Origin of the sequence: Microbispora corallina (assembly GCF_016863035.1) — a bacterium.
GTDB classification, from domain to species: Bacteria; Actinomycetota; Actinomycetes; order Streptosporangiales; family Streptosporangiaceae; genus Microbispora; species Microbispora corallina.
Map to the genome: position 1 here is coordinate 57,106 of NZ_BOOC01000006.1, position 56,218 is coordinate 113,323.

At 73.1% G+C, this 56,218-nt stretch carries 52 protein-coding genes, 1 tRNA gene and 1 pseudogene (2 of these 54 running past the window's edge); 21 read left to right on the plus strand and 33 right to left on the minus strand.

Annotation, left to right across the window (positions count from 1 at the left end; genetic code table 11):
• On the plus strand, positions 1-79 hold the 3' end of the coding sequence (locus Mco01_RS10355; RefSeq protein WP_239103490.1) for a DUF885 domain-containing protein. 1,496 nt of this gene lie to the left of the window's left edge; the window shows 79 of its 1,575 coding nt (coding positions 1,497-1,575); its start codon lies off the left edge, out of view; it ends in the stop codon at positions 77-79.
• Here the strand turns inward: Mco01_RS10355 and Mco01_RS10360 are convergent.
• Positions 69-686 (minus strand): class II aldolase/adducin family protein, encoded by a 618-nt coding sequence (locus tag Mco01_RS10360; RefSeq protein WP_204056670.1) that lies wholly within the window; start codon positions 684-686, stop codon positions 69-71. The genes Mco01_RS10355 and Mco01_RS10360 overlap by 11 nt on opposite strands.
• A 63-nt stretch (positions 687-749) precedes the next feature.
• Between Mco01_RS10360 and Mco01_RS10365 the strand changes: the two genes are divergently transcribed.
• Positions 750-1,010: a 4a-hydroxytetrahydrobiopterin dehydratase gene (locus Mco01_RS10365; RefSeq protein ID WP_036332104.1), complete on the plus strand. Its 261-nt coding sequence runs from the start codon at positions 750-752 to the stop codon at positions 1,008-1,010.
• Between the two features lie 4 nt (positions 1,011-1,014).
• Here Mco01_RS10365 and Mco01_RS10370 read toward each other — a convergent pair whose 3' ends face one another.
• Entirely contained in the window at positions 1,015-1,701 is a 687-nt protein-coding gene (locus Mco01_RS10370) for a class I SAM-dependent methyltransferase (protein ID WP_204056671.1), read from the minus strand.
• A gap of 85 nt (positions 1,702-1,786) precedes the next feature.
• Between Mco01_RS10370 and Mco01_RS10375 the strand changes: the two genes are divergently transcribed.
• Positions 1,787-2,413 carry a TetR/AcrR family transcriptional regulator gene (locus Mco01_RS10375; protein ID WP_204056672.1) on the plus strand — a complete coding sequence of 209 codons (627 nt, stop codon included), beginning with the start codon at positions 1,787-1,789 and terminating at the stop codon, positions 2,411-2,413.
• Here the strand turns inward: Mco01_RS10375 and Mco01_RS10380 are convergent.
• On the minus strand, positions 2,410-3,198 hold the full coding sequence (locus tag Mco01_RS10380; protein WP_239103491.1) for a spermidine synthase: 789 nt from the start codon (positions 3,196-3,198) through the stop codon (positions 2,410-2,412). The genes Mco01_RS10375 and Mco01_RS10380 overlap by 4 nt on opposite strands.
• Before the next feature lie 86 nt (positions 3,199-3,284).
• Here Mco01_RS10380 and Mco01_RS10385 point away from each other — a divergent pair, with 86 nt between their 5' ends.
• Positions 3,285-4,901 (plus strand): penicillin-binding transpeptidase domain-containing protein, encoded by a 1,617-nt coding sequence (locus tag Mco01_RS10385; RefSeq protein ID WP_204056673.1) that lies wholly within the window; start codon positions 3,285-3,287, stop codon positions 4,899-4,901.
• Between the two features lie 4 nt (positions 4,902-4,905).
• On the opposite strand, the gene Mco01_RS10390 is transcribed toward Mco01_RS10385, so the two are convergent.
• Both Mco01_RS10390 and Mco01_RS10395 read right to left on the minus strand, forming a co-directional pair.
• Entirely contained in the window at positions 4,906-5,406 is a 501-nt protein-coding gene (locus tag Mco01_RS10390; RefSeq protein WP_204056674.1) for an Lrp/AsnC family transcriptional regulator, read from the minus strand.
• Entirely contained in the window at positions 5,403-6,761 is a 1,359-nt protein-coding gene (locus Mco01_RS10395; RefSeq protein ID WP_204056675.1) for a transaminase, read from the minus strand. The genes Mco01_RS10390 and Mco01_RS10395 overlap by 4 nt, the downstream gene beginning before the upstream one ends.
• A 193-nt stretch (positions 6,762-6,954) precedes the next feature.
• Here Mco01_RS10395 and Mco01_RS10400 point away from each other — a divergent pair, with 193 nt between their 5' ends.
• Together Mco01_RS10400 and lat are read left to right on the plus strand one after the other, a co-directional pair.
• Complete coding sequence (locus Mco01_RS10400) at positions 6,955-7,533, plus strand: HdeD family acid-resistance protein (RefSeq protein WP_239103492.1); 579 nt, start codon at positions 6,955-6,957, stop codon at positions 7,531-7,533.
• Positions 7,534-7,631: 98 nt separating this feature from the next.
• Positions 7,632-8,906: an L-lysine 6-transaminase gene (gene lat / locus Mco01_RS10405; protein WP_204056676.1), complete on the plus strand. Its 1,275-nt coding sequence runs from the start codon at positions 7,632-7,634 to the stop codon at positions 8,904-8,906.
• On the opposite strand, the gene Mco01_RS39025 is transcribed toward lat, so the two are convergent.
• From Mco01_RS39025 to Mco01_RS10450, 9 genes are all read right to left on the minus strand, one after another.
• Positions 8,826-9,134 carry a helix-turn-helix domain-containing protein gene (locus tag Mco01_RS39025; RefSeq protein ID WP_239103493.1) on the minus strand — a complete coding sequence of 103 codons (309 nt, stop codon included), beginning with the start codon at positions 9,132-9,134 and terminating at the stop codon, positions 8,826-8,828. The two genes, lat and Mco01_RS39025, sit on opposite strands and share 81 nt — an antisense overlap.
• Before the next feature lie 183 nt (positions 9,135-9,317).
• Positions 9,318-9,393 (minus strand) — tRNA-His (locus tag Mco01_RS10415).
• A 78-nt stretch (positions 9,394-9,471) separates the two neighbouring features.
• Complete coding sequence (gene orn / locus Mco01_RS10420; protein WP_036331617.1) at positions 9,472-10,068, minus strand: oligoribonuclease; 597 nt, start codon at positions 10,066-10,068, stop codon at positions 9,472-9,474.
• 21 nt (positions 10,069-10,089) lie between these two features.
• The gene (locus Mco01_RS10425) at positions 10,090-11,256 is read right to left on the minus strand and encodes a DUF2510 domain-containing protein (RefSeq protein WP_204056677.1); all 1,167 of its coding nucleotides are present in this window, start codon (positions 11,254-11,256) and stop codon (positions 10,090-10,092) included.
• Positions 11,257-11,275: 19 nt separating this feature from the next.
• Positions 11,276-12,703 (minus strand): protein kinase family protein, encoded by a 1,428-nt coding sequence (locus Mco01_RS10430; protein ID WP_204056678.1) that lies wholly within the window; start codon positions 12,701-12,703, stop codon positions 11,276-11,278.
• A complete protein-coding gene (locus Mco01_RS39760; RefSeq protein ID WP_204056679.1) occupies positions 12,704-14,314 on the minus strand; it encodes a serine/threonine-protein kinase in 1,611 nt (536 codons plus the stop codon).
• A 102-nt stretch (positions 14,315-14,416) separates the two neighbouring features.
• On the minus strand, positions 14,417-15,277 hold the full coding sequence (locus Mco01_RS10440; protein ID WP_204056680.1) for a hypothetical protein: 861 nt from the start codon (positions 15,275-15,277) through the stop codon (positions 14,417-14,419).
• On the minus strand, positions 15,223-16,605 hold the full coding sequence (locus Mco01_RS10445; RefSeq protein WP_204056681.1) for a serine/threonine-protein kinase: 1,383 nt from the start codon (positions 16,603-16,605) through the stop codon (positions 15,223-15,225). Before Mco01_RS10445 ends, Mco01_RS10440 begins: the two co-directional genes overlap by 55 nt.
• A gap of 58 nt (positions 16,606-16,663) precedes the next feature.
• Positions 16,664-17,302 carry a pyridoxamine 5'-phosphate oxidase family protein gene (locus Mco01_RS10450; protein WP_204056682.1) on the minus strand — a complete coding sequence of 213 codons (639 nt, stop codon included), beginning with the start codon at positions 17,300-17,302 and terminating at the stop codon, positions 16,664-16,666.
• Between the two features lie 68 nt (positions 17,303-17,370).
• Here Mco01_RS10450 and pdxR point away from each other — a divergent pair, with 68 nt between their 5' ends.
• Entirely contained in the window at positions 17,371-18,765 is a 1,395-nt protein-coding gene (pdxR, locus tag Mco01_RS10455) for a MocR-like pyridoxine biosynthesis transcription factor PdxR (RefSeq protein ID WP_204056683.1), read from the plus strand.
• On the opposite strand, the gene Mco01_RS10460 is transcribed toward pdxR, so the two are convergent.
• From Mco01_RS10460 to Mco01_RS10490, 7 genes are all read right to left on the minus strand, one after another.
• Positions 18,740-19,342, minus strand: a complete 603-nt coding sequence (locus Mco01_RS10460) for a hypothetical protein (protein ID WP_204056684.1) — start codon at positions 19,340-19,342, stop codon at positions 18,740-18,742. The two genes, pdxR and Mco01_RS10460, sit on opposite strands and share 26 nt — an antisense overlap.
• Positions 19,343-19,417: 75 nt before the next feature.
• Complete coding sequence (locus Mco01_RS10465; protein WP_204056685.1) at positions 19,418-20,212, minus strand: polysaccharide deacetylase family protein; 795 nt, start codon at positions 20,210-20,212, stop codon at positions 19,418-19,420.
• On the minus strand, positions 20,209-21,156 hold the full coding sequence (locus tag Mco01_RS10470; RefSeq protein ID WP_036332116.1) for a glycosyltransferase family 2 protein: 948 nt from the start codon (positions 21,154-21,156) through the stop codon (positions 20,209-20,211). The genes Mco01_RS10465 and Mco01_RS10470 overlap by 4 nt, the downstream gene beginning before the upstream one ends.
• Positions 21,153-21,983, minus strand: a complete 831-nt coding sequence (locus Mco01_RS10475) for a glycosyltransferase family 2 protein (RefSeq protein WP_204056686.1) — start codon at positions 21,981-21,983, stop codon at positions 21,153-21,155. The genes Mco01_RS10470 and Mco01_RS10475 overlap by 4 nt, the downstream gene beginning before the upstream one ends.
• A 200-nt stretch (positions 21,984-22,183) precedes the next feature.
• Complete coding sequence (locus Mco01_RS10480) at positions 22,184-22,549, minus strand: hypothetical protein (RefSeq protein ID WP_204056687.1); 366 nt, start codon at positions 22,547-22,549, stop codon at positions 22,184-22,186.
• Positions 22,550-22,689: 140 nt separating this feature from the next.
• Positions 22,690-24,297, minus strand: coding sequence for a sigma-70 family RNA polymerase sigma factor (locus tag Mco01_RS10485; protein ID WP_204056688.1), 1,608 nt, complete (start codon positions 24,295-24,297; stop codon positions 22,690-22,692).
• A 178-nt stretch (positions 24,298-24,475) separates the two neighbouring features.
• Complete coding sequence (locus Mco01_RS10490; protein WP_239103494.1) at positions 24,476-26,329, minus strand: substrate-binding and VWA domain-containing protein; 1,854 nt, start codon at positions 26,327-26,329, stop codon at positions 24,476-24,478.
• Between the two features lie 318 nt (positions 26,330-26,647).
• On the opposite strand from Mco01_RS10490, the gene Mco01_RS10495 reads away from it, so the two are divergent.
• Complete coding sequence (locus Mco01_RS10495; RefSeq protein WP_239103495.1) at positions 26,648-27,475, plus strand: TrmH family RNA methyltransferase; 828 nt, start codon at positions 26,648-26,650, stop codon at positions 27,473-27,475.
• 54 nt (positions 27,476-27,529) lie between these two features.
• Here Mco01_RS10495 and Mco01_RS10500 read toward each other — a convergent pair whose 3' ends face one another.
• Complete coding sequence (locus Mco01_RS10500; RefSeq protein ID WP_204056689.1) at positions 27,530-28,438, minus strand: D-alanyl-D-alanine carboxypeptidase family protein; 909 nt, start codon at positions 28,436-28,438, stop codon at positions 27,530-27,532.
• Positions 28,439-28,458: 20 nt separating this feature from the next.
• Entirely contained in the window at positions 28,459-28,956 is a 498-nt protein-coding gene (locus tag Mco01_RS10505) for a DedA family protein (RefSeq protein WP_204056690.1), read from the minus strand.
• A 156-nt stretch (positions 28,957-29,112) separates the two neighbouring features.
• On the opposite strand from Mco01_RS10505, the gene Mco01_RS10510 reads away from it, so the two are divergent.
• Positions 29,113-29,664 (plus strand): hypothetical protein, encoded by a 552-nt coding sequence (locus tag Mco01_RS10510; RefSeq protein ID WP_204056691.1) that lies wholly within the window; start codon positions 29,113-29,115, stop codon positions 29,662-29,664.
• A 30-nt stretch (positions 29,665-29,694) separates the two neighbouring features.
• Here the strand turns inward: Mco01_RS10510 and Mco01_RS10515 are convergent, their stop codons facing one another.
• The 3 genes from Mco01_RS10515 to Mco01_RS10525 all read right to left on the minus strand — a co-directional run bounded on the left by Mco01_RS10515 (position 29,695) and on the right by Mco01_RS10525 (position 35,242).
• A complete protein-coding gene (locus tag Mco01_RS10515; RefSeq protein WP_204056692.1) occupies positions 29,695-33,027 on the minus strand; it encodes an ATP-binding protein in 3,333 nt (1,110 codons plus the stop codon).
• A 175-nt stretch (positions 33,028-33,202) separates the two neighbouring features.
• Positions 33,203-34,321, minus strand: a complete 1,119-nt coding sequence (locus tag Mco01_RS10520) for a lysylphosphatidylglycerol synthase transmembrane domain-containing protein (protein ID WP_204056693.1) — start codon at positions 34,319-34,321, stop codon at positions 33,203-33,205.
• A gap of 87 nt (positions 34,322-34,408) precedes the next feature.
• Positions 34,409-35,242 carry a PIG-L deacetylase family protein gene (locus tag Mco01_RS10525; RefSeq protein ID WP_239103496.1) on the minus strand — a complete coding sequence of 278 codons (834 nt, stop codon included), beginning with the start codon at positions 35,240-35,242 and terminating at the stop codon, positions 34,409-34,411.
• A 107-nt stretch (positions 35,243-35,349) separates the two neighbouring features.
• Here Mco01_RS10525 and Mco01_RS10530 point away from each other — a divergent pair, with 107 nt between their 5' ends.
• The 4 genes from Mco01_RS10530 (at position 35,350) to Mco01_RS10545 (ending at position 39,580) form a co-directional block, all read left to right on the plus strand.
• Positions 35,350-36,450: a glycosyltransferase family 4 protein gene (locus Mco01_RS10530; RefSeq protein WP_204056694.1), complete on the plus strand. Its 1,101-nt coding sequence runs from the start codon at positions 35,350-35,352 to the stop codon at positions 36,448-36,450.
• Positions 36,451-36,525: 75 nt separating this feature from the next.
• On the plus strand, positions 36,526-37,116 hold the full coding sequence (locus Mco01_RS10535; RefSeq protein WP_204056695.1) for a TetR/AcrR family transcriptional regulator: 591 nt from the start codon (positions 36,526-36,528) through the stop codon (positions 37,114-37,116).
• Positions 37,113-37,868: an ABC transporter ATP-binding protein gene (locus Mco01_RS10540; RefSeq protein ID WP_204056696.1), complete on the plus strand. Its 756-nt coding sequence runs from the start codon at positions 37,113-37,115 to the stop codon at positions 37,866-37,868. The genes Mco01_RS10535 and Mco01_RS10540 overlap by 4 nt, the downstream gene beginning before the upstream one ends.
• The gene (locus Mco01_RS10545) at positions 37,853-39,580 is read left to right on the plus strand and encodes a hypothetical protein (protein ID WP_204056697.1); all 1,728 of its coding nucleotides are present in this window, start codon (positions 37,853-37,855) and stop codon (positions 39,578-39,580) included. The genes Mco01_RS10540 and Mco01_RS10545 overlap by 16 nt, the downstream gene beginning before the upstream one ends.
• 405 nt (positions 39,581-39,985) lie before the next feature.
• On the opposite strand, the gene Mco01_RS10550 is transcribed toward Mco01_RS10545, so the two are convergent.
• A complete protein-coding gene (locus Mco01_RS10550; protein ID WP_204056698.1) occupies positions 39,986-40,927 on the minus strand; it encodes a nucleoside hydrolase in 942 nt (313 codons plus the stop codon).
• A 60-nt stretch (positions 40,928-40,987) separates the two neighbouring features.
• On the minus strand, positions 40,988-42,343 hold the full coding sequence (gene cysS, locus Mco01_RS10555) for a cysteine--tRNA ligase (RefSeq protein ID WP_204056699.1): 1,356 nt from the start codon (positions 42,341-42,343) through the stop codon (positions 40,988-40,990).
• A gap of 126 nt (positions 42,344-42,469) precedes the next feature.
• On the opposite strand from cysS, the gene Mco01_RS10560 reads away from it, so the two are divergent.
• A complete protein-coding gene (locus tag Mco01_RS10560) occupies positions 42,470-43,195 on the plus strand; it encodes a DUF427 domain-containing protein (protein WP_204056700.1) in 726 nt (241 codons plus the stop codon).
• A 112-nt stretch (positions 43,196-43,307) separates the two neighbouring features.
• Here Mco01_RS10560 and Mco01_RS10565 read toward each other — a convergent pair whose 3' ends face one another.
• Positions 43,308-43,592, minus strand: a complete 285-nt coding sequence (locus tag Mco01_RS10565) for a hypothetical protein (protein ID WP_036331652.1) — start codon at positions 43,590-43,592, stop codon at positions 43,308-43,310.
• Positions 43,593-43,814: 222 nt separating this feature from the next.
• Between Mco01_RS10565 and Mco01_RS10570 the strand changes: the two genes are divergently transcribed.
• The 5 genes and pseudogenes from Mco01_RS10570 to Mco01_RS40170 all read left to right on the plus strand — a co-directional run.
• Positions 43,815-45,293 (plus strand): NsdA family TPR-like regulatory protein, encoded by a 1,479-nt coding sequence (locus tag Mco01_RS10570; protein ID WP_239103497.1) that lies wholly within the window; start codon positions 43,815-43,817, stop codon positions 45,291-45,293.
• Positions 45,294-45,312: 19 nt separating this feature from the next.
• Complete coding sequence (locus Mco01_RS10575; protein ID WP_204056782.1) at positions 45,313-46,206, plus strand: phosphotransferase enzyme family protein; 894 nt, start codon at positions 45,313-45,315, stop codon at positions 46,204-46,206.
• Between the two features lie 324 nt (positions 46,207-46,530).
• Positions 46,531-46,734, plus strand: a complete 204-nt coding sequence (locus Mco01_RS10580; RefSeq protein ID WP_036332125.1) for a cold-shock protein — start codon at positions 46,531-46,533, stop codon at positions 46,732-46,734.
• 140 nt (positions 46,735-46,874) lie between these two features.
• Complete coding sequence (locus Mco01_RS10585) at positions 46,875-48,551, plus strand: alpha-amylase family protein (protein ID WP_239103498.1); 1,677 nt, start codon at positions 46,875-46,877, stop codon at positions 48,549-48,551.
• Positions 48,552-48,716: 165 nt separating this feature from the next.
• Positions 48,717-49,106 (plus strand): annotated as a pseudogene (locus tag Mco01_RS40170) (DUF998 domain-containing protein); the annotation flags it as partial.
• A 63-nt stretch (positions 49,107-49,169) separates the two neighbouring features.
• Here Mco01_RS40170 and Mco01_RS39040 read toward each other — a convergent pair.
• Together Mco01_RS39040 and Mco01_RS10600 are read right to left on the minus strand one after the other, a co-directional pair.
• The gene (locus tag Mco01_RS39040; protein ID WP_239103500.1) at positions 49,170-50,228 is read right to left on the minus strand and encodes a TolB family protein; all 1,059 of its coding nucleotides are present in this window, start codon (positions 50,226-50,228) and stop codon (positions 49,170-49,172) included.
• A gap of 204 nt (positions 50,229-50,432) precedes the next feature.
• Complete coding sequence (locus Mco01_RS10600; protein ID WP_036332126.1) at positions 50,433-51,410, minus strand: malate dehydrogenase; 978 nt, start codon at positions 51,408-51,410, stop codon at positions 50,433-50,435.
• A gap of 429 nt (positions 51,411-51,839) precedes the next feature.
• Here Mco01_RS10600 and Mco01_RS10605 point away from each other — a divergent pair, with 429 nt between their 5' ends.
• Positions 51,840-53,687, plus strand: coding sequence for a glycoside hydrolase family 6 protein (locus tag Mco01_RS10605; protein WP_204056704.1), 1,848 nt, complete (start codon positions 51,840-51,842; stop codon positions 53,685-53,687).
• 169 nt (positions 53,688-53,856) lie between these two features.
• On the opposite strand, the gene Mco01_RS10610 is transcribed toward Mco01_RS10605, so the two are convergent.
• Entirely contained in the window at positions 53,857-54,036 is a 180-nt protein-coding gene (locus tag Mco01_RS10610) for a hypothetical protein (protein WP_036331658.1), read from the minus strand.
• A 104-nt stretch (positions 54,037-54,140) separates the two neighbouring features.
• Positions 54,141-55,109: a 2,3,4,5-tetrahydropyridine-2,6-dicarboxylate N-succinyltransferase gene (gene dapD / locus Mco01_RS10615; protein ID WP_204056705.1), complete on the minus strand. Its 969-nt coding sequence runs from the start codon at positions 55,107-55,109 to the stop codon at positions 54,141-54,143.
• Between the two features lie 354 nt (positions 55,110-55,463).
• Between dapD and Mco01_RS10620 the strand changes: the two genes are divergently transcribed.
• Positions 55,464-56,218, plus strand: the 5' portion of a protein-coding gene (locus Mco01_RS10620; RefSeq protein ID WP_204056706.1) for a glutamate-cysteine ligase family protein. Its footprint extends 370 nt past the window's final position; 755 of the gene's 1,125 nt are visible here — the first part of the coding sequence; it begins with the start codon at positions 55,464-55,466; its stop codon lies off the right edge, out of view.

Here is a 56,218-nt window from a genome sequence, read left to right on the forward strand (position 1 = left end):
CCTGCGGACCTTCCACGACACGATCGCCGGGTCGGGCGGCCTCCCGCTGGGCCTGGCCCGCAAGGCCGTCATCCAGTGAAGGCGCGCTCGATGACCGCGACGAGCTGCTCCTCCGTCAGGACGGCCGGGGCGCCCACGCCGAGGGCCCGGACGTAGACCTCGCAGAGCCATTCGAGCAGCCGGGCCGCCTCGAACGCCTGCTCCAGGGTCGCCCCGATGGTCACCCCGCCGTGGGAGGCCATCAGGGCGGCCTGCCGGCCCTCCAGCGCCCGCCGCACGTTCTCGGCCAGCTCCGGCGTGCCGTACGTGGCGTAGGGGGCGACCCGGACGGCGCCGCCGAGCAGCAGCGCGTTGTAGTGGATCGGCGGCAGCTCGGTCATGGTGGAGGCGACCACGGTGGCGAACACCGAGTGCGTGTGCACGACGGCCCCGGCGCCGGTCGACGCGTACAGGGCCAGGTGCATCGCGGTCTCCGACGACGGCTTGCGGTCGCCCTCCACCACCCGGCCGTCGAGGTCCACGATCGGGCACTCCTCCGGCCGCAGCCGGTCCAGGGCCACCCCGGACGGCGTGACCGCCACCAGGTCGCCGTCACGGGCGCTCAGGTTCCCGGACGTCCCGATGACCAGGCCCAGGGCCGCCGCCCGCCTGCCGTGCTCGCACAGCTCCCGCCGCAGCTCATCCACGCGGGCGAATCTACACAATCCAGCCAAGTAGCCGCCTGGTGTGATTCGTGATGTCCTGGTGGCATGTACGAGGCTCCAGACTGGCGCCGTGACGGCGACACCATCCGCAGGACCGTGGTCGCCACCGACTTCCGCACGGCCATCGCGATCGTGAACGAGATCGCCGAGCAGGCGGAGGCGCTGAACCACCACCCGGACATCGACATCCGCTGGCGGACCCTGCACCTCGCGCTCACCACCCACGACGCGGGCGGCCTCACCGAGCTGGACTACAAGCTGGCCGCCCGCATCGACGCGATCGTGGCCGACCACCAGGCCGGGTAGCGGCTCAGGGCCGGACGGCCCGTATGTAGCGGGTCACCGGCCGCAGGCGGCCCTCCGCCTCGATCGTGAACCCGGCACCGGCGACCATGCCGGCCAGCGCGTCGATGTCGGTTCCCGGCGTGCCGTCCCCGGCGATGGCCGGGCCGGCCAGCGCGTCGGCCAGCCGCCGCCCGAGACCGCCCCTCGGCGGCCGGAAATCGGCGACCATCAGCCGTCCGCCCGGCCGTAGCACGCGGCGCATCTGCGCGAACGCCGCCCGACGGGCCTCGGCCGGGACGTGATGGACGGCGTAGCTGGAGACCACCACGTCGAACGACCCGTCGTCGAACGCGAGGTCCTGCGCCGCCCCCAGGACGTATGAGCAGGAGGCGGGGCCCCGGGCCCCGGCGTACGCGATCATCGCGGGTGAGAGGTCCAGGCCGGTCACCCGGCCGTCGGGGGCGATCCGCGCGGCCATCGCCCGTGTGAGGCAGCCGGTGCCGCAGCCGACATCGAGCACCCGATCGCCTGGCCGGGCGCCGGAGAGGGCCGCCAGGCGGGCGAAGGAACCGCCGCGCTTCCCCGCGAAGGCGAGCGTCGAGATCACTTCATACGTGCGGGGATGGTCGATGGTGCCGCCGCGGAAGAGCCCGTGCCGGTGTCCGCCGCCTCCGGCCCCGCGCGCTGTCAGGAGAAACCGTCCGAGACCCATGATGCCTCCCTACTTAGTCACGGCTAAGTTATCTGCTAACTTAGCCGTGACTAAGCAGAAGTGCAAGGGGCGTAGGATGCCGGACGTGACGGATGCCCCGGCCGCGCGGCGGCGTACCCGGATGCGGCCCGAGGAGCGGCGGGAGTCGATCCTGGCCGCCGCCACCGAGGTCTTCGCGGAGACGGGCTACCGGGCCGGGAAGGTGTCCGCCGTGGCCGCCAGGCTGGGTGTCAGCGAGCCGGTCGTCTTCCAGAACTTCGGCTCGAAGGCCGCGCTGTTCGCGGCCGTCCTCGACCGGGCCACGGCGCTCGCCCGCGAGGCGCTCGGCGAGATGTCCCGACAGGCCGGGCCGGTGTCCGCCCTCCTGGCCGCCCTGCTGTCCTCCGACCACGTCGAGGACCTGCACGCCCCGGGGTCACTGGGGATGCTCTTCGCCGACGCGGCCGTGCTCACCGACGAGCCCGGCGTCGCGGACGCGGCCGGGCGGGCCGTGCGGACGGTGGCGGGTCTGCTCGCCGAGGTGCTCCGGCGCGGGCAGGCGGAGGGGAGCGTCCGCGCCGACCTCGACCCGGACGCCGGAGCGTGGTGGCTGCTCTCGCTGATGGCGGCCCGGCCGTTCCGCGCCGCCGTCGCCGAGGACCCCCGGGCCCTGGAGGAGGACCTGGCCGCCCTCACCCTGCGGGCCCTGACCGCCTCCGGGGAGACCCCCTAGCCGAACAGGTCCGGAGGGGGGACCGGGGTGAGCACGGCGTCGCCGTCCCGGATCGGCCGCGCGCCCGCCACCAGCTTCGTGAGGTCGTCGCCGGCGACGCAGCGGGCCTGGGTGAGGCCGCCCGCCGCCCGGCGGGTGAGCGGGCCCACGGGCAGCTCGGCCGGCGACGCGGTGAGGACGACGTTGCCGAACCGGCGGCCCCGCAGGATCCCGGGCTCGGCCAGCAGCGCCGCGTGCGCGAACGTCTCCTCGACCGTCGCGGCCACCCGCTTGGCGAACGGCAGGCCCTTGCCGTCGGCCACGTTGATCAGCAGGGTGCCACCGGGCCGCAGGACCCGGGAGATCTCCGCCATGTACTGGGCGGTGGCGAGCTCCACCGGCATCGTGGCGCCCGAGAACGCGTCCAGCACGAACAGGTCGGCCGACGCGTCCGCGAGCGCGGCGGCGCCGGCCCGCCCGTCGGTCACCCGCACCTTGAGCCGGGGCACCGACTTCAGGTCGAGCTGGTCGCGGACGAGCTGCACGAGGCCCGCGTCCGGCTCGATCACGATGTGCCGGGAGCCGGGCCGGGTGGCGGAGACGTACCTGGGGATGGTGCAGGCGCCCCCGCCCACGTGCACCGCGTCCAGCGGGCCCTCCGGCAGGCAGTCGATCACCTCCGCCATCAGCCGCACGTACGAGAAGTCGAGGTACGTGGGATCGTCCAGGTCGACGTACGACTGGGGGACGCCGCCCATGCTCAGCATCCACCCGTCCGCCCGGTCGAGGTCGTGCAGAAGCTCCACCTCACCGAAGGTCACGGGATATCGGCCTGGAAGCGGTTCCTTCTTCCTTGCCACCCTTGTCTCCCTTCGCGTGATATGAGAACCGTATGCGGAACAGGGCCCTGCTCGCCCTCTTCACGGTCGCCGCGACCATCTTCGTCTCCGGCGTGGTCGGCCTCATCGTGTCGGGCAGACAGGAGCCGGTGGTCTTCGCGTCCCCGGAGCCGTCCGTTACCCCCTCCCCGGCGCGCACCCTGCAGCTCGGCGCCGAGGGGTCGCCCGAGCAGACGGCCGCCGACTATCTCAAGGCGTGGTCGTCGGGCGACTTCGAGGCGATGCGCGAGATGGTGGACGAGCCGCCCTCCGACTTCGTCGACCGGCACCGCGACTTCGAGGACGTGGCGCTGTCCCACTCGGTGACGTTCACCCCCGGCGAGGTCGCCAGGACCGGGGACGAAACGGCCGACGTGCCGTTCACGGAGTCGCGGGACGAACCGGGCGCCGGCGCCTGGTCGTTCGACTCGGTGCTCCACCTGGCCGTGCGGGACCTCACGTGGAAGGTCCTGTGGACGCCGGACGTCCTGTACCCCGGCCTCGCCGAGGACGGCGACATCGTCCGGACGACCGAGGCGCCCGGTTCGGCCTCCGCGCTCCTCACGAAGGAGGGGCGGGACTTCCCCCAGGACAGCGACGCCGGGCCGTACCTGTCGGCCCTGGCGCCGAAGGTCCCTGCGCCGACCGGGGGCGTGGCGGCCGGGTGGACGATCGAGCTCAGGAACCCCGGCCGGCCGGCCGTGCGGCTCATCGGCTTCCACCCGGAGCAGACCCCGCAGGGGACCAGAACCACGATCGAGTGGTCGGTGCAGGCGGCGGCCGCCCGCGCGCTGGACGGCCTCGGCCATCCCGCCGCTCTGGTCGCGGTGCGGCCGTCCACGGGCGAGGTCCTCGCGATCGCCGACCGGCTCGGCGGGATGGGGGCGTTCACCCAGAAGTTCGCCCCGGGCTCGACGTTCAAGACGATCACGGCCGCGGCGCTGCTGGGCGGCGGGGTCACGCCCGACACGCAGGTGGAGTGCCCGGCCGGGTACCAGATCCCGAACGGCCGGTCGATCCCCAACTACCAGAACGAGGACCACGGCACGGTGTCCTTCCGGCAGGCGTTCGCGCTGTCGTGCAACACCACCTTCGCGCGGCTCGCGGTGGAGCGGCTCAGCCCGGACGCGCTGGGCGCCCAGGCGCGCGCCTTCGGGTTCGGCGTGCAGATCGACCCGGGGGTGCCGGCCACGTGCGGCAGCATGAACACCCCCGAGAACCACGACGCGCTCGCGGAGGACTCCTTCGGCCAGGGAACGGTGGAGGCGACCCCGCTGTGCATGGCCCTCGTGGCCGCCGCCGTGGAGAGCGGCGAGTGGCGGCCGCCCACACTGCTGGACGACGCCGGCGAGGGCAGCCTGCCGCAGACCGCCACGCTCCCCTCGGGCGTGGCCGACGGTCTGCGCGCGCTGATGCGCGCGGTCACGAGCGAGGGGACGGCGGCCGGCGCCGGGCTCCCCGACGACGCGGCCGGCAAGACGGGAACCGCCGAGGACTGGCAGGGCGGCGAGGACCACGCCTGGTTCATCGGCTACCGCGGCGACCTGGCCTTCTCCGTCTTCGTCCAGCACGGGGGGACCGGGCGCAACGCCGCCGTCCCGGTCGCCGCCCGCTTCCTGCGCGCCCTGTAGGGACTCAGGTGCCGGGCCAGGCGAAGCGGTGGGTGTGGATGCCGAAGTAGGTGAACGCCTCGGCCCTCGTCACTCCGGGGACCCGCCGGATGTGGTCGTTGATCACGGCGAGCAGCTCGGCCGGCTCGCGGCACACCACCTCGGCGAACAGGTCGAACGACCCCGAGGTGAGCACCACGTAGATCACCCCCGCCAGCTCGCTGATCGCGTCGGCCACCGCGTGGACGTCGCCGTCGACCCGCACGCCGATCAGCGCCATGACCGGCAGCCCCAGCGCCATCGGGTCGGTGACGCCGACGATCTGCACGACGCCCTCGTCGCGCAGCCGCTGCACCCGCTGCCGAACGGCGGGAGCGGACAGGCCGGTCCGCTCCGCGAGCGCCGCGTAGGAGATCCGGCCGTCCCGCTGCAGCTCCCGCAGCAGGACGCGGTCGATCTCGTCGAGGGCGGCGGGCGCCGCCGCGGACGCCGCGCGCTCCCCGGCCCGCTCGCCGCGCTCCCTCACGCGACCAGCTCCGCCACGGCGGCGGCGAACACCTCGTGGTGCCGGTCGACGTCGGCCTCGGTGGTCGCCGGGCACATCAGCGCCATGTTGTGGAACGGCGTGAGCAGCAGCCCCCGATTGGCCAGGTAGACGTGCAGGTAGTCGTCGAGGTCGGGGTCGGCGGCGGTGTTCGACTCCCCGCCGTTCCTGGGGGCCGGGGCGGCGAAGCGGTACTCGGCCCGGGCGCCGAGCTGCACGACGGACCACGGCAGCCGGTGGGCGTCGATCACCTCCTGGACGCCCTTGGCGAACCGGGTCGCCAGCTCGGTCATGGCGGCGAACGCGTCGTCGGTCAGCACGTGCTCCAGGGTCGCCCGCATGGCCGCCACGGACAGGGCGTTGCCGGCCAGCGTGCCGCCGACCCCGCCCATGTCGATCAGGTCGAGCCCCTCCATGGCCTCGATCCTCGCCGTGACCTCGGCCGACAGGCCGTATCCGCCGCTGGGGATGCCGCCGCCGATCGCCTTGCCGATGGTGACGACGTCCGGGTCGAGGCCCCAGGCCCGCGTGCAGCCGCCCGGGCCGGCCGAGAACGTGTGGGTCTCGTCGTTGATCAGCAGGCTGCCGTACCGGCGGGTCAGCTCCCGCACGCCCTCCAGGTAGCCGGGCTCGGGCAGCACGATCCCGATGTTGGTGAGCGCGGGCTCCATGAGGACGGCCGCCACGTCGCCGTACGCCAGCTCGCGCTCCAGCGAGGGCAGGTCGTTGAACTCGACGACCCGCGAGGTGACGGTGGGGTCCACGGGGGCGCCCACGTTGCCCTCGCGGGAGACCTGCCGGCCGTCGGGGCCGACGACGATCAGCACCTCGTCGACGCTGCCGTGGTAGCAGTAGCTGTTCACGAGGATCTTCTGGTGGCCGGTGACGGCCCTCGCCAGCCGGATCGCCCAGCGGTTCGCGTCGGTCGCCGTCAGGGAGAAGCTCCAGTACGGCACGCCGAACCGCCGGGCCAGCTCGGCGCCCACCCAGGCGGCGTCCTCCGTCGGCATCATCACGGTCGCGCCGCCCGCGCGTCCGAAACGCTCCTCGACCGCCGCCACCGTCGGCGCGGGGGAGTGCCCGGCCATGGCGCCGGTGTCGCCGAGGCACAGGTCGACGTACTCGTGGCCGTCGACGTCGGTGACGCGGGCGCCGCGGGCCCCGGCCAGGTAGAGCGGGAAGCCCGCGGCCGTCTTGTTCATCCACGTCATCGGCACGCCGCCGAACAGGTGTCCCCTCGCCTCCTCGTACGCGGCGGCGGAGCGGGGGTTGCGCTCGCGGAACGCGCGGCGCTCGCGGTCGAGGAGACGGGCCAGACGGGTACGGTCGATCATCATTCCTGCCTCAGAAAGCATCGCGTGATCTCACAAGGTGCGTGAAATCTGAAGCCAACGTACACGTCGGCATTCGATTCGTCATCCAGGCCGAGTGATCGCGCGCGAAGGGCCGGCGGCTTCCCTTTCTTGACCGAACTCCACTCTCCCCGGCACCCGGATCTGGAGAAGAACCCTCTAACGGGAGGAGTCGGTCATGCACGACACGGCGATGCGGCACACGGTGGCCGCGCACTGGTGGGTGCCGGCGGTCCGCGGCGTCCTGACGATCCTGTTCGGCGTGATCGCCATCGCGTGGCCGAAGATCACGCTCCTGGCCCTGGTCACCATCTTCGGCGCGTACGCGCTGGTGAACGGCGTGTTCACGCTGTTCCAGGCCGCCCGCGGCCACACCGGCCAGTCCCGTGGCTGGCTGATCTTCGAAGGGCTCGTCGGCCTGCTCGCCGGCATCGCCGCGTTCGCCTGGCCAGGGATCACCACACTGGCCCTGCTCCTCGTCATCGCGTCCTGGTTCGTGGTCATCGGGGTGTTCGAGATCATCGAGGCGATCGCGCTGCGCCGGCAAATCGAGGGGGAGTGGCTGCTCGCGCTGAACGGCCTGGTGGCCGTGGTGTTCGGCCTTCTGCTGTTCATCTGGCCGGCCACGGGCGCCCTCGCGATCGTCTGGCTGATCGGCGTCTCCGCGATCGTCTTCGGCATCTCGCTGATCGCCCACGCCTTCGGGCTGCGCGGCCATCGCCCCCGTGTCGCGGCCGGACCTTCCCCTGTGGTTTGAAAATTGTTCAGCTCGTCGATGGTATGGCCGGAAACCATTCACAAAGACCGTCGGTTGTGAGGGAATTGTATTGTTCCCCGGCATGACGCGGAGGTGACATGGACCCCAGCGCTGTGCACGACGCCCTCGGCCGGCACCTGCTCGTGGACGGTTACCGGCTCGTCCTCGACCTCGGCAGGAGCACGGGCTCCTGGCTGGTGGACGCCCGCGACGGGCGCCGGTACCTGGACTTCTACACCTTCTTCGCCTCGTCCCCCCTCGGGATGAACCCGTTCGCCGACGACCCCGAGTTCATGGCGCTGCTCGGGCGGGTGGCGGCCAACAAGCCGGCCAACTCCGACCTGTACACGGTCCACCTGGCCGAGTTCGTCGAGACGTTCCGGCGGGTCCTCGGCGACCCGGACCTGCCGCGCCTGTTCTTCGTCGAGGGCGGCGCGCTCGCCGTGGAGAACGCGCTGAAGTGCGCCTTCGACTGGAAGAGCCGGTGGAACGAGGCCCACGGCCGGCACCCGGGGCTCGGCACCCGGGTCCTCCACCTCACCCGGGCCTTCCACGGCCGCAGCGGCTACACGCTGTCGCTCACCAACACCGACCCGGTGAAGACCGACAGGTTCCCCAAGTTCTGCTGGCCCAGGATCGAGGTGCCGGCGATCCACTTCGGCGACGTCGAGGCGGCCGAGGAGCGGACGCTGGCCCAGGCGCGGGAGGCCTTCGAGCGGTTCCGCCACGACATCGCCTGCTTCATCGCCGAGCCGATCCAGGGCGAGGGCGGCGACAACCACATGCGGCCCGAGTTCCTCCAGGCCATGCAGGCCCTCTGCCACGAGTACGAGGCGCTGTTCGTGCTCGACGAGGTGCAGACCGGCGTCGGCCTCACGGGCACGCCCTGGGCGTACCAGCAGCTCGGCCTCGCCCCCGACATCGTCGCGTTCGCCAAGAAGGCGCAGGTCGGCGGCGTCATGGCGGGCCGCAGAGTGGACCTGGTGCCGGACAACGTCTTCACGGTGAGCGGCCGGATCAACTCCACCTGGGGCGGCGGGCTGGTCGACATGGTCCGTTCGCGGCGGATGCTGGAGATCATCGAACGGGACGGCCTGATCCCGCGGGCCGGCATCCTCGGGGAGAAGCTGCTCGGCGCCCTGCAGGGACTGGAGGCCGACGGGCTCGTCGCCAACGCCCGCGGGCGCGGGCTGATGTGCGCCTTCGACGTCCCGGAGCCCGCCGAGCTGGTCGCCCGGCTCAGGGAGGACCACTCGATCCTGGTGCTGACCTGCGGCGAGCGCTCCGTGCGGCTACGGCCGGCCCTGACCGTCCAGCCCGACGAGCTTGAGCACGGCCTGGCCGGGCTCCGCGCCGCCCTGACCCGCGTCTGACCGCTGCTCACAGGCGGCCTCCGGGCGGCCGAGCCAGTGGCGGATCGCGGTCACCCGTGACTCCACGCCCAGCTTCGCGTAGATGCGGTTGACGTGGTTCTTCACGGTCTTCTCGCTCAGGAAGAGGCGCTGGGCGATCTCGCCGTTCGAGTGACCGGTGGCGATGAGGTCCATCACCTCGGTCTCCCGCTTGCTGAGCCTCGTTCCGGTACGGGCGTCGACTCTCATCCGGCCTCCGTCGAAGACGTCAGAGATCGCCGAGGCCCCCGGCACGGCGGTTGTCACGCGAGCATAACCCGCGATATCAACCTTTGGGGGCAATGTGGGCTGACTTACCGCGTCAGCGGGAGGAATCGACCGGCTGGTCCATACGCGGAAGGCCCGGCTGATTCAGCCGGGCCTTCCACGTCTTGGGGTGAGTGATGGGACTTGAACCCACGACATCCAGGACCACAACCTGGCGCTCTGCCAGCTGAGCTACACCCACCATGTCCGCCGCCGTTCGCGGCGTACGACAGAAGTGTAGCGGCATTTCGGAGTCGTTCGCGCCTCCAATACCGCCGGGTCAGGTCGAGGAGACCGCCTCCGCGACCTCGCGCGCCGTCGCCGAGTCGGGGCCGGGCTGCGGCACGAAGACGGCGGCCCGGTAGTAGCGGAGCTCGCGGATGCTCTCGGTGATGTCCGCCAGCGCCCGGTGGCCGCCCTGCTTCTCGGGGGAGGCGAAGTACACCCGGGGGTACCACCGCCGGGCCAGCTCCTTCACGGAGGACACGTCGATCATGCGGTAGTGGAGGTGGGCGTCCACGAGCGGCATGTCCCTGGCGATGAACGAGCGGTCGGTGGCGATCGAGTTGCCGCACAGCGGCGCCTTCTTGGGCTCCGGCACGTGGGACCGGATGTACTCCAGCACCACCGCCTCGGCCTCGGCGAGCGTCACCCCGGCCGCCAGCGCCTGCAGCAGCCCCGAGGAGGTGTGCATCTCCCGGACCACCTCGGACATCTGCTCCAGCGTCTCGGCCGGGGGTTTGATGATGACATCGACGCCTTCGTCCAGCTGGTTCAGCTCGCCGTCGGTGACGATGCAGGCCACCTCGACGAGCGCGTCACGGCCGAGGTCGAGCCCGGTCATCTCACAGTCGATCCAGACCAGCGGGTCAGTCATGGCTCAAGCGTAGTAGGGAGGTCAACGCGCTTCGAGCGAGTCCAGCACCTGCTTGAGTACGGACTGGTCGAGATTGTCCGGAACCGAGGCGTACAGGAGGGCCGGGCGGCGTCCCTCGCCCCTGTCCACCAGGACGAAGGCCCCCCGTTCGTGCTTCCACTTCCATTTGTTCGCCTTGGCGGGCTGCGAGAAGTCCATGTCGAACTCCAGCAGCCACGCCTTGTCGTCGCCGACCTTGACGGCCTCGTTCTTCAGGATCTTGCGCTGGTGCGGCGGGTCGTAGAACAGCCGCTCGTAGGCGCTGAGCAGGCCGCTCGTCATGTTCTGCAGGTCCTGGGGGCCGCTGTAGGGGAAGAGGCTCGGGAGCTCCGCCGTGTAGATCGAGCCCACCCAGTCGTGGTTCTGCCCGTCGTAGTTCTGCTGCGACATGGCCTGGACGCCGCTCGTCCACAGCGGCAGCTGCGGCTGGCTCGGGTTGTCGATCTCCGACGCCTTCGGCACCACCCAGGGGTCGCCGGGGTAGGCGAAGGACAGGCCGGTCGCGGGGTCGGTGATCCTGCCGCCGGTGGGCTGCGGCAGCTCGGGGAGCGCGGGGGTCGGCTCCTGGCTGGGCCGGGGCGGGACGGTCTGGTCCAGCGACGGGGGCGTGGTGGGCGTCGGCTCCGCGATCGTCCCTGCCGTGTTCCTCAGGAACACCACGGCCGCGCCGATCACGAGCGCCAGCACGACGACCACCGCGACGCCGCCCAGCACCCACGGCCAGGGTGACGACTTCTGCTGCGGGGGGCCGAACTGGGGCAGCGGCAGCTGCGCCGTCTGGCCCGGCTGTCCCCAGGGCTGCTGTCCGCCGGGCGCCGCCTGGCCGGGCTGTCCCCAGGGCTGCTGCCCGCCGGGCGCCGTCTGCTCCGGCTGGCCGGTCTGGCCGGTCTGGCCGGTCTGGCCCGGCTGCCCGGGATGGCCCCACGCCTGCTGTCCGCCGGGCGCCCCCTGCGCCGGCTGCGTCCAGGGCCCCGTCGCGGCGGCCGGGGCGGCCTGGCCGGACTGGGTCACGGGCTGGGGCTGCTGCGGGGGCTGGCCGGGCTGCTGCGCGAGCGGGTGCGTGGCGTCGGTCCACTGGGTGCCGTCCCACCACCGCAGCAGGGGAGAGCCGTACGGGTCCGGGTACCAGCCGGCGGGGGTCGTCGTCATGCGGGCCAGACTAGTGAAATCAGCATTTGTAGGAAAAACTTGCTTTGTCCTCTAACGGGTCGCCCGAGGGCGGCGCCGGGGACAGCACGCGCAACGTGGCCGTCCCCTTGAAGGACCCCGTCCCGGAGACGTCCCAGTGCAGGGGCAGGCTCACCGACTTGGTGCCGGAGGAGACGTGCTGCTCCAGTTGCCTGCGCTCCTTGCTGTCACTGCGGATCCACATGTAGCGGATCGTCCCGGCCTCGCCGTTGGTGGTGACCACGCCCGTGAAGTCCGCCGTGCCGTTGCAGTGGACGGCCTTCTTCGGCGCCCGCACGTCGACCTTGCTCACCGCGAGGTCGGCGCCGGGCTGCTGGCGCAGCCAGAGGACCACCAGTGCGATCACCATGGCGAGCAGCACGGTGCCGGCCCAGCCCACCCCGCGCCTGCGGCGCTTCCTCGGGGAGCGCCCGTCCGTCGCCTGCTGGGCGTGCACGGTCGAGGCCGTCTGGCCCGACCGCCAGATCTGCGCCGCCGTCGTCTCGGTGGGCACGCCCGGCCCGAACCGCATCATCACGTCCTCGCCCTGCCGCGCCGTACGGGCCGGGTCGTCGGCGGCGCCGTACACCGGGCCGGGGAAGGGGCCCTGACCGGGGACGTCGAGCAGGGTCACGGCCTCTCCGGCGGCGGCGAGCGGAACCGCGCCGGCCACGGGGGCCCGGTCCGCCGGGGGGCCGGCGGGGGCGCGGCGGCCCCACGCCTGCACGGTCTGCGCCAGCCGCTCGCGCGTCGTGAAGCCGGGAGGCAGCGCCTCGCGCCCGGCGAGCAGGGCGTCGCGGGCGGCGCCGAGGCCGCGGGCGGTGGCCGCCGACGCCGCGCGGTCGAGCAGCGTGGCCGCGCCGCCGCCGGCCCAGCTGAGCGCCAGGCCCCGCGCCAGCGCGGCCCAGGCCGCCACGTCCCGCTCGGCGGAGGCGCGCTCGCCGCGCAGGGCCTCCATCAGGCCGCGCTCGGCGAGCAGGGCGGAGCCGTCCTCGGCGACCACGACCGTGCCGGGGTGGACCGCGCCGTGCACGAGACCTGCGGCGTGGACGGCCAGCAGCGTCTGGGCGGTCTCGACCAGGACGGTCGCGGCGCTGCCCGCGTCGAGGCGGCCGCCGGCCTCGGCGAGCAGGTCGGCCACCGTCGGCACGGGCCGGGCGGCGGTGATCAGGTAGACCTCGTCGCGGGCGGCCACCAGGTCGGCCACGGGCATCAGCCCGGTGACCCCGCTCTGCCGCAGCCGCCGGTCCGCGGTGACCGCCGCGACCAGCCGTTCCCGCGCTCCGGGCGCGGCGAGGTCGCGCGGATCCAACCGGAGCACGCCGGAGGGGACGCCCTCCGGGGAGACAGCGTCGCTCCAGGTGCCGACCTCGCTGGTCCGGGTGCGCCCGGTGAGCCGGTGCCCCGCGACGGCGGCGCCGTCCTGCATCTACCCCCGCCTCCGATGCCTTCCGCCCATCCTTCTCACCGCAAGTGTGGCGGGAACGAGGCCCGTCGTCACCATGCCGAGGGCGAGAGCGCCCATCGGGGCCGCCGAGGGGTCGGAGGAGGGCGGCGCGCTGGTCAGCCGCGGCGTGTCCGGGGTGGACGGCTGCGTCGAGACGGTGGGGGTCGAGCTCGGCGTCGTCCGGGTGGGCGACGGCTGCGCGGTCGGGCGGGTGGTCGGCGACGGGTCGCCGGGCAGGTTGGCCGTGACCGTGGGGTCGGGTTTCGGGGCGGTCGGCGAGGGCGCCGGCTTCTTCGTCGGCTTGGCCGTGGGCTTCGGCGTCGGCTTGCGGGTGGGCTTGGGCGTCGGCCGCGCTGTGGGCCGCGCGGTCGGCGTGGGCGCGGGGGGAGCGGCGGTGGTCGCCGGCGCGGCCGTCGGCGTCTTCGAGGCCGGGGGCTTGGTCGGCTCCTCCGACGGGGTGTCCTCCGGCGTCGGCTCGTCCTCGGGCTCGGTGGTCACCGGGTCGGCCGTCGTCGGAGCCGCCGGCGTGGGGGAGTCGACCGTGGTGCCCGCCTGGAGCGTGGTCCCGCTGACGGAGTTGACGAGGGCCGCCGTCCCTCCCGCGATCACGCACATGGCGACCAGTGTGAGGCCGATCTTCATGCCGGCCCGCCCGAGCAGGCCGCCCAGCCTGGTCTCGGCCACGGTGGTCGAGACCTCGGGAGGCTCCTCGGCGAGCGGGAAGAACGGCACCAGCAGGCCGGCCAGCGCCGCCAGGCGCCGGCGGCCCCGGTCCTCCCACGCCGGGCCGTACGTTCCGGCGGCGATCTCCTCGAGCTCGCCGAGGAACTCCTCGGCCGACCGCGGGCGGTCCTCCGGCCGCTTGGCCATGCCGCGCTCGATCAGGCCGCGCAGCGGCGGCGGCACCTCGTCGACCGGGGGCGGGGTGGCCTGGTGCTGGCGGGCCAGCGCGGCGAGGTTCTGCGCCCGGAAGGGCCGCCCGCCCGTGAGGCACTCGAAGAACACCACGGTCGCGGCGTACACGTCGGTCGCCGGGCCCGCCTGGCCGCCCGTCCACTGCTCCGGGGCCATGTACGGCGGGGTGCCGGCGGCGTGCACGCCCTGCCCGGCCTGGGCCGCGATCCCGAAGTCGACGAGCTTGCTGTTGCCGTCGGACTCGATCATGACGTTCTCGGGCTTGTAGTCCCGGTGGACGACGCCGATCTCGTGGGCCCCGGCGAGCCCGAGGAGGGATCCCTTGAGCACCGCGAGCGCCGCCTCCGGGCCGGTGGGGCCCTCCGAGCGCAGCATCGCGCGCAGCGACACGCCGTCGATCAGCTCCATGACGATCGCGGCGCCCTGAGGGGCCTCGACGTACTCGTAGAACCGGGCGGCGTGCGGGTTGACGTCCATCGCGGCCAGCAGCCGGGCCTCGTGCCGGAACCTGGCGACGAAGTGGAGGTCCGACATCAGCTCCGCGGACAGATACTTGATCGCCACGAGCACGTCGTCGGGGTCGTGGCGGGCGAGCACCACCCGCCCCGCGCCGCCAGAACCGAGCTCACGGATCTCCGTGTAGCCGGGGACACGCCAGGCGCCTGTCTGGCCGTACATACGGTCTCCTCATCGCCTGGGCCCCCCGCCGTGGACGAGAACGTAGCTTAGTGACGCCTGAGGCGGAGGGTCGAAAAGTCATGAAACAGTCGTGGATTCGTGTCAAGCGCCCGCGGTCCCGCAGGCGGCCGTCTTCTTGGTCAGCGTCGACGCGCCGCCGGGCGCCGCGGGGACGGTGGCGGCCCGCACGCCCCAGGCCGTCGCGCAGGGCAGGCGCGGGTAGGCGAACGTCTGCGTGACCGTGTACGACGTCTTGCCGGAGAGCGTCACGGTCTGGGTGCCGGCGGCCTTCCCGGCCAGGAGCCAGGTCAGGGTGAGCCGCACCTGCTTGGCGTTCGCGGTGACGACGGCGACGGTCGCGGTGGCGGCGGTCCCGGTGCGCGCGAGGCCTTTCACGGTGACGGACGTCACGGCCGCCGGGCAGTCGACGGCGACGCTCCGGGTGACCGCGCCGCCGGGCGCCGCCGGGTCGGTGGACGCCGTGAAGGCGACCTTCTGCCCGCACACCCGCTGAGGGAAGGCGAACGAGAGCGTCCGGGTGTAGGACGTCTTGCCGGACAGCCCCACGTCCTGGCGGCCGGTGGCGCCGTTCGGCGCGGAGAACTCCCCGATCAGCCGGACGAGCCCGGGCCCGTCGGCGGTGACGCGCACCGTGGCGGCCGCCGTCTTCGCGCCGGTCACGGTGAACGCGGTGACGTCGAGGCCGGTCACGGCGGTGGGGCAGGCCGGGACGGCCGCCGTGCCCGCGTGGGCGCCGGAGTCCGGGTCCGTGGACGCGGTGATCCCCCACGTGCCGGAGCACGGCCGGGCGCCGAGATCGTGGGAGACCGCCTGCGTGTAGCGGGTCGCGCCCTTCAGCGTGAGCGTCTCGGTGGCCCTCACCGCGCCGTTCACGGTGAAGCGCACGGTCAGCGTGACCTTCGCGGTCCCGCTCGTCGTGACGGTGACGGTGCCGTGCCCCACGGCGGGGGAGGTGCGCGCCCCCGCCGGCAGCGACAGGCCGCCCACCTGCGCGGCGAGCACCTTCGTCGCGGGGGACGGCTTCGGGTGGCTCGGCGACGGGCTCGGGGAGTGCGCCGGCCGCGGGCTGGGCGGCGGGGCGCCCTCCGAGTGGGCCGGGGACGGCGGAGGCGACGCGGCCGGGGACGCCGGCGCCGACGGGGAGTCCGGCGGCGACTGCTGCGGCGTCGCGGTGGCCGGCTCCGAGGGCGTGGCCGGGGACGCGACCGGGGAGGCCGGCGCGGCCGCGTGCGAGGCGGACCCCCGGACCCCGCCGCGCCCAGGGCGTAGGCGCTGACCCCGCCCCCCGCGAGCACGAGCAGCGCGGCCCCGGCGACGAGCCGCACCCGGGTGCGCCGGAACGGCCGCAGGACGGTCCGCGCCAGCGAGGTGGAGAACTCGACCGGCTCCTGCCGGTTGAGCGGGAAGGCGGCCGCCAGCGCGGCGGCGAGCGCGGCCAGCTTCCGGCGGCCCCGCTCCTCCCAGTCCGCGCCGTACGCGGCGGTCGCGACCTCGTCCAGGTCGGCCACGAGCACGGCGGCGCTCGCCGGGCGCAGTGCCGGGTCCTTGGCCAGACCCCGCTCGACGAGCCCGCGCACCGGCTCGGGCACCTCGTCGAGGGGGATCGCCGCCGTCTGGTGCTGGTGCCGCAGCGCCGCCCCGTCGTCGGCCCGGTACGGCCGGTGGCCGGTCAGGCACTCGAAGAAGACGACGGTCGCGGCGTACACGTCGGACGCCGGGGAGGGGGCGAGCCCGATCCACTGCTCCGGGGCCATGTACGGCGGGGTGCCGGCGGGGCTGGTGGCCCCCTCGGCGCGGACGGCCACGCCGAAGTCGGCGAGCTTGCTCGTCCCGTCGCCCTGGACGAGCACGTTCTCGGGCTTGTAGTCCCGGTGGACGACCCCCGATTCGTGGGCCGCGGACAGGCCGAGCAGCGAGCCCTTGAGCACGGCCAGCGCGGCCTCCGGCCCGGTCGGGCCGTGCTCGTTCAGGAGCGCCCGCAGGGTGGCGCCGTTGACCAGCTCCATGACGATCGCCGCGCCGTGGCCCGTCTCGACGTACTCGTAGAGCTGGACCACGTGGGGGTCCTCCAGCTCGACGAGGAGGCGGGCCTCCTGGCGGAACCGTTCGAGGAAGCCGGGCTCGGCGCGCAGGGCGTCGGACAGGTACTTGACGGCCACGTGGGACCCGGACGCCTCATGGAGGGCCAGGACGACGCGGCCGCCGCCGCCCGCGCCGAGCTCGCGGACCACCGCGTAGCCCGGCACGTTCCAATGGCCGGCGGCACTCATCGAAGCCTCCCGTGAGAACAGGTTGGCCCAAAGTGTGCCGAAACATCCGTGGTGCTCGCTATCCCCTGTTGCGGATGTGCTCGGGGATCGGAATCCCGGGCGGCAGCGCCGGGTCGGGCTCGGGGGTCCCCCAGGACACGACGAGCGGCAGCACACCGGCCCAGATGGGGAGGGCGTAGTCCTCGTCGTCGTCCTTCGGCGGGCCCTGCCGCGTCTTCACCGAGGCCTCCTCCAGCGAGACGGCGGCCACGGCGGTGGCCGCGAGCTCCTTGCGGTCGGGGAGCCGCAGGGCGTCCCACTGGCCGGGGGCGAGCTGCTCCGTGATCGCCCGCAGCCCCTCCATCCGCTCGGCGGGGTCCTCGACGACCCGCAGGGTGCCGTAGATCATGGCGGAGCGGTAGTTGACCGAGTGGTGGAAGGTGGAGCGGGCCAGGACGACCCCGTCGACGTGCGTCACGGTGACGCAGACGGGGGCGCCGGCCGCCTCGCGCAGGGAGCGGGCCCCGGTGGAGCCGTGGAGGTAGAGCGTGTCCCCCACCCGGCCGTACCCCGTGGGGATCACCATCGGCGAGCCGCCGGCCACGAGCCCGAGGTGGCAGACGAGCCCGGCGTCGAGCACGGCGTAGAGGTCGGCGCGGTCGGTCCGTCCGCGCTCCTTCGAGCGGTTCAGGGTGGTACGGGCGGTTGTGGAGAGCATGTCCGTTACGTTAGGCGCAAGTGGACCGGCGGAACACGTCCACTTCCGGCAGCTCTCGGGAGACCACTTTGCGCGCGCACATCGACCTTCCCCTGGTCGTCGACCGGTCGTCGCCGGTGCCTCTCGCCGTCCAGGTGGGCGGCCAGCTCCGCGAGGCGATGCGGACCGGCGCCCTCAAGGACGGCGAGCGGCTGCCGTCCACGCGCGGCCTGGCCGCGCTGCTCGGCGTCAGCCGCACCGTCGTCACCGACGCCTACCAGCAGCTGTACGCCGAGGGATGGCTCGACGGCCGGCACGGCTCGGGGACGTACGTGGCCGAGGGGACGTCCGGCCACCCCGAGGGCCCCGCAGTGGGAACCGTCCCCGCCGCGCGGACCGTGCCCGCGTCCCGCCCCCGGCCCGACGGCCTGATCGACCTGCGGCCCGGGCGGCCGTGGGTGCACGACCACGACCGGGCGGCCTGGCGGCGCGCCTGGCGCTCGGCCGGCGACCTGCCGCTCGACGACGCCCCCGACCCGTACGGCCGGCCGGAGCTGCGCGAGCTGCTCGCCGAGCACCTGCGGCGGGCCAGGGCCGTCCCGGTGGGGGCGGGCGACGTCATGGTCACGCGGGGCACCGGCAACGGGCTCGACCTCATCGCCGCGACCCTCCTCGGCCCGGGGGCGCGGGCGGGGGTCGAGGAGCCGGGCTACCGCAAGGCGCGCACCGTCTTCGCGGGCCGGGGCGCGGAGATCGTCCCGTGCCCGGTGGACGACCAGGGCGTGATCGTCGAGGCGCTGCCCGACGACCTGCGGGTGCTGTACACGACGCCCGCCCACCAGTACCCGGTGGGCGGGCGGCTGCCGATCCCGCGCAGGGAGCGCCTGCTCGCCTGGGCCCGCCGCACCGGCGCCATGATCGTCGAGGACGACTACGACGCCGAGTTCCGCTACGACGTCGCGCCGCTGCCCGCGCTGTACGGCCTCGACCCCGCCCGTGTGGTGCTGCTCGGCACGCTGTCGAAGTCGCTCAGCCCCGACGTCGGGGTGGGCTGGCTCGTGGCCGCGGGGCCGCTGCTCGACCGGGTGGCCCGGCGGCGTGAGGAGCTGACCGACCGCACGCCCGGCCCGGTCCAGGCCGCCGTGGCCACGATGCTGGCCCGCGGCGACCTCGACCGGCACCTGCGGCGGACGCGGCTGGAGTACGCCCGCCGCCGGGCCGCCATCGTCGAGGCGCTCGGGCCGCTCGTCCACGGCGACACCGCCGGACTGCACGTCATGATCGAGGTGCCGGCGGCGGCGCTCCCGGGCCTGGTGGAGCGGGCGCGGGAGCGCGGCGTGCTGCTGGACGCGACCGACCGCCACCACCACGGGCCGCCGCGGGTGCACGGCCTCGTGCTGGGGTACGGCTCGGTGTCCCTCGCCGACGTGCGCCGGGGGTGCGAGGTGATCCGGGAGCTTATATCACCCGTTCCAGGAGCCTGAAGTCCTCCCTGGGCCGGGGCACGTCGACCCGCAGCCCCTCCTCGCCGACGATCCGCGCGATGTCGATCGACCCGGGGTCGCCGTCCCGGGTCCCCGGCACCTGCGAGTGGCCGAAGTGCCCGCCGCGCGCCCACAGCCGGCCGCTGCGCGTGGCCACCAGCGAGTGGGGGTACGGCAGGGGCGGGCCGGCCGGCCAGCGGCGGGGGACGCCCCACGAGTCCAGCCAGGCCAGGATGTCGTCGAGCCCGTCGAGCTTGGTGTCCGTGAACGGCTCCTGGGCGGAGCCGACGACTTGGATCTGCACGCAGACCCGCCCGTTCCTGCCCCTATCACCGGCGAGGCCGCCGGCCGCCCGCATCGGCGGGAGCACCTGGACGATCTCCCCGGTCACCGGGTTCCACACCAGATGCGGAGGGCGTTTCAGCTGGATGAGCCGCTGTGCGACGGATCTGGCCGAGACCGCCTGGGGATCGGCGGGCCAGATGAACCAGACGACCCGTGGCGCTCCGCCGAGCATCGCTCCGGAGTCCTCGGGCGAGGGAAGTCGGCTGGCGCCGGGCAGCCATGCTTGGGCCACAATGCCCCCTCAAATCCTCGGTCGCGTCGTTTTTCCCCTTTCGAGCTCCCGCTGACACCTCGCGACGCCTGATTGTTACTGGCGGGTGGCGATCCTCCGCGCGCTCCGGCGGCCGCCCCGCACGACCGCGTAACCCCTGGTGAGAATGCGTTCCCTGAGATACACGAGGGGAACGCCGCGGCCCTCGACGGCCATCCGGAAGCGGGCCGCCGTGGTGGTCCGGCCGACCGTGAGCCGGGGGACGTCGAACATCCCGTGGCGGCCCCCGGCGAGCGCGTTGTCCACCGAGCAGGCCGCCCGGTAGCCCGCCCTGCAGACCTCCTCGCGCACCCGGGCGCTCGAGTAGCCGTACGGGTAGGCCATGGTGGTCACCGGGCGCCCCAGCCGGTCCTCCAGCAGGGCCTTGTTGCGCCTCAGCTCCTCCCGCAGCGCGCCGGCGGGCAGCTGGTCGAGCTGGGGATGGCTGTGGCTGTGCCCGGCGATCTCCATCCCGTGGTCGGCCGCCTCCCGCACCTGCGACCAGCTCAGCGTGCGGTCGAGCGGGCGGCCCGCCGCGTCGCCGCCGGCGTCGCTGACCCACCCGGTGGTGAGGAACACCGTGCTCGGGAGGCCCAGCCGGTCGAGGACCGGCAGCGCCTGCGCGTGGAAGTCCTCGTACCCGTCGTCGAACGTGATCACGACCGGCCGGGCGGGCAGCCGTCCCTCCTCCAGCGCGGCCACCAGGCCGCCGAAGGTCAGCGGAGTGAACCCGCCCTCCTTCAGGTACGCCATCTGGTCGGCGAAGTCCCCCGGCCGTACGGCGTGGGGGCGGGTGGCGGGGGTCGGCCGGTCGGTGACCGAGTGGTACATCAGGACGGGCACCCGCGTCATGACCGCGCCTTCATGCGGGCGGTGCCGAGCACGTACCCCCAGGTCGTCCAGGCCAGGCCGACGACGATGGCGCCGGCGCGGCCGAGCCCGGCCACGTCGCCCCGCAGGGCGTCGCCGAGACCGCGCAGCACGCCGAGCGGCAGTGTCCTGAACGTGTAGCTCCGCTCGCTCGACAGCCCGTCCCCGGCGCCGACGCTGTTGGTCACCAGCGCCTTCGACAGGCCCTCGGCGAAGCAGCGCGACCGGAAGTACGCGAAGCGGGACCGGGCGGGGGAGACCTTGTGGCCGATGGCCGCCCCGGGCTCGAACAGCATGACCGAGCCCGGCCTGCGCTGCGACAGCCGGATGCAGAACTCGGTCTCCTCGCAGCCCAGCGGCCTGCTCCTGCGGCCCTGCACGTTGCGCCCGATCTGCGTGCTGAAGCCGCCGACCCCGCCGATCACCTCGCGGAGGAAGGCCGCGTTGCCGCCCATCACGTTGCGGATGGGGGCCCGCTCGACCGGCATGCCCCGGTAGGTGCACCCCACCGTCCAGTCGAACTCCTCGGGGAACCAGCGGGGGCGCTCACCCGTCGCCCACAGGGGCCGGGTCAGGCCGCCCACCCCGACGACCGCCGGGCCGGAGGCGAAGGCGTCCTCGAACGCGGCCAGCCACTCGGGCGAGGCCACCGCGTCGTCGTCGAGGAAGGCCACCACGTCGCCGGTGGCCGCCTCGGTCCCCGTGTTCTTGCCGCCCGACAGCCCCCGCTCGTGGGCGTTCTCCAGCACCACGACGTCCGGGTACTCCCGCTTCAGCCGCAGATGGAGGTCCGGGTTGTGGTCCACCACGAGGATCAGCTCGTGCGGCTCCCGCCGCTGGGCGCGCACCGACTCGACGGCCGCCCGGATGTCGTCCCAGCGGTCCTCGGTGTAGACGCAGACGACGACGGAGATCCGCAGCGTCATGCCGCGCCCTTGTCGGCGGCCGCGGCCGCAGCGGGCACCGGGACGGGCCGGGGGACGCGCCGCCACTCGCGGACGATCGTGCGCAGCACGCGCAGGCCGTCGCGGACGGCGCGCAGGTTGCTCTCCCCGTGGATGCGGCAGCGCTCGTGGCTCGGCACCTCGTGCACCCGCAGCCCGGCGCGGGCGGCCCGGATGTTCATCAGCGTCTCTACCTCGAAGCCCTCGCAGTCGAGGTCGAGAAGCGGCAGGTGACGTGCCCAGAAGGCGTTGTATCCGTAGCAGAGGTCGGTGTAGCGGGTGCCGTAGAGCCAGTTGACGATCGTGCGCAGCACGGTGTTGCCGAACCGGCGGTTGAAGGTCAGGTCGTCGCTGCCGCCGCCCGCGATGTACCGGGAGCCCTTGGCGAAGTCCGCGCCGCTGACGAGGGCGCTGACGAACTGGATGATCTCCCGGCCGTCCGTCGAGCCGTCGGCGTCGATCATCACGATGATCTCACCGGTGCAGGCGGCGAAGCCCTCGGCGAGCGCGTCGCCCTTGCCCCGCCCGCGCTGGTGCACGACGCGGAGGTTGGGACGCAGCCGCCGGGCGACCGCCACCGTGTCGTCGGACGAGTGGCCGTCGACCAGGACCACCTCGTGGACCCACTGGGGGAGCGTGGCGAAGACGTGCGGCAGGTTCTCCGCCTCGTTCATCGCGGGGATGACGACGCTCACCGTCGGGGCGACGGCGAGATGGGGACCGAGCGGCGTGTAGCGGTCGACAGCCGGCAGCGACCGCAGCGTGGCGAACTGCGACTTGACACCGTGCTCGGTGATCTCGGGACTCATGGTGACTGGGATGTCCTTCCGGGCGGTCTGTCATGAGCGGAGACTGCCGTCGGACCGGCGCGACTGGATGGAGAGGCGGTCTCCATCCCGGTCTCAGGGCAGGGAGGGCGTGATGGTCTGAGGGGGTTACCGTGAACGGGGCGGGGCGGTCCGGCGGGCGAGTCCGATGGCCTCGGGCTCCCGGAGATGCGTGGTGACGGTCACCTCGTGCCTGCCCCCTGTTCCACGGTTGCCTGTCCCCGGTACAGCAACCGGATGACGAGCAGGAAGAAGCCGAGCACCCCGATCGTCGCGACCCCGGCGCGGGGCGACCAGGCGTCGAAGAGGAGCATGGCTTCGGCGAGTAGGACGTTGATAGCCAGGCTGGCCGCTGCGCCCACCGTGAGCACGGCGAGAGGGTCACGATCGCGCAACAGTCCGGCCACCGCGGCACCGGGGACGACCAGCAGGAACAGGGGCGTGAGGACCATCCTGACCGGGGTCTGGACGTCCGCCAGCGCGAGCACCGCTCCGGCCGCGCACGCCACGGCGAGCACGACCTTGACGACGGCGATCTTGCTGCCCATTGCTGGTTACTCCTCGGATGGCGGCCCGTTCATCGGACCAACCGGCTTCATCGGACGTCAATGGCGACGCCTCAGATGAGCGACGGGTTTACCGGATCACAGGGGAAAGCTGTGATCTTATCCGACATGTTGCGAGGAGTTCAGGCGGAGGGGCTGACCGAGGGGTTCGCCTCCGGTGTGCTCGACGGCGTGTCCGAAGGAGGGTCGGGCTCGGGATCGGCGTCCCCGGTGCCCTCCTGACCCCGCCAGGAGATGTGGCAGGAGGGGGACCCGGCGGCCGACCGGAACGTCACCGCGCCGCTGCCGGGGACGCCCGGGTCCACGACCGCGACCGTGATCCGCCCGGTCGCGCCCGCCTTGAGCCGGCCGTGCGCCGGCGAGACGGCCAGGCCGTCCGTCGTGGTGGCCGTCCACTCGGCCGCGGCCTCGCGGGCCGACAGATTGATCACGCTGCCGGCGGCCGAGCCGATGTCCCCCGGGCAGGAGGCGGACAGGCTCGCCGCGGCCGGCGTGCGGGTGGGCGGGCGGCCGGCCGGGGCGCGGGACGGCCGGGGGCGGGACTGGGGGGCCGGGGCGGGGGCGCGCGGCGCCCGGACGGTGGGGGCGGAGGAGGGCGTCCCTCCCTCGTCCGGCGTCCCGGACGGCTCGGGGGACTCCTCGGGGCCGGCGGTCTCCGGCGGGGTCTCCTGCGCGCCGCCGGAGGGGCCGAACCCGAGGTCGTCCCGCGGCGGCGTGGGCGGGATCCGGACCGCCTCCAGGTGGCTCGCCGGGGCCTGCCCCGACACGAGCGCGAGTCCGCCGGCCGTGCCGAAGACGCAGGCGGCCGCCAGCATGATCGGCGTCGCACGGGTCCTCCGGGCCCGGCCCCTCGTACGCCGGGAGCGGCCCTCCGGGACGACCGGGAAGCCGCGGCGGTCGAAGCCCGCCCGTTCCACGGCGGCGCGGCGCGTGCCCTCGCGCTCCGGGTTCAGCGAGGTGTCGAGCACCCGGCGGCGCAGCGACAGCGGCGGGAACGCGATGGGGATCAGGTCGAGCAGCCGGTCGGCGGACACGTGCCGGGCGCGGCCCTCCCCGCAGATCTTGCAGTCGGCGATGTGCCTGCTCAGCCGCTTGCGCAGGGCGGTGCCGAGCGGCCCGTCCTGCCAGGACGCGCCCACCCCCGAGTCGACCAGCGCGGACAGGTCGGGGCAGTGCGCCCGCCCGACGCGGGCCAGGACGATCGCCGCCGCGGCGTTCTCCAGGTGGTCGCGCGCCCGCCCGAGCCGGGCCGACACCTGCCGGGAGGTGAGCCCGAGCACGGACGCCGCCTCGCCCGTGGACAAGCCGTGCCGTACGGCGAGGTGGAGGACCTCCCGCTCGTTGCCGCCGAGCTCCGCCAGGGCCTCGTGCACGAGCGCGGCGAGCGACGGGTCGTCGGACTCCTCGGCCGTCGACAGCACCGCCGTGGGACCGGTCGCCCCCGTGCGTCCCCGGCTCCTGACGGCGCAGTGGAAGCGCGTGAGGGCGTAGAGCCACGCCCGCAGGCGCACCGGCTCCTTGAGGCGGTCCACGCACGCCTGCGCGGCCACCAGGGCGTCGTGGACGGCGTCCGCCGCCGCGTCCGGGTCGGGCGTCAGCGTGCAGGCGTAGTCGGCCAGCCGGTCGGCGTACGCCTCGTACAGGCTCGACGGCGCGTGGGAGTCCCCGCGCCGCAGCGCCTCCAGCAGTCGGTGGTCGTCGGCACGCCCGACGTCGGGCCATCCGGGCAACGCGCATTCCTCCCCGTATGACGGGATCAGGTTCCGCCGATCCCCACACGAGAAGGACGCCCCCTTGACGGAGGTCGTTTACGGCTTCCGCCGCCATGCCCAACGGGCATGACCTGGGAAAACTGGTGCGGAAGCCGTCCGCTGCGACTGCTGGTGCGCGCGGTGCGCTACTGCTGTGCTACTGCTGTGCGGAGGCGCCGCAGTTGGGCGCGCACAGGCGCCTGGCGATGCCCTTGAGGAAGATGTTGCGGATCTCCAGCACGGTCTGCGGGAAGTACGCCGCGCCGCCGGTGGCCTTGGCGATGTTCGTCATCTGGGCCCTGTCCTCGTCCTTGTTGGTGTTGAACGAGATGATCAGGATGCTGACCGGCTGCTTGGGGTCGTACGCCTGCTTGAGCTTCTGCAGGATCTGCGCGTTGGAGATGCCGCCGTTCGGGTCGTCGTTGCCGACGCCGTCGGTGAACAGCAGGATCGTGTTCACCTTGTCCGGCTCGTACTCCTTGGTCATCTTCTGATAGGCGGCCCACAGCGTGTCGTTCAGGCCGGTGTTGCCGGTCGTCTTGACCTGGGCCTGCTGCATCGCCTGCGCGATCAGGACGCGGCGCGTCACCCCGTTGATCTGCTGGGCCAGGGGGCCGATCGGGACGACGGGCCGCCAGTCGACTCCCTTCCTCTGCAGGTCGTCGGAGAACGCCCACACGCCGACCTCGGCCTTGTCCGGGAACAGCTTCAGGCCCTCCTGCGCGGTGTCGGTGACGGCGCGCATGCGGCTGATCCCGGTGCTGTCGGCGGGCAGGGCCATGGTGCCGGAGATGTCGAGCAGCGCGAGCAGCTTGGTGCCGAGCTTGATCTGGTGCCAGGCCTGGGACAGCTGGGTGACGGTCGCGGCGTCCGGAAGCGGCAGCTCGGCCGGCTTCTTCGCGCTCACGCCGTTCTCGGGCTTGAGGAGGCTGCCGCCCTTGCCGTCCGGGGTGCGGAAGCCGTAGTCCTGCACGGTCTTGCGGCCCGTCGGGGAGGTCAGGTCGGCGGCGAACGCCTGGGCGGCCTTGCGGGTCGCGTCGTCCTTCGCGGTCACCACGATCGGGTAGTCGAGGCTGACCGTGCCCTCGGTCGGGTAGAGCGCGACGGCCGGGTTCGAGGGGGTCGTCTTGGTGTTGAACGCCCAGACGGCCTGCTCGGAGGAGATGCCCACGGGGATGCGGGCGGCGGCCTTGGTGAGCGTGGCGAACAGGCTGTCGGGGGTCGACACCGTGGACTCCGACAGCTGCCGCAGCACGCCCACCAGCGTCTCCTCGCTGCCGCCTGCCTGGCGCAGCACGGCGGCGCCGGCGAGCAGCGCGCCGAGACCGGCGGCGTTCTGCGTCGGGTCGAGGGCGAGCACGCGGACCTTGCGCGCCAGGCCGTCCGGGTTGGCGGCGTTCGCGGCGCTCATCAGGCCGGTCCAGCTCGCGGGGCTGAAGGCCGACTGGAGCTTCTCGGCGCCCGCCTTGGAGGCGGTCAGCACGACGGGGGAGTGGGCGGCGCTCCCCGAGGGCTTGGGCGCGGCGCCGCTCTTCGCCAGGCCGGCGAGCCAGAGGCTGGAGTCGGGGATCCAGACGTCCGGGTCCAGCTTGCCGCTCGTCGGGCCGGTGCCGGCCATCGCGTTGGCCACGTCGGCGGACCCGGCGGCCTTGACGCTGACCGCGACGCACTTGCCGTCGACGGACGTGCCCGACTGGGCGAACTTCCCGGCCACCTTCTGCACGGCGGGCTGGATGTCCGGCGAGGCGACCACCGTGAGGGAGATCTTGCCGCCGCCGCAGCTCGGGTTCTTGTTCACCACGACGTACGCAGCGACGCCGAGGAGCACGGCCAGGGCGACCGCTCCGGCCAGGGGGACGAACACCATGCCCCGCCCGGCCCGGCGGCGCGGCGGAGGATCGTACTGGGGGTTGTAGCCGCCATCGAGTTCGTCTGTGCGGTGCCGTCCGCCCACGGTGCCCTCTTCGGTGTCGATTGGCTCCCACCGGTGCGCGCCCTTGCGGGGGACCATAACGGGAGATTCCGCGTAATGCTTACGGAACGATACTGGCAAGCGGAACTGTGGCAAAACGCCGGTTTTGGTGCAGGAATTACGAAAAGTCATAGCGAGCATCCAGGGTGTAAACCCCCGGGCGGAGTCAGGAGTCGTACCCGGACGCACCCTCCGGTCGCCCGCCGCCGGCCTCCGGAGGAGGCCGCGCGCCGCGCCGCGAGGCTGTCACGGAGGCGCCGGGGGTGTGGCGCGCAGGGGGTGCGGCGGGTGCGCGCGAAGGCGCGACGTGACGCGCGGGCGTGTGGAGGGGGAGGGCGCACGCCGTACTCTTGGGCCGTGCTCATCCCCGTCGACGACGCCGCCGACCCGCGCCTGGCCGACTACGTGCGCCTGCGCGACGTGGACCTGCGCCGGAGCATGGAGGGCGAGCGGGGCCTGTTCGTGGCCGAGGGCGAGAAGGTCATCCGCAGGGCCGTGGGCGCCGGCTACCCGGTGCGGTCGGTGCTGACCACGCCCAAGTGGCTCGACCACCTCGCCGACGTCATCGCGGACGTCACGGTCTACGTGGTCACCGACGAGGTGATGGAGGGGATCACCGGATTCCGGGTGCACCGCGGCGCGCTCGCCTCGATGGAGCGCCTCCGGCCGCCCTCGGTCGCCGGGCTGCTCGCGGGGGCCGGGTCGTCCGCGGGTCCGCCCCGGCGGATCCTGCTGCTGGAGGACCTGGTCGACCACGGGAACGTCGGGGCCGTCTTCCGCTGCGCGGCCGCGCTCGGCGTCGGCGCGATCGTGCTGTCGCCCCGCTGCGCCGACCCGCTCTACCGCCGGTCCGTCAAGGTGTCGATGGGCGCCGTCTTCGCGATCCCGTGGGCCCGGATGGACGACTGGCACGGCGGGCTGGCCGAGGTGCGGTCCGCCGGGTTCCGGCTGCTGGCCCTCACGCCCGACCAGTCGGCCGTCCCGCTGGACGAGGCGCCGCTGGACGGCCCGGTCGCGCTCATGCTCGGTTCCGAGGGCGACGGCCTGTCCTCCCACTGGCTCAAGGAGGCCGACGCGCCCGTCTGCATCCTGATGAGCCCGCAGGCCATGGACCTCGGCGTCGACTCGCTCAACGTCGTCGCCGCCGCGGCCATCGCCTGCCACGGCCTCATGCGGAACGGCTGAACCCGGACCGCTGGGCCCGGAACGGCCGGGCGCAGGACCGCCCCGGCGAGGGCGTCACTCCGGGAGGCCGCCCCCCGAGGCCCACTCCAGCAGGGCGCGGGCCGTCGTGAACCGCGCCACGTCGCTGCGCTCGCCGAGGAGCACCCCGATGACCTTGCGGCCGTCGTCCAGCGGGGACACGAACGTCAGACAGTAGCCCGCCTTATGCGTGTATCCGGTCTTCAGTCCGAGGGCGCCCTCGTCGAGCAGCTTGTTGGTGTTGCGCCAGGTGTGCGATCGGTGGACGGCGGTCTTGCCGATCACCCGCTTGCGGGTCTTCGCCACCGCGGCGATCACGGGGTCGCGCAGCGCGGCACGCGCCAGCAGGGCCTGGTCCCGTGCGGTGGAGTAGCCGCTCGACGGCAGCCCGTCGGCGTTCGCGTAGCGGCTGTCGCGCATCCCCAGGCTCTTGGCGGCGGCGTTCATCCGCGAGACGAACCCGCCCACGCCCGGGCCGTACCGCTGGGCGAGGGCGTGTGCCGCGTCGGCCCCGGAGGGCAGCATCATCGCGTAGAGCAGGTCCCGGACCGTGAGCCGCTCGCCCGGCCGCAGCCCGGCGGTCGTCGCGTCGTTGGCGGCGGCGTGGCGCACGTCGGTCTTCGTGATGGTGATCACGTCGTCGAGCCGGGCGCGGTGCCGCACGACGTAGGCCGTCATGACCTTGGTGAGGCTCGCCACCGGCACCCTGCGGGTCTCCCGCTTGGCCATCAGCGGCTCGCCCGACGCGGCGTCCACGAGGTACGCCTCGGGGGCCGTCACGGCGGGGGCGTCGTCCCGCACGCCGGACGGGACCGTTCCCGTCGACGCAAGCGCCGCCACGGGCGGGGCCGCCCCGGCGGGGAGGGCGGGCGTGCGGGCCTGCGCCGCGGGGGCGCAGCTCAGGAGGATGGCGGCGGAGAGTGCGCCTATTGCCCCGATACGCATTGCGACATGATCCCATGCCCTCAGGGGGCGGCGGGAGCGTTCCTGCTCCGGCGGCGCAGAACGACGACGGCCGCCACGGCGGCGGCGACCGCGACGAGCGCGACGGCCAGCGCCGGAGAGCGGGCCGCGAGCGAGAGCCAGGCCCACAGGAGCGAGTAGAGCCCGAACGCCGTCACCGGCACCCAGGTCAGGCAGCCGAGCGCGCTGGCGACCAGGTACCACCGGTAGTCCACCCGCAGCGCGCCCGCGACCCAGGGCAGGGTGTGCCGCAGGCCCGGCACCCAGAAGCAGGCGTAGACGGCGAACGCCCCCCACCTGCGGACCAGGGCCTCCACGCGCTCGATGCGATGGCGGCCGATGCGCCGGCCGGCCCGGGAGCGGTACAGGGCCTCGCCGAGCCGCCGCCCGATCCAGTAGTAGACCTGGAACGCGCCGAACAGCGCGACCGCGCCGGCCGCGACGACCAGCCACAGGGGCAGGCCGAAGAGCGAGGCCGACGCCGGGTCGGGGATCCGCACGTGCGCTCACCGCCAGGGGGAACGGATCTTAAGGACAGCCTCACATTACCGCCGGGCGTCCCGCGCCCCGCAAGCCGCGGCTCCCGCTGCAAGCCGCCGTCAACCGGGGATCAACCACGTCCTCGTACACCTGAGGTGCGAGGAAAGGGGAGCGCGATGAGTCCGCGAAGCAGCGTGATGCCGATCATGGCGAGTGGCACGGCCACCGCGGCCAAGCTGCTCGTGGCCACCCTGGCCGTCACCGCCGCGTACATCGGGGCGTCCAACGCCGCCGGCGGCGAGAGGCTGGTCACCAGGGTGGCCGGGACGGCGGCGACGACGCCGGCCGTCCAGCGGGAGCAGGCCACGGGGAGCGCCGGGTCGGCGGTCACCACAGGGGCCTTCGCGGACTCGGCTCCCGCCCCCGGCACCGTGACCCTCGCCGCCACCCCCGGCGGCGAGGGGTGCGCCCGGGTGTTCAGGGCGCGCGCCCTCCTCTCCCCGGGCGACGCCGGGGACGCGGGCCTCTCCTACGGCTGGAGCCTGCAGCGCTGGAACACCCGTGAGCGCGTCTGGCAGACCTACCTGTCCACGAGGAACGGTTTCGCGGGCGCGTCCCGGGTGGTCGAGTTCGCCCCCACGGTCGTGGACAACCCGGGGCTCTACCGGGTCCGGCTGCAGACCGGCGCGCACACCTACCACAGCTCCTCCCTCAGGATCGCCTGCTGACCTCCACGCGCCGCCGGTCGCGGCGCAGGTTCAGGCGTGGAGGGCCTGGCGGGCCTCGTCCACCCAGCGGGGGACGCCGACCCGCTCCGCCACGGCCAGGGCCTTCTCGTAGTGCTCGTGGGCCGGCAGGCCCAGCCGTACGGCGAGGTCGCCGAGGGTGCGCGCGACCGGCCACAGGGCCACCACGCCGGTGCCCGCCCCGGCGATGCGGTCGCCGAACGGCACGAGCTTCTCGTAGGCCTCCCGCATCCGGTCCTCGTCGTCGAGCGTCATCCCGGCGAGGGCCCGCCAGATGAGGGCGAGCTCGTACAGGAAGTCGGTGCGGACCGGGTCCCGGACGACGGCCACGGCCCGGGCGTCCTTGAGGTGCCCGGCGGAGGCGAGCGCCACGGCGTAGGCGTCGAGCGTCCACTTGGCGCCGCGCTGGTGGGCCTCGCCGAGCGGGTCGACCATCTCCGCCGCCCGGCCGTCGACCAGGTGGAGGCAGAACGTCGCGATGAGCGGCAGGTCCTGGCGGCCCTCCAGCATGCCGGCCCGGGCCGTCAGGCGGGCGGCGTTGCGGTAGGCGCGCTCGGCCCCGGCGTAGTCACCTGTGATCATGAGGCGCTGACCGGCGTACCAGGCCCCCACGGCGGCGGGGGCCGGCAGGTCGTACTGCCGCCCGAGGCGCTCGGCCTGGGCCAGGTGCTCGTCGGCCTCGGCGAAGTCGCCCCGGGCCGCCGCGCACTCCAGCAGCACGAGGTGGGCGAGCGTCTGCACGGAGATCTGCCCCGACTCGGCCCCCACGCGCAGCAGCTCGCGGCCGATCGTCTCCCGCTCGTCGACCTGGGTCAGGGTGTACGACTGGCGCAGCCGCCCGCTGAGCGCCATGGCCAGCAGCGCCGGGTCGCCGCTGGACCGGGCGAGCTCCTCGGCCTCCAGCGACGCCTGGTAGCCGCGCTGCGTCGCCGACCCCTCCAGCTCCAGCGCGAGCGTCGCGAGCAGGCTCGCCCGCAGCGACTGCTCGCCCGCCGGCAGCTCCGACAGCGCCTTCTCGGTGACGTCGACGATCTCCCACGCCGTACGGGTGAAGTCGCGGGCGATGCCCTTGTGCGGCACGGCCAGCGCGGCCGCCACCCGGGCCGTGAGCTCCAGGTCGCCGAGCGGGAGGGCCACGTCCATCGCGTCGCGCCGATGGGACCGGGCGGCCGTCATGTCGCCGCCCAGCGCCAGCGCCCGGATCATCCGCAGCTGAAGCTCCAGCCGCTCGCGCACGAGCCCGCCGCCCGGATGGGCCCGGTCGAACGCGGCGATGGCCTTCTGCCAGAGCGAGGCCGCCTCGCGGTGAGCGAAGCGCCGCTCCGCCTGCTCCGCCGCGAGCCCGGCGTACCGGACGGCCTTCGCGGCGGTGTCCACGATCCCGGCCGCGTCGTAGTGGTGGGCGAGCGCGGCCACGTCGTTCGGGCTGCGCTGCTCGATCACCGACGCGACCGCCGCGTGCAGCCGGGAGCGGCGCAGGCGTGAGGCGTCGGAGTAGATCGTGTCGCGGACGAGGTCGTGGTCGAACCGCAGCAGGCCGGGCCCCGGCTCGGTCACCAGGCCGGCGAGCAGGGCCGCCTCGACCGCGTCGACCACGGCGTCCTCGTCGCCCGACACGTCGACCAGCACGTCGACGTCCACGTCGCGGCCGATCACGGCGGCCTGGAGCAGCACCTGCTGGGCCCGCTCCGGCAGCCGGGAGATGCGCCGCCGCAGCACGTCGCGCACGCCCGAGGGCACCTCGGAGATGTCCGCCTCGGCCTCGAACAGCCGGGCCGTCTCCTTGACGAAGAACGGGTTGCCCCCGGCGCGCTCGACGATCGTGCTGACGACCTCGTCGTCCACGTCGCGCACGCAGGTGGCCCGGACCAGTTCGGCCACGGCGGCGTCGTCGAGCCCGTCGAGGCCGACGCGCACCGGGTCGTGCCGGGCCAGCGCGGCGAGCACGTCCTGCTGCTGGTCGTTCAGCTCGCCGTCGCGGCAGGTCACGACCAGCAGCACCCGGCTGGCCGCCACCAGGCTCGGCAGCGCCCGAAGGAGCGCGAGCGTCTGGTCGTCGGCCCAGTGCAGGTCCTCCAGGAGGATCAGCAGCGGGGCCTCCCGCGCGACCGCCGACAGGTAGCCGCCGACGGCCCGGTGCAGGCGGAAGCCGCCCGACGCCTCGTCGTCGCCGCTGTCGGGGGCGGCGTCGTCGAGCAGCGGCGCGAGCAGCGAGGCGTACTCCCCGGCGCCCCTGCGGGCGATCAGCGCCCGCAGCACCTCGACCCAGGCCCAGCCCGGGGGCGTCGTCGTGCTGTCGGGGCAGCCGCCGGTGGCGGCCACCCAGCCCTCGTCCTCCAGCCGCCCGGTCAGCTGTCGTACCAGCGTCGTCTTCCCGGCGCCGGGGTCGCCGCTGATCACGGCGACGGTGAACCGGCCGGCCTGGGCGCGCGGCGCCGCGGCCGCCAGCGTGGTCAGCTCGGCGTCGCGGCCGACGAACGGCTCCGGTTGCAGCGGCGGAGCGTCCCCGGCCTCGACCGGTCGCGGCGGCCAGGTGGCGGTGATCTCCACCGGCCTGCGGGGCGCCGGGAGCACGAAGTCGAGCCCCGGGTCCTGGGAGAGGATGTCCGACTCCAGCTTCCGCAGCGCCGGGCCGGGGTCGATGCCCAGCTCGTCGTCGAGGATCGAGCGGGCCTTGCGCAGCGCGGCCAGCGCGTCGCCCTGCCGCCCGCAGCGGTACAGGCCGAGCGCGAGCAGCCGCCAGCCCTCCTCACGCAGGGTGTGCTCGGTGGTGAGCGCCTCCAGATCGGGGACGGTCTCGGCGTGCAGGCCCATCCGAAGGCCCGCGTCGGCGTGCCGTTCCCTGGCGACCAGGCGCAGCTCGTTCAGCCGGGTCACCTCGGCCTCGGCCCAGGGCTGGTCGGCGAAGTCGGAGTACGGCGTGCCCCGCCACAGGCCGAGCGCCGCGTCGAGCCGCGCCCGGGCGGCCTGCGGGTTCTCCTCCAGCCGCTCCCCGGCGGAGCGGACCGTGCTCTCGAAGCGCAGCGCGTCGACCTGCTCGGGGGCGGCCCGCAGGGCGTAGCCGGAGGCGACGGTCACGAGCAGCCGGTTGGGGCCGCCGCGGGGGCGGTTGGGCTCCAGGACCCGGCGTAACCGTGAGATGTAGACCTGCAGGCCCGACTGGGCGCCCTTGGCGGCGTCGTCGTCCCACAGGTCGAACAGGAGGGTGTCCACCGGGACGACCTGGCCGCGCGCCACGAGCAGGCGGGCCAGGACGGCGCGCTGCCGCAGGCCGCCGAGGTCGAGCTCGTCGGCCCCGTCGTGCGCCCCCACCGGGCCGAGCACCCGGAACGCGACCGCGCTCATCGGACGCTCATCCACTGCCGCGCGTCGTGCCCGCCGGCTGTCGCTTGCCGCTCCATGTCAGCCGCAACGGTATGCGCGCCCGCGAAGCGGGCACAAGCTCTTTGGCAACCCCGACACCCTCACTCTCTCGCCCTGAGATCTTAGGTGGTGCCGGGCGATCCCCGCGTCGGGCCGATCAGTGCTCCAGCGCGCGGCTGTCCTCCGCCGCGCGCGGCGCGCCGCCCGCGGACAGGGCGGCGCCGGCGCCCGGCCGGGCCTCGGCGGCGCGGGCGTCCCGGCGGCGCAGCAGCGCCCAGCCTCCGAGGGCCAGCCCTCCCCACGGGATCTCGATCGTGTACGTCCAGAACCCGAACAGGACGGCGGCCGCGGTCGCCCCGCCGGCCGGCTGGCCGAACGCCCCGATCAGCAGCGTGGCCACGCCGCCCTCCATGATCCCCGCGCCGCTCGGCGTGACGAGGGCCGTGGTGAGCACCCGGCTCAGCGCGAAGACGGCGACCGTCTCGGCGGGCCCGGGGTACGACCCGGTGGCGACCAGGCAGCACGCCATGATCAGGCACTGCAGGGCGAGGAACGCCACCATGCCCAGCGACAGGCCGGCCCAGCGGCGGTGGATGATCTCGGCGGTGTCCTCCCTGAGCCGCTCGATCGCGGCCGAGACGGCGTGCTCGGCCGGGCGGAACCGCCGGGGCGCGAGCCGTACGAGGCCGTCGAGGGCGCGGCCGAGCAGCGCGGCGGCGCGGTCCCAGTAGAGGGCGGCGGCGACGACGGCCACGAGCACGAGGATCGACACGGCGCCGGCCCAGCCGGCCTTCGCGACCGTGGGGTTGGTGGCCTTGCCCGCGACCAGCAGGCACAGGATGCCGACGGCGGGCAGGATGAACCGGAACAGCGAGTTCCATACGCCGGTGACCAGGGTGTAGACGACGATGGGCCGGTTGGCGAAGCCCCAGCCCCGGGTCATGCCGAACGTCACGGCGACCCCGGCCGCGCCCCCGAACGGGAGCAGGTTGCTGACCGCGCTGCCCGCGGCGTTGAGCGTCAGCGCCTGCGGGTGCGTCAGGCCGGGCAGGGCGGAGGTCATCACGAACGTGTACGCCCACAGGCTGGCCAGCCACAGGACGGTCATCAGGGCGATGGTGTGCCAGCCGAGCCGGCCGAACTCGTGGCCGATCTCGTGCCAGCTCACGGTGGCCCCGGTCAGGCCGTGCACGATCTGCGGCAGGTAGACCACGAGGGCCACGGCCAGCCCCAGGGACACCGCCGACAGCGTCGCCTGCAGCCACTTTCTGTTCACCCGAATTGCCCCCAGTCCCGTCCGCGTCGTTCCCAGTTTGCCGGGACACTACTGGCGCGGGCTCCTCCTCGCGGAGGATCACGACCCCTAGGGGTTGTCGAACGGATGCCGGAGGCGGACGCCCCGCGGCAGTCCCCTGCGTACGTACCACTCCGTGCCGAAGACGAACCGGTACGCGAAGGAGGGGATCTTGAGCATCGCGCCGAGCGTGCGGTCGCCGTCGCCGCCGGTGGCCTGCGACGCGTGGGCGGCCATCGACGCCCGCTTGGCCCCGGCGTACCTCCGGACGTTCACCCGGTGGGTGATGGCCTCGCCGGGGGAGTAGGCCCGCTCGAAGCTGCGCACGTCGAGCGCCGGGTAGAAGCGGGCGGCGAGCCGGACGCCCTTCAGCAGGAGGTCCCGGTTGACGGTCGCCTCCAGGACGATCGGGGTGCCCGCGATCTCGGCCGCCCGGCCGCCGACGCGGTAGACCTGGACGTGGTCGGGGTGCCCGTACCCCCCGGCCGGGTCGTAGATCGTCAGCAGGTCGGCCGTCTCCTCCTTGAGGATCGCGGCCAGGCGCTGAGCCGCCTCCTCCAGGTCGGCGTCGATGAACGCGTCGTCGGGCCGGTCGCCGGCCACGCCGCCGTCGATGGCGAGCCCCGAGTCGCCGTACCCGAGCAGGACGACCCGGGCGCACCCGAGGGCCGCGGCCGAGCGGTGGAGCTCGCCCGTCCTGGCCTTCGCGAGCTCCTCGCCGTGCGGGAGGTCGGCCAGGCCGCGCTCCCCGGCGGTCGCCACCACCAGGACGACCCGGTGGCCCTCGGCGGCCAGCATCGCCATGGTCCCGGCCGTCAGCAGCGCCTCGTCGTCGGGATGGGCGTGGAAGAACACCGCCGTCCTCATCGCGCCCCACGGAACGTTGTCATCCTGCGTCACCACCGTGTTGTCCTCACCTCCGGACATGATCCCACGTGGCCCGGCGCGGGCGTCGCCGACCTCCCCGCCGGCGGTTTGATGGGCGTCGCGCACTCTGTCAGGCTGACCCGGTGAGGATTCTTCACGTCAGCGACTGCTACCTGCCCCGGCTCGGGGGGATCGAGGTGCAGGTCGCCGACCTCGTGCGGGCCCAGCGCGGGGCGGGCCACACGGTCGAGGTGGTGACGGCCACGCCGGGGGAGCCTCTGCCGGGCGTCCACCGGGTGGTGGCGAACCTCCCGTTCGACCTGCCCGTGCACCCGAGGGGGACGACTCACCTGGCCCGGCTGATGACGTCTCGCCGCCCCGACGTGGTCCACGTCCACACCGGCGCCGTCTCGCCGTTCGCGTGGATGGGGGTGCGGGCCGCCGTGCGGGCGGGGGTGCCGGTCGTGGCGACCGTGCACAGCATGTGGGACCCGGTGACGCGCGGGGTCTACCGGGCGCTGCAGGCGGCGTTCGAGTGGCGGCGCTGGGGGCTGGTCCTCACGGCCGTCAGCGAGGCCGCCGCCCGCCCGATCCGCGCCGTCGCCGGGCCGCGGGTGCCGGTCCAGGTCGTCTCGAACGGCCTCGACGTGACCTCCTGGCGCCCGGCCGCGGGAACGGCGCCCGGCGATAGCCCCGAGGCGGCCGTGCACGTGGTCGCGGTCGGCCGGCTCGCGCCGCGCAAGCAGCCGGTGCGGCTGCTCAAGCTGCTGGAGGCCGCGCGGCAGCGGGTGCCCGGCCCGATCGCGATGCGCGCCACGATCGTGGGCGACGGCCCTGCCCGGGGCCGCATGGAGCGCTACCTCAAGGCCCAGCGCATGGACTGGGTGTCGCTGCCGGGCCGCTACAGCAGGGATCAGATCAAGGAACTGCTCGCCTCGGCGGACGTGTTCGTGGCGCCGGCGCCGCGCGAGTCGTTCGGGCTGGCCGCCCTGGAGGCCCGGGCCGCCGGCGTGCCCGTCGTCGCGCGGGCGCAGAGCGGCGTCGCGGACTTCGTCAGGCCCGGCAAGGAGGGCCTGCTGGGCCGCACCTTCGACGAGCTGGTCGCGTCCGTGGCGCGGCTCGCCCGGGACGGCGACCTGCGCCGCTCCATCGCCGAGCACAACCGGGAGACCGAGCCCGTGAAGTGCTCGTGGCCCGCCGTCCTGGAGGGGTTCGCCCGCTGCTACGAGATGGCGCGGGGCTAGGTCCTGCCCGCGTGCGCGGAGGCGTCCGCGATGTGCCCCTGGCCGTCGATTGAATGATCGTTTAAAGTCCTGTACGTGGCATCAGGACCCCGGACGTTCGTCGAGGAGGCCCGGCGCGCGCAGATCGTCGACTGCGCCATCGAGGCCTTGGCGACGCTCGGCTACCGGCAGGCGACGATGGCGAAGATCGCCAAACTGGCCGGGATCGCTCCTGGTCTGATCTCGTACCACTTCGGCGGCAAGGACGAGCTGATCGAGGCGGTCGTCGCCCACGTGGTGAAGCTCGCCACCGATCTGATGGTGCCGCGCATCCTCGCGCAGACGACCGCCGCCGACGCCCTGCGCGTGTACTTCGAGACGAACCTCGAGTTCATGCGCCTGCACCGCGAACCCCTGCTGGCGCTCGTGGAGATCGTCGTCCACGACCGCGACGGCCCGTACGCCAAGCAACAGGAAACCGCGCTCACCGACATCGAGAAGGTGCTGGCCTGGGGACAGCACACCGGCGAGTTCCGGGATTTCCCCCTGCGGCCGATGGCGATCGCCATTCGCGGCGCCGTCGACGCCGTCCCCGGCCATCTGCTGAAGGACCCCGATTACGACCTCGGCGGCCTGGCCGCCGAACTGTCCACGATCTTTTCCCTCGCCACCCGGAGAGCGCCATGACCCCAGCGCTGGACATCAGCGGACTGACCAAGAGATTCGGCGACACCCTCGCCGTCGACGACATCCACCTCGGCGTCCCCCAGGGTTCCTTCTTCGGTCTCGTCGGCCAGAACGGCGCCGGCAAGACCACCACGCTGTCCATGGCCGTCGGCCTGCTGCGGCCCGACGGCGGCAGCGCGCGGATCTTCGGCGAGGACGTCTGGTCGGCCCCGGAGCGGGCCAAGGCCATGGTGGGGGTGCTGCCCGACGGGCTGGCCATGCCCGAGCGGCTGACCGGACGAGAGGTGCTCACCTACCTGGGCCTGCTGCGCGGCCTCTCCAGGGACGTGGTGACCCGGCGGGCGGAGGAGCTGCTGTCCGTGCTGGAGTTGGACGGCGCGGACGGGACGCTGGTCATCGAGTACTCGACCGGCATGCGCAAGAAGATCGGGCTTGCCACCGCGCTGCTGCACGCCCCGCGGCTGCTGGTGCTCGACGAGCCGTTCGAGGCGGTGGACCCGGTGTCGGCCGCCACGATCAAGACGATCCTGCGCGGCTTCGTCGCGGGCGGCGGCTCGATCGTGCTGTCCAGCCACGTGATGGCGCTGGTCGAGCAGTTGTGCGACCACGTGGCCGTGATCGACAAGGGCGCGGTGGCCGCCGCCGGCACGCTGGACGAGGTGCGGGGCGCGCGCTCGCTGGAGGACACCTTCGTCGAGCTCGTCGGCGACCAGGACACCGGGGTCAAGGAGCTGTCGTGGCTGTCGCACTGACCATGGCCCAGATGAAGCTCGCGGTGCTGCGCCACGCCTTCCGCGGTCAGCGGGGGCAGACCGCGGGGGTGGGCGCCGTGCTCGGCGTGCTGCTGGCGGCCGGGACGGTCTACCTGGCCTTCGCCGGCCCCGACCTGCTGGCGGCCGGGTACGCCGTCTGGCTGCTGGGGTGGGTGCTCGGCCCCGTCTTCATGGGGGGCGGCGACGAGACGCTGCGGCCGGAGTACTTCTCGCTGCTCGGCCTGCCGCCTCGCCGCCTGGCGGCGGGCCTGCTGGCCGCGGCCTTCGTCGGCGTCGCGCCGCTGGTCAGCCTGAGCGCCCTGCTCGGGCTGCTGGTCGCGGGCGCGCGCCTCGGCGTCGCGAACGCGCTGGTGGCCGTGCCCGCGATGGTGCTGCAGCTGGCCGTGTTCGTCCTGCTGTCGAAGGTCTCCGTGGCGCTGGTCGGGCTGGCGGTGCGCTCGCGGGTGGGCGCGATCGCCTCGGGGCTGCTCAACGGCGCGATCCTGGCGGCGCTCGGGCAGATCTGGGTCTTCTTCTGGGCCTTCGGGCAGACGGGCGTGCCCGCCGCGGTGTGGTACCTGCCCTCCGGGTGGGCCCTGCTCGCCGTCCGGGGCGACTGGTGGGCGCTGGCGGCGCTCGCCGTGCTGGTGCTGCTGCTCCTGGGCGCGTGGGCGGCGCTGCTCGGCAGGCGCGCGGGCGCGACCCGGCCCTCCGGGCGGGGCAGGCGCCCGATCACGGCGGCCACCGCCCACGGTGCCGTCGTCGCGAAGGAACTGCGCACCTGGTCACGTGACCTGGTGCGCAACCACCAGATGACGTTCGCGCTGTCGTACGGCGTCTGCTTCGCGGCCAGCCCGCTCATTCTCGGCTGGAACGGCATGCTCCCCTTCGCCGGCCCGATCTTCATCGTGATGGCCGCGGCCATGGCCTCCAACCTGTACGGAACCGACGGCACGGCGCTGTGGCTGACGCTGATGACGCCGGGGACCCCCGACGTGCGCGGCCGGCAGCTGGCCTGGCTCTCGGCGCAGGCACCCGTGGCGGTCGTGCTGACCGTGGCGTTCACCGCCTTCAGCGGCGGCCCGTGGCCACTGGTCCTCGCGCTGCTGCCGGCCCTGCTCGGCGGCGCGGCCGGGCTGGTGCCGCTGGTCTCGGTGTACGCGCTCGTGCCCGGCACCGACCCGCACCGCCGGGCGGGCAACCCGCTGCGCACCAGCGAGGACGACGGCGGTCTGACCGGGCTCGCGTACCTGATGCTCGCGCTGGTGCCCGTCACCGGCGCACCCGCGGCGCTGGCGGCGATCCGGTACGGCTGGGCCGGCGTGGCCGTCGGCGCCGGGACCGGCGTGCTGTGTTACTGGGGCTTCGGCCTCCTCGCCGAGCGGCGGCTGCGCACGCACGGCCCCGAACTGCTGGACACGATGCGGACCGGCCGCAAGGCACGGACGACGGTGAAATCCCGCTTCGACCAGTTGTCCACGACGCGGAGGACGATCGCCTGGTGGTGCTTCGGCTTCGGCGCCATCCCGCTGGTCCCGCAGGGCGTGATCGCCGCCGTCTTCGTGGCCGACGGCATGCTGCGCCACACCTGGTTCCTGGCCACCTACATGCCGCCCGGCCTGCGCTACCCGGTCGCCGGCGCGTTCGCCGCGCTCGGGCTGGCGATGTACGGCACGGGCGTGTGGATCGTCAGGCCGCGGCCTGCCCGATGAGCTCGCCTGCCGATCGGGGCACCGGCTTGCCAGACCTCGGGGCGGCGGTCCTGCTCCTGGCGGGTGCGCGGCCCCCTGTGACGGGGTAGTCCCCTTTGACCGGGTCGTCCCTGAGGGATGCCGTCCCCTCTGACCCGTTGTCCCCCCGGACGCGTGTCCTCTCCGAGACGTGCGTCCTCTCCGAACCGTGCGTCCTCTCAGAACGGAAGGACCCGCCCCGAGGGGGTGCGCAGGTCGACGGGCTCGGGAGTCCTCGGCGGCCGCGGCCGCGGCACGATCTGCACCTTCTTCATCGGGGCCCTCCTTTCAACTGGTGCCTTCATGATTCCCAAGAAAGCACCAGGATTACCCTTCGGAGGTCAGTTCTCGTACTTGTAACGTGCGCAATCCTCCAGAAACGTACCGTCAGACCCGTGACGCCGGGTTTATCCGGCTATAGGCGGACATGGCGAGGTCCCAGAACCGGGCGACGTCGATCGACGTGCCGACCAGCGCGTTGGGCGTCCGGCCCCTCAGGTCGAAGTCCACCACGGTCATCCCCGAGGTGAGACGGCCCAGCGTCTCCACCTCGACCACGGCCGGCTCGATCTCGATGAGCGAGGGGTCGATCAGGTACGCGACCGCGCAGGCGTCGTGGATCGCCGGTCCCTCGGTGGCCGTGACCATGCCGTAGAACTCGGCGCACGGCACGAGCAGGTCCTCGCCGAGGGTGCCGAGGGCGCGCATGCGCTCGAGGACGGCGCCCGTCGCGAGTGCGGAACGGCTGACGTCGAGCCCGATCATCGTGACGGTCCAGCCGGCGGAGAAGACGATGGCCGCCGCCTCGGGGTCGGCCGCCATGTTGAACTCGGTCGCGGGGGTGATGTTGCCCCTCGTGTAGGAGCCGCCCAGGATCACGAGCTCGCGGGCCCACTCCACCAGCCGCGGCTCCCTCCGTACGGCGAGGGCCACGTTGGTGAGCGGCCCGATCGCCGTGAGCGTGATCTCGCCCGGCCGGGCGCGGAGCGTCTCGATGATGAAGTCCACGGCGTGCCCGGGCGCGGGAGGCAGGGTCGCGGGCGGCAGGCGCACCTCGCCGAGCCCGGAGTCCCCGTGCACGGCGGCGGCGTCGAGGCGGGGGCGCAGCAGCGCGCCCGGGCTGCCCGGTACGACGGGGACGTCGGGGAAGCCGAGGTACTCCCGCAGGCGCAGCGCGTTCGCCGTCGTCAGGTCGAGCGCGACGTTGCCCCCGACGGTGGTGATGCCGACGATCTCCAGGGCCGGGCTGCCGTGCGCGAGGGCGATGGCGAGCGCGTCGTCGATCCCCGGATCGCAGTCGATCAGAACGTCCTTCCGCTGCCCAGTCACCGGGGCAGCGTACTCCCGCCCGCGGCGCGTCCACAGCAGGGCGGGGGCCGGGGGATTGATCTATCTGATAAGCGCGGGGTGCTGGATTTGGTGGCGTTTCGCCAGGGCCTTCTCGATCTGGCGCTCCATGATCCGCGCCCGTTCGTGATCTCCCTGCTTCGCGCTCGCCGCCGCGAGATCGCGAACCACCCGGAGTACGGCTCCGGCGACCTCGTGGAGTTGCGTTTCGCCGGCCCAGATCTCGCTCATCGGATCGAGGCCGAGGACATTCAGCATGGCGCGTACGGAGCCGCATTTGCGGGCGGCCAAATCACGGTCTCCGGACGCCAGGGCGGCGTTGCCCTCGCCCACCGCGGCGTGGACGGCCGACAGCGCCTGCGGCACGTTCAGGTCGGCGTCCATCGCCCTCGTGAACTGGGACGGGAGCGTGTCGTCCGTCTCGGCGCCGACCCGCAGCACGAACCGCTCGACCCGCCGGTAGGCGGCCGCCGCCTCCTCCACGGCCTCGATGGAGAATTCGACCGGAGAGCGGTAATGCGCGGCGGCCAGGTAATAGCGGAGTTCGACCGCCCGCACCCGGTCGAGCAAGGTTCGCACGGCGAGCGGGTTGCGCACGCGCTTGCGAATCTTCTCACCCCGGTGGGTGACCGGCCCGTTGTGCAGCCAGAAACGCGCGAAAGCGTCGCCCGCGGCCCTCGACTGGGCCATCTCGTTCTCGTGGTGGGGAAATATCAGATTCGCCCCGCCGCCGTGGATGTCGAATTCCCGGCCGAGATATCTGCGGGCCATCGCGGAGCATTCGAGATGCCATCCCGGGCGCCCCTCGCCCCACGGCGAGTGCCAGACAGGCTCGCCCGGCCGGGCGCGTTTCCACAATGCGAAGTCGCGCGGGTCGCGCTTTCCCCGTTCGTATTCCTCGGTGATTCTCATGTGCTGCGGCTGCTGCCGGGAGAGCGAGCCGTAATGCGGGTAGGAATCGACCGAGAAGTACACGTCGCCGTCCGACTCGTAGGCGTGCCCGGCCGCGAGGAGTTGCTCGATCATCTCGACCATCTCGGGGACGTGGCCGGTCGCCCGGGGCTCCACGCTGGGCGGAAGGCAGCCGAGGGCCGCGTACGTCCGGGCGAAGGAGCGGTAGACCGGGTCGGTGATCCGCCACCACGGCGTGCCCTCGGAAAGGGACCTGCCGATGATCTTGTCCTCGATGTCGGTGACGTTCCGGCAGAGCAGCACCTGATATCCGCTGCTTTTCAGCCAGCGGTGCAGGACGTCGAAGTTCACCTGCGACCTGATCTGTCCCACATGCGGCGGGACGACGACGGTGGGACCGCAGAGATAAATCGACACCATTCCCGGAATTCGAGGGGTGAAATCGCGGAGGGTGCGGCTGTGCGTATCGTAAAGGCGAAGACCCACCTAGCCGAGGGTAAGCGACTAATCCGCTCGCTGTCGATACCACGCCCGGGACACGGCTCCGCACTACGGGAAATGTGGATTGTGAGGGCGGGGAATAAGGACGGGGCGGCACGGGTTGGGGCGGGCATGGAGCCGACCAAACGGGGCCGCGTCCGAGTGGAGACGACGGCCAAGCGGGTGCGCGCCTACGTCGACGGACACGCGGTGGCCGACACGACACGCGCGCTGCTGGTGTGGGAGAGCCCGCACTACCCGACGTACTACTTCCCTCTGGCGGACGTGGACACCGGCCTGTTCAAGGCGACCGGGCGGACCGCCCACTCGCCGAGCCGGGGCGACGCCGAGGTCCACGACGTGGCCGGGCGTCCGGACGCGGCCATCGTCTACGGCGGCGACGCGCCGCTGGAGGAGATCCGGGGGCACGTGCGCCTCGACTGGGAGTCGATGGACTACTGGTTCGAGGAGGACGAGGAGGTCCATGTCCACGCCCGTGACCCGTACACGCGGGTCGACATCCTCGCCAGCTCCCGCCACGTGCGGATCGAGGTCGGGGGAGTGACGGTCGCCGACTCGCGCAGCCCGCGGATCCTCTTCGAGACCGGGCTGCGGCCGCGCTACTACCTGCCGAAGACGGACGTGCGGCTCGACCTGCTGCGCCGTTCCACGACGGTCACCCACTGCCCGTACAAGGGCCGGGCGGAGTACTGGTCCGTCGGGGAGGGCGACGAGGGCAGGGACCTGGTCTGGTCCTACCCCGCTCCGCTGCCGGAGAGCCAGAAGATCGCCGGTCTCGTCGCGTTCTACGACGAGAAGGTCGACGTCTACGTCGACGGCGTGCTCCAGGCGAGATAGGCGTGCTCCAGGCCGGATAGGGGTGTCCCGCGGACCTCGCACAGGGCGGCGCCGCCCGCCCCGGTCGCGGTGGGCGCGGGGCCCGCGGGACACACCCGGCCTGGAGGCGTCCCTAGCGGCGGATGACGTGCAGGACGCTGGCGATCCGCTCGGCGGCGGTGACGACGTCGGAGGCGTGCCCGATGCGGCCGGCCCAGGAGAGCCAGTACCACCACTCGCCGTCGTTGGCGTTCGAGGCGAGGACGTCCTCGGCCATCGAGGGCTCCATCGGGTTGACGACCCGAAGGCGGGGGTAGAGCCCGGCGGGCGCCGTCAGCCGCACCTGGAACGAGTGGGCCTCGAGCTGGGCGGCGAGCCGCTCCAGGTGGTCCATCGCCTCGCTGCGATCTACCTGCATGCTGGCCTCCGGGGAACGTTGGGACCTATCTCACGAAAGGGTGAACCCGCGTCGACCTACCGGCAATCGCGGCGATTCCGCGAAACCGTGCAATAACCAGGGAACTCACCGGCATTCCGTGGAACACCCTCGGGTCCCGGGGCACGATGGCATAACGGTATCCGGGGGTTGCGTGCCTGCCGGTTTACCTTGGGGAAATAACCGTAAAGCGACACTCCGACGGTGGAGGGCACGTACATGGCCCGTGGAGAGCACGCACCCTCTTGCGCTCGTCGCTGGCGCGAGCAGGGTGAGGCGCGGCAGTGGACGCTCTGGCAGACGGTCCAGGCGATCCACGGATGCTGCGGCGTCAGCCTGCTGAAAGCCCACCGGCTCGGCCGTGGCTGGTCGGCCCGGCAGGCCATCGAGGAGCTCGAGTACCTGTGCGAGCAGCAGTCGCTGGGCCTGCCGCGCGCCAGCATCGACCTGCTCAACGCCTGGGAGAACAACCGGGCCCGGCCCCGGCCGCAGACGATCGACCTGCTGGCCCGGCTCTACAAGGCCAACGCCGTACGGCTCGGCCTGGCGGCCGACTACTGCGAGGACGCCGGCGGCCAGAAGATCGTGGTGGTCGGTCCCGGCCACACGGACGAGCCCGTCAGGGCCGACGACCTCACGGCCGACGACGCCGAGCGGCGGGCGCTGTTCCACCAGGCGATGCTGGTCGGCACCCCCAACGGCCGCTTCTTCGCCGAGGTCGAGGGGATCCGCCACGACCTCGACAGGACGCTGGCGACCGGCTCGGTCAACGAGGACCAGCTCGACCGGCTCGACGAGCAGGTCCTGCGCTACCGCCGCGAGTACATGACGACCCCGCCGATGCCGATGCTCTGCCGGGTCATGCTGGAGATCTCCGACGTGCGGAGGCTGAGCGCCGCCCGGCAGCCGTCGTCGATGCAGCGCCGCCTGCTGACCGCGACCACCATGCTCACCCTGCTCGCCGCCGACGCGCTGATGAAACTCGGCGACACGCGACAGGCGCACGCCTGGTACGGCACGGCCCGCGCGGCCTCCGACGACGTGGGCGACCTGCGGCTGCGGGCGCTGGTGCGGGCCCAGCAGACGATGCTGCTGTACTACTACGGCGACCTCAACGAGACCGTCCGGCTGGCCCGGGAGGCGCGGATGCTGGCCGGGTCGGCCCCCAGCTCCCCGGCGGCCCTCGCCGCCGCGGCCGAGGCCCGGGCGCTGGCCCGGATGGGGGACGGCAAGGCCGCCAGGATCGCCCTGGCCGAGGCCGAGCAGATCTTCGCCCGCATGCGCGGGATGAGCCAGGACGACCTGGCCTTCGTCTTCACCGAGAAGCGGATGATGTTCTACCGCACCGGCACCCTGATCGAGCTGGGGGACGCCCAGCAGATCCAGGGCATCGACGCCTTCCCGCCGGGGTTCCACACGATCGACCCCGCGCTGATCATGCTCGACCAGGCCAGCCACCTGGCCAGGCACGGCGACGTCGAGGAGGCGTGCCGCATCGCCGCCGAGGCCCTGCGGCAGGTGCCGGCCGAGCACCGCACCTCGATCGTCGTCACCCGCGCCAAGGCCCTGCTGGCCGACTCCGACCCCGGCCTGCCCGCCGTACGACATCTGCGGCAGGTGCTCGCGGAGTCGTCGCCGCGGCTGTTCGCCGCCGGTCTGGTGTCCGTCGCGGAGAAGGCGTAGAGGCGCGGCCGTGAAGACGATGGGCAGGCCGCTGGCCGAGGAGGCGTTCGGGGTCCTGCGCGAGGTCTGCGGGCAGATCGGGCTCGACCCCCGCGGGGCCCAGCTCATGCGGCTGCGCAGCAACGCCGTGTTCAAGCTGCGCGGCGAGATGGTCGTGCGGATCGCGACGGCCCCCGACGCGCTCACCCGGCTGCCCGTCGTGCTGGCCGTCGCCCGGTGGCTGTCCGACCGCGGGTTCCCCACCGTGCGCCCCGCGGACGAGATCCCCGACCAGCCCATCGTGTACGGCGGCCGGGCCGTCACGTTCTGGCGGTACGTCCGCTCCCGCGGCCGCCCGACCACCCGCCAGCTCGGCCGGGTGCTGCGCAACCTGCACCGCGAGCCGGTGCCGCCGATGGCCCTGCGGCGGCTCACCGACCCCCTCGCCGAGGTGCGGCACGCCGTGGACCGCGCCGAGGTGCTCACGACGGGCCAGCGGTCCTGGCTGAGCGACCGCATCGAGGAGCTCACCGGCCGCTGGCTCGACCTGGAGACCGGCTCGCCCGTGCTGCTCCACGGCGACGCCTGGATCGACAACCTGCTGCGCTGCCAGGACGGCCACGTCGTACTGTGCGACTGGGACGGCGTCGCGGTCGGGCCCCGCGAGTGGGACCTCGTGCACACCTACCACGGGCAGCGCCGCTTCGGCCTGTCGGCCGCCGACGTGGACGACTTCGCCCGCGCGTACGGCTCCGACCTGCGGCTGTGGCCCGGCTACGGGACCCTGATGGAGGTCAGGGACATGTACGCGGTCGGCATCCACATCCGCAACGCGTCCGGCGACCCGTTCTCCCGGCAGGAGCTGCCGCGCCGGCTCGACTCGCTGGCCCGCGGCGACGGCCACGCCCGGTGGTACATGGCCGCCCCCGCCTGAGGGAACGGTCCCGCGAGCGCGGGCGTCGGGATCCCGGCAGAGAACTTATGACGGGATCGGCGTGTCGCGGCGGCACGCCGGGGTTTTTCTGGCCCCCGGACCGCGCCCGCATACAGAGAGCTAATGCCGGGTACTCTCCGTACAGGCTGCGAGTGTCGCAGTGGTCTTTCAGGAGATTTTCCAATAGCGCACTCGGGGATGTCCCCGGCAGCGGGCGTGCTTGCTCTTCCAGCGTTCAACGCGGATACGCAGTCGTGTCCGCTAACGCAGCCCTGCGCCGCCGATCCCGGCGGCGCGGAGTGGCGGTCGAAAAAGGAGAAGCAGTTGTCTGAAGGCACTGTCAAGTGGTTCAACGCCGAAAAGGGCTTCGGTTTCATCGCTCCGGACGACGGTACCGCTGACGTGTTCGTGCACTACTCGGCGATCAATGCGAACGGTTACCGGTCCCTGGACCAGAACCAGCGCGTCAGCTATGTAACCGTCCAGGGTGACAAGGGTCCGCAGGCCGAGCAGGTCACGCCCCTGTGAGGCCGAGCCCGGGCGACCGCGTCCGGGCACGGCAGGACATACGCGGTCGACTGGCGGTCCGCGCCGCCGCGCGGCGCGGACCGCCAGGTCATGTTTTACCGGCCCTTTGCCGGGAAGCCGGAAGGGTCATGAGACTGAGCATGACCTCCGACGTGTGGTGGAAGAACGCGGTCGTGTACTGCCTCGACATCGAGACCTACGCCGACGGCAACGGCGACGGGATCGGCGACTTCCGGGGCGCCATCCAGCACATCGACCATCTCGACCGCATGGGCGTGACCTGCATCTGGCTCATGCCGTTCTTCCCGACGCCCGACCGCGACGACGGCTACGACATCACCGACTTCTACAGCGTCGACCCACGGCTCGGCACGCTCGGCGACTTCGTGGAGTTCATGCGGGTCGCGCGGGACCGCGGCATCCGGGTGATCGCCGACCTGGTGGTCAACCACACCTCCGACGAGCACCCGTGGTTCAAGGACGCCCGGTCCAGCCGGGACTCCCGCTACCGCGACTGGTACATCTGGTCGGACAAGCCGGAGCCCGACGACCCCAAGGGCGTCGTCTTCCCCGACAAGGAGGACAGCCTGTGGGAGTTCGACGAGAAGACCGGCCAGTACTACTTCCACCGGTTCTACCGGTTCCAGCCCGACCTCAACACGGCCAACTCCGAGGTGCAGGACGAGATCGCCCGCATCCTCGGCTTCTGGATGGAGCTGGGCCTGTCGGGGTTCCGGGTCGACGCCGTGCCCTTCCTGGTCGAGCAGGTCACCGACAACGGTGACGACAAGCTCCCCGACCCCCACGAGTTCTTCGCCTGCCTGCGGGCGTTCATGAGCCGCAGGGACGGCAGCGCGGCCCTGCTGGGCGAGGTCAACCTGCCGTACCCCGACCTGATGCGGTACTTCGGCAACGACCTCGGCGACGAGATCACGATGTGCTTCGACTTCATCGGCATGCAGCGGACGTACCTGTCGCTCGCCCGCAAGGACGCGCGGCCGCTCGCCGGCGCGCTGCGGGAGCGCCCCCGGCCGCCGAAGGACTGCCAGTGGGCCACGTTCGTGCGCAACCACGACGAGCTCACGCTCGACAAGCTGAGCGACTCCGAGCGCCAGGAGGTGTTCGCCGCCTTCGGCCCCGACAAGGACATGCAGCTGTACGGCCGGGGCCTGCGGCGCCGCCTGCCGACCATGCTCGGCGGCGACATGGACCAGATCAAGATGGTCTACAGCCTGCTGTTCTCCCTGCCCGGCACGCCGGTGCTCTTCTACGGGGAGGAGATCGGCATGGGGGAGAACCTGGAGCTGGAGGGCCGCCAGGCGGTCCGCACGCCCATGCAGTGGACCCCGCACCGCAACGGCGGCTTCAGCGACGCCGCCCCCGCCAAGGTGCGGATCCCGATGCCGTCCGGCGAGTACGGGCCGGAGAAGGTCAACGTCAGCGCCCAGCAGCGCGACCCCGACTCCCTGATGCTGTGGATCACGCGGCTGATCCGGCACTACCGCGACTGCCCCGAGTTCGCCTGGGGCGACTACGCGGTCCTCGACCCGGGGACGGACTCCGTCCTCGCCCACCGGGCCGACGCCGACGGCGAGACCGTCGTCGCCGTGCACAACTTCAGCGACGCCGAGACCGAGGTGGAGCTCACCCTCGACGGCCTCGACTCGTCGAAGGTGCTGACCGACCTCCTCGTGGACGGGACCATCGAGATCTCGGACAAGGGGCAGGTCAGGTTCAGGCTCGGCAGGTACGGTTGCCGCTGGTTCCGGGCCTCCACCCCCGAGACGGCCCCGGCGGACTCCGGGGACGTCGACTAGGGGTCTCCTCAGGGGCGGCTCGGGTGGATCTCCGATGGGCCGCCGCCGTCCCCACGGCCATCGTGATGAGCCATGGGGATGCGGTTGGGATATGTGGGTATCTGGTCGGGCGTGGCGGCGATGGCGACCCTGCACGCGGTGGCGGGGCTCGACCCGCTGCGGGACATGATCAGCGAGTACGTCTTCGCTCCGCACGGGTGGCTGCTGCCGGTGTCGCTGTCGTCGATCGCGGCCGGATCGGCCGTGGTCGCGGTGGGGCTGGCGCGGGTGGAGCGCCGCGCCGCGCTGCTGGTCGGGGTGTGGAGCGCGTGCCTGCTGCTGGTCGCCGGGTTCCCCACCGACCGGCCGGGGGTGTCGCTGTCGATGTCCGGCGGGATCCACCGCTACGCGGCGTTCGCCGCGTTCCTGAGCATGCCGCTCGCCGGGCTCCTGCTGGCCCGGGTCACCGGGTCGCGCCTGGTCCGGCTGCTCAGCGCGGTCGCGCTGGCCTCCCTCGTGCTCGTGGTCGTGCCGTACGCCCTGACGGCGCTGGGCCTGGATCCCGGCGCGATGCCGGCGGGCCTGACCCAGCGCCTGACCGTGGCGTCGGAGGTGGCCGCCCTGCTGGCGATGGGACGCTCAGCCGCCGCCGCAGGACGCGTACACGTAGGCGTCCGAGCGGACCTTGTAGGAGTCGCGGACGCGCGTCGCCCCGGTGCGGGTGTCGATCTCCAGGATCGTGACGCGCGCCCCGCTCGCGCCCTCGCCGTTCACGTGGACGGTGACCTGGTGGTCGCCGGTCCAGTCGGCCATGTCCGGCAGGCTGCCGCCCCTGCCCGTGTAGGGGACCGAGCCGACGACGCGGTCGGCCACCATGTCGTACAGCTTCAGGACGGGCTTTCCGGCCGAGCCGGTGACAACCGCGACGGTGCGGCCGTCGGCGGACAGCGCACGCGGCGAGTTGTTGGAGACGACCTGGGGCGGGACGACCCGGCCCAGCTCGCGTCCGGAGGCGTCGTAGGCGACCAGCTCGTCGGTGTTGTCGTCGGTCCTGTCCCTGACGAGGACGGCCGAGCCGTCGCCGCTGAAACCCTCGAACTGCTCGTACCCGGAGATCGTGGCGGGGTTCCCGGGGTCTGACACGGCGAACACCCGCGCGTGCTCGCCGCCCTTCTTGTCCGAGTACATGACCGCGAGGCGCCCGCCGTCCAGGGAGAGCTGCAGCGCCGCCCGGTCGATCGCCACCCCCTTCGGCAGCGCGTCCGCCGGCATGACGTGGACCGGGCCGTGGAACTCGCGGACCACCACCCGCCCGTCCTTCCTGCGGAAGTAGGCGACAGACTCGCCGTCCCCGCTCACCGTGACGGGCGCCGTGGCCCCGGCCTCGGTCCTGCCCTTGGCGTCGCGGGAGTGGACGAGGGCGTCGTCCAGGGAGACGTGGGTGCCGTCGATCAGATCGAGCCGCCAGTGCCCGCAGGGGACCTGGCCGTACGACTTGTCGGCGCACCCCTTGACGGAGACGTAGCGGATCATGTGGTGGGCGCCCATGTGCGCCGCGTGCTCGCCGGTCCCCGCGTACGCCGGAGCCGCGAGGGCCGCGGACGCCGTGGGCGCCAGGGTCAGGGCCAGGGCGAGGCCGGTCAGCTCCCGTGCGACCGGCCGGGTGATGTGCCGCATGATGACCTCCTGTGTCGTCATGCGGTTAGACACGCCGGGAGCGGCTCAGGTTGGGTCACATGTCGGCATCATCGCCCGCGTCGCCGGTCGCGTCGCCCGCCCTGGGCCGGTCCGGCACCACGCCGTGTCCGGTCGTGCCCGGTCGCCGTCCACGGACCCTGGCACGAGAGACGCGAAAGGGACGGGTATCGAGTGACCCGTCCCTTCCGATCGCGCGGATCCGGCTCAGATGAGGCCGAGCGCCCGCACGGCGTCGCGCTCCTCGACGAGCTCGTTCACGGAGGCGTCGATGCGCTGGCGGGAGAAGGAGTCGATCTCCAGCCCCTGCACGATCTCCCAGCGGCCGCCGCGGGAGACGACGGGGAAGGAGGAGATGAGGCCCTCCGGCACGCCGTACGAGCCGTCGGACGGCAGGGCCGCGGAGGTCCAGTCGCCCTCGGGCGTGCCGTTCACCCAGTCGTGCACGTGGTCGATGGCCGCGTTGGCGGCCGAGGCCGCCGAGGACGCGCCCCGGGCCTCGATGATCGCGGCGCCGCGCTTGGCGACGGTCGGGATGAAGGTGTCCCGCAGCCACTCCTCCTCGACCTGCTCGGCGGCGATCTTGCCGCCGACCTCGGCGTGGAAGAGGTCGGGGTACTGCGTGGCCGAGTGGTTGCCCCAGATCGTCAGCTTCCTGATCTCGGTGACCGGCACGCGGAGCTTGGCCGCGAGTTGCGAGAGCGCGCGGTTGTGGTCGAGACGGGTCATCGCGGTGAAGCGCTCGGCCGGGACGTCGGGGGCGGCGGACTGCGCGATGAGGGCGTTGGTGTTGGCCGGGTTGCCCACGACCAGGACGCGGATGTCGTCGGCCGCGTGGTCGTTGATGGCCTTGCCCTGGGGGCCGAAGATGCCGCCGTTCGCCTCCAGCAGGTCGCCGCGCTCCATCCCCGCGGTGCGGGGGCGGGCGCCGACCAGCAGCGCGACGTTCGCGCCGTCGAAGGCGCGGGCCGGGTCGTCGGAGATCTCGATGCCCCGCAGCAGCGGGAACGCGCAGTCGTCGAGCTCCATCGCGGTGCCCTCGGCCGCCTTCACGGCCTGCGGGATCTCGAGGAGGCTCAGCGAGACGGGGGTGTCGGCCCCCAGGAGCTGGCCCGAGGCGATGCGGAAGAGCAGCGCGTAACCGATCTGGCCGGCCGCGCCGGTGACGGTCACTTTGACGGTCATGACGATCCCCATTCGCGATATGTGTGACTCACGGATGTTACCCGCCGGGACCGATCCTCCCGTGAGCAGGTCACGGTCGCCCGCGTCGGCCGTACACGTTCCGTCAACGGCTCGTCCACGGTTCGCCCAGGGACCCCGCCGGGGGCGTCGGGGACCGGGCGGGAAGGGCCGTCCGAGGGCCTTCGAGAGACCCTCGCAGGGCCCGTGAAGTCCCTCGTGAACGGCCTGTGGTGAAACTTTCACGAAACACCCGGGGGACTCCGTCTGTAACACATGGACGGATTCCCTGCTCGCGGGCCGCGTGGGAGCCCCGCCGGACGATTGCCGCGCCGCCCCCCTTGACCGGGCGCTGTACGGCGGTGAGGGCCGTGCCTATGGTCTGTGGGAGCGCTCCCAAGCGCACCCGTCATCGCCAGGAGGACCTTCGCAATGAGATCCACCCCCCGACCCGGAGCCGCGCGCTCCACGGTGCGCCGCGGCATGGTCGCGGCGGCCGTGCTCGCGCTCGGTTCCACGATGGCCGTGGCCGCCGCCACTTCGGCGAGCGCCGCGGTCGCGTGCAAAGTCACCTACGCCGCCAGCCAGTGGCAGGGCGGCATGTCCGCCAACCTGAGCATCCAGAACCTGGGCGACCCCATCAACGGCTGGACGCTCACGTTCACCTTCCCCGACAGCGGCCAGAAGGTCGCCCAGGGCTGGTCGGCCACCTGGAGCCAGTCCGGCAGCGCCGTGACCGCCGCCAGCCTCGACTGGAACAAGTCCCTGGCCAACGGCGCCACGACCAACATCGGCTTCAACGGCACCTGGACCAGCAGCAACCCCACGCCGACCAACTTCAAGATCAACGGCGTCTCCTGCAACGGCCCCACGCAGTCCCCCACGCCGACGCCGACGCCGACCCCCACCCCGACGCCGACGCCGACCCCCACGCCCACCCCGACGCCGACTCCCACGCCGACGCCGACCCCCACGCCCACCCCGACGCCGACGCCGACCCTCACGCCGACGCCGCAGCCCGGGACCCACGTGGACAACCCCTACGCGGGGGCCGACGGCTACGTGAACCCCGAGTGGTCGACCAGGGCCGCCGCGGAGCCGGGCGGCTCGCGCGTCTCCCACACCTCCACGGCCGTGTGGCTGGACCGGATCGCCGCGATCGCGGGAGCGAACGGCGCCATGGGTCTGCAGGCCCACCTGGACGAGGCGGTCAAGCAGGACGCGGCCAACGGCTCGACGCCGCTCACGGTCGAGTTCGTCATCTACGACCTGCCCAACCGCGACTGCTCGGCGCTCGCCTCCAACGGTGAGCTGCTGGTCGCGCAGGACGGCCTCAACAAGTACAAGACGCAGTACATCGACCCGATCGCGTCGATCATGTCCAACTCGAAGTACTCGGGTCTGCGGATCATCACGATCGTCGAGCCGGACTCCCTGCCGAACCTGGTCACGAACGTGAACAGCTTCGCCAAGTGCCAGGAGGCGCAGTCGAGCGGCGCCTACGTCCAGGGCGTCCAGTACGCGCTGAACAAGCTGCACGCGATCAAGAACGTCTACACCTACGTGGACGCCGCCCACCACGCGTGGCTGGGCTGGGACTCTAACTTCAACCCGAGCGTGAACCTCTTCTACCAGGTCGCGTCCGGCACGACTGCGGGCGTGGACAGCGTCGACGGCTTCATCGTCAACACCGCGAACTACTCCGCCACGACCGAGCCGTACTTCACGATCAACACGACCGTGAACGGCCAGTCGGTGCGGCAGTCGAAGTGGGTCGACTGGAACTACTACGTCGACGAGCAGAGCTTCGCGAGCGCCCTGCGCAGCGCGCTGGTGGCCAAGGGCTTCCGCTCCGGCCTGGGCATGCTGATCGACACCTCCCGCAACGGCTGGGGCGGCAGCGCGCGGCCGACCAAGGCCAGCACCTCGACGGACGTGAACACGTTCGTCAACGAGTCGAAGATCGACCGCCGCGTCCACGCCGGCAACTGGTGCAACCAGTCCGGTGCGGGCATGGGCGTGCGGCCCACGGCCAGCCCGGCCGCCGGCTTCGACGCCTACGTCTGGATCAAGCCTCCGGGCGAGTCCGACGGCGCCAGCTCGCAGATCCCGAACGACGAGGGCAAGGGCTTCGACCGCATGTGCGACCCGACGTACGGCGGCAACAGCCTGAACGGCAACAACCCGACGGGTGCCCTGGCGAACGCCCCGCTGTCGGGCCAGTGGTTCTCCACCCAGTTCCAGCAGCTCATGCAGAACGCCTACCCGCCCCTCTCGTAACCCGTGAGGGCGGTCGGTGAGCGACCGTAAGAGGGCCCCGTCGCCGATCCCGGCGGCGGGGCCCTTCGCTGTCCCTGACGGATGCGCTGCGGTGCGCGGTGCGGTCCGCCCGCCGGGCGTCTGCCCGGGGCGGCGGCCGGGCCTGGAGGCTCGGCCTCCAGGCGGCGGATCACGCGTAGTGGTCGGAGCGGCCGCCCGAGCGGGTGAGCTTGAGGACGACCGACACGATCAGTGCCAGGGCGCCGATGATGAGGAGCCACTTCAGCGCGCCGAAGATGAGCCCGATCACGGAGCCGAGGACGAAGAACCCGACGACGACGAGTGCTGCGATGAGGAGAATGCGTCCCATGCCTTCACGGTACGGGCCGCCCGCCCGCCGATCCCAGGGCCGAAGGCCAAGTTCAGGGCCGACTCAGGGTCATCTCAGGGGCGGGCCGGGGGCCGTGCCGCGGGTCAGTCGTTGGCGTGCAGGGCGGCGTTGAGCTCGATGCCCCGGCCGCCGCGCGGCACGGCCTCCACGGCGCCGGTCGTCGAGTTGCGGCGCAGCAGCAGGCCCGACTTGCCGGACAGCTCCTTGGCCTTCACGACGTCCCCGTCCGGGAGGGTGACCTTGGTCCCCGCCGTGACGTACAGGCCGGCCTCCACCACGCAGTCGTCGCCCAGCGAGATCCCGATGCCCGAGTTGGCGCCCAGCAGGCAGCGCTCGCCGATCGAGATGACCTCCTTGCCGCCGCCGGAGAGCGTTCCCATGATCGACGCGCCGCCCCCGACGTCCGAGCCGTCGCCGACGACGACGCCGGCCGAGATGCGGCCCTCGACCATCGACGCGCCGAGCGTGCCGGCGTTGTAGTTCACGAAGCCCTCGTGCATGACCGTGGTGCCGCTCGCGAGGTGGGCGCCGAGCCGCACCCGGTCGGCGTCCGCGACGCGCACGCCGGTGGGCAGCACGTAGTCGGTCATCCGGGGGAACTTGTCCACGCCGTACACGGTCACCGGGCCGCGGGCGCGCAGGCGCAGCCGCGTCCGCTCGAAGCCCTCCACCGGGCAGGGCCCGTAGTTGGTCCACACGACGTTGGCCAGCAGCCCGAAGATCCCGTCGAGGCTGGCCTCGTGCGGCCGGATCAGCCGGGCCGACAGCAGGTGCAGCCGCAGGTACACGTCGTGCGCGTCGGCCGGCGGGTCGGACAGCCGGGCGATGCCCGTCCGGACCGCGACCACCTCGACGCCCCGGGCCGGGTCCGGGCCGGTCAGCGCCGCGAGGTCCGGGTCGAGACCGGCCGGGTCCAGCCGCTCGGTGCCCGCCGCCGGGGGCTCGCCCAGCTCGGGAGAGGGGAACCAGGTGTCCAGAACGGTGCCGTCGGCGGCGATCGTGGCCAGGCCGACGCCGTGCGCGCCGGAGGCGATGGGATCCATAGCTGTCATGTCCCCCAACGCTACCGGCATCCGGCCGGTCGGCTCCGGGGTCGTCCGCCCGCGAGGACGGGGCTCCGGCGCCGAAGGGCCGAATGTCCAGCTTTCATGCCTAGAAGGTAGGTATCTACGGGCTACGGGTTAAACATGCGGATCCGGGGGAGAACCTCATCCCGGCACGGCCGTCCCGTGGACCTCGCCCGCACCGGGAGCCGGCCAGGCGTTGCGCCTCGATGCGGAGCGGGGGACCCGTGGTCGCCCCGGCCGCGATGTGACGAGGCCGCGCCTGTGCCCTCGGCGGGGGGAGGTCCCGGCCCGGCGGTTTCCGGCGGAGCAGTCGTCCGCGTCGACGCCGATGGAGGGCGAATGACCGACGTTCAGGCGTACGCGCACAGGTGTTTCCGGGGGGACACGGCGGATCGGCTGGGCGTTGAGCTGGAGTTCCTGGTCTTCGACGCGGAGGAGCCGGAGCGTCCTGTGCCCATCGCCAGGACCACCCGCGCCCTGCCCGCGCTCCCCGGCGGCAGCAAAATCACGTTCGAGCCGGGCGGTCAGCTGGAGCTGTCCGCGCCGCCCGCGGTGCTGCCCGTCGCCGTCGCGCGGCTCGTCGCCGACGTCGAGGCCGTGCGGACGGCGCTGGAGGCGGCGGGATTACGGCTCGGCGCGACCGGTCTCGACCCGCTGCGCCCGCCGGCGCGGCAGTTACACGAGCCGCGGTACGACGCGATGGCGGCCGTCCTCGGCGAGCCGCACGGGCTCACGATGATGTGCTCGACCGCGTCGGTCCAGCTGAACGTCGACCTCGGCGACGCCCCCGCCGTCCGGTGGGGCCGCGCCCACGCCCTCGGCCCCGCGCTGGTCGCGGCCTTCGCCAACTCCCCGGCCGGCGGGTGGATGTCCGGCCGCCAGGCCGTCTGGGCCCGTCTCGACCCCTCCAGGACCGCATCCGTCGCCGCCGGCGGCGACCCCGCCGCCGAGTGGGCGCGCTACCTCCTCGACGCCCGCCTCATGGTCGTCCGCGACGCCGACGGCCTGCGGCCCGTCCTCGACGGCGCGACCTTCCGCGAGTTCGCCCGGGTGGCCGGGCGGCCGCCTTCGGAGGACGACCTCGCCTACCACGC

Bases quoted from the DNA above. Each gene is read 5' to 3' on its own strand.
- Mco01_RS10365 (WP_036332104.1), top strand. From the start codon at position 750: ATGTACGAGGCTCCAGACTGGCGCCGTGACGGCGACACCATCCGCAGG.
- Mco01_RS10370 (WP_204056671.1), bottom strand. From the start codon at position 1,701: ATGGGTCTCGGACGGTTTCTCCTGACAGCGCGCGGGGCCGGAGGCGGC.
- Mco01_RS10385 (WP_204056673.1), top strand. From the start codon at position 3,285: ATGCGGAACAGGGCCCTGCTCGCCCTCTTCACGGTCGCCGCGACCATC.
- Mco01_RS10395 (WP_204056675.1), bottom strand. From the start codon at position 6,761: ATGATGATCGACCGTACCCGTCTGGCCCGTCTCCTCGACCGCGAGCGC.
- Mco01_RS10400 (WP_239103492.1), top strand. From the start codon at position 6,955: ATGCACGACACGGCGATGCGGCACACGGTGGCCGCGCACTGGTGGGTG.
- lat (WP_204056676.1), top strand. From the start codon at position 7,632: ATGGACCCCAGCGCTGTGCACGACGCCCTCGGCCGGCACCTGCTCGTG.
- Mco01_RS39025 (WP_239103493.1), bottom strand. From the start codon at position 9,134: ATGAGAGTCGACGCCCGTACCGGAACGAGGCTCAGCAAGCGGGAGACC.
- orn (WP_036331617.1), bottom strand. From the start codon at position 10,068: ATGACTGACCCGCTGGTCTGGATCGACTGTGAGATGACCGGGCTCGAC.
- Mco01_RS10425 (WP_204056677.1), bottom strand. From the start codon at position 11,256: ATGACGACGACCCCCGCCGGCTGGTACCCGGACCCGTACGGCTCTCCC.
- Mco01_RS10430 (WP_204056678.1), bottom strand. From the start codon at position 12,703: ATGCAGGACGGCGCCGCCGTCGCGGGGCACCGGCTCACCGGGCGCACC.
- Mco01_RS39760 (WP_204056679.1), bottom strand. From the start codon at position 14,314: ATGTACGGCCAGACAGGCGCCTGGCGTGTCCCCGGCTACACGGAGATC.
- Mco01_RS10445 (WP_204056681.1), bottom strand. From the start codon at position 16,605: ATGAGTGCCGCCGGCCATTGGAACGTGCCGGGCTACGCGGTGGTCCGC.
- Mco01_RS10450 (WP_204056682.1), bottom strand. From the start codon at position 17,302: ATGCTCTCCACAACCGCCCGTACCACCCTGAACCGCTCGAAGGAGCGC.
- Mco01_RS10465 (WP_204056685.1), bottom strand. From the start codon at position 20,212: ATGACGCGGGTGCCCGTCCTGATGTACCACTCGGTCACCGACCGGCCG.
- Mco01_RS10470 (WP_036332116.1), bottom strand. From the start codon at position 21,156: ATGACGCTGCGGATCTCCGTCGTCGTCTGCGTCTACACCGAGGACCGC.
- Mco01_RS10475 (WP_204056686.1), bottom strand. From the start codon at position 21,983: ATGAGTCCCGAGATCACCGAGCACGGTGTCAAGTCGCAGTTCGCCACG.
- Mco01_RS10480 (WP_204056687.1), bottom strand. From the start codon at position 22,549: ATGGGCAGCAAGATCGCCGTCGTCAAGGTCGTGCTCGCCGTGGCGTGC.
- Mco01_RS10490 (WP_239103494.1), bottom strand. From the start codon at position 26,329: ATGGTCCCCCGCAAGGGCGCGCACCGGTGGGAGCCAATCGACACCGAA.
- Mco01_RS10500 (WP_204056689.1), bottom strand. From the start codon at position 28,438: ATGCGTATCGGGGCAATAGGCGCACTCTCCGCCGCCATCCTCCTGAGC.
- Mco01_RS10510 (WP_204056691.1), top strand. From the start codon at position 29,113: ATGAGTCCGCGAAGCAGCGTGATGCCGATCATGGCGAGTGGCACGGCC.
- Mco01_RS10515 (WP_204056692.1), bottom strand. From the start codon at position 33,027: ATGAGCGCGGTCGCGTTCCGGGTGCTCGGCCCGGTGGGGGCGCACGAC.
- Mco01_RS10540 (WP_204056696.1), top strand. From the start codon at position 37,113: ATGACCCCAGCGCTGGACATCAGCGGACTGACCAAGAGATTCGGCGAC.
- Mco01_RS10560 (WP_204056700.1), top strand. From the start codon at position 42,470: ATGGAGCCGACCAAACGGGGCCGCGTCCGAGTGGAGACGACGGCCAAG.
- Mco01_RS10565 (WP_036331652.1), bottom strand. From the start codon at position 43,592: ATGCAGGTAGATCGCAGCGAGGCGATGGACCACCTGGAGCGGCTCGCC.
- Mco01_RS10575 (WP_204056782.1), top strand. From the start codon at position 45,313: ATGGGCAGGCCGCTGGCCGAGGAGGCGTTCGGGGTCCTGCGCGAGGTC.
- Mco01_RS10585 (WP_239103498.1), top strand. From the start codon at position 46,875: ATGACCTCCGACGTGTGGTGGAAGAACGCGGTCGTGTACTGCCTCGAC.
- Mco01_RS39040 (WP_239103500.1), bottom strand. From the start codon at position 50,228: ATGACGACACAGGAGGTCATCATGCGGCACATCACCCGGCCGGTCGCA.
- Mco01_RS10600 (WP_036332126.1), bottom strand. From the start codon at position 51,410: ATGACCGTCAAAGTGACCGTCACCGGCGCGGCCGGCCAGATCGGTTAC.
- Mco01_RS10605 (WP_204056704.1), top strand. From the start codon at position 51,840: ATGAGATCCACCCCCCGACCCGGAGCCGCGCGCTCCACGGTGCGCCGC.
- Mco01_RS10610 (WP_036331658.1), bottom strand. From the start codon at position 54,036: ATGGGACGCATTCTCCTCATCGCAGCACTCGTCGTCGTCGGGTTCTTC.
- dapD (WP_204056705.1), bottom strand. From the start codon at position 55,109: ATGACAGCTATGGATCCCATCGCCTCCGGCGCGCACGGCGTCGGCCTG.